Origin of the sequence: Microbacterium sp., from assembly GCF_047607225.1 — a bacterium.
In the GTDB taxonomy this organism is placed as follows: Bacteria; Actinomycetota; Actinomycetes; order Actinomycetales; family Microbacteriaceae; genus Microbacterium.
This window is the reverse complement of the sequence record NZ_JASGDO010000081.1, coordinates 1-53,821: the sequence shown is the minus strand read 5'-3', so window position 1 is coordinate 53,821 and position 53,821 is coordinate 1. Positions and strand designations below refer to the sequence as shown.

Here is a 53,821-nt window from a genome sequence, read left to right as displayed (position 1 = left end):
TCGAGAGTGCGAGCCGCGATATCGACCCGTATCAGATCACCATCGCGCACGAAGGCGATGGGACCAGCGTCCACCGCTTCGGGTGCTATGTGGCCGATGCACAGGCCGGTTGTGCCGCCTGAGAATCGTCCGTCCGTCAAGAGTAGTACATCTTTTCCGAGCCCCGCGCCCTTGATGGCAGCGGTGATGGCGAGCATCTCGCGCATCCCGGGGCCGCCCTTGGGTCCTTCGTAGCGGATGACGACGACGCTGCCCGCCTCGATCTCTCCCGCGGCCAGGGCATCGATGGCACCGCGCTCGCGCTCGAAGACGCGGGCCGGGCCCTCGAAGACGGCGGCGTCGAAGCCGGCGGTCTTCACGACGGCACCTTCCGGCGCCAGCGAACCGTGCAGGATCGTGAGGCCGCCGGTGGCGTGGATCGGATTGTCGAACGTGTGGATGACCGTGCCGTCGATGGGGTCGGGATCGAGCTCGGCCAGGTTCTCGGCGAGCGTCTTGCCGGTCACGGTGAGCGCGTCGCCGTGGAGGAGCCCCTCGTCGAGCATCGCCTTCATGATCACGGGGATGCCGCCGTGACGGTCGACGTCGTTCATGACGTACTTGCCGAACGGCTTCATGTCCGCGACGTGGGGCACCTTGTCGCCGATGCGGTTGAAGTCGTGGAGGCTGAGGTCGACGTCGGCTTCCCGAGCGATCGCGAGCAGGTGCAGCACGACGTTCGTCGATCCGCCCAGCGCCATCGCGAGGGCGATCGCGTTCTCGAAGGCCTCCTTGGTGAGGATGTCGCGGGTCGTGATGCCCTGACGGAGGAGATTCACGACGGCCTCGCCCGAGCGGTGGGCGAAGTAGTCGCGCCGGCGGTCGGCCGAGGGCGGCGCAGCCGACCCCGGAAGGCTCAGGCCGAGGGCCTCGGCGACGGACGCCATGGTGTTCGCGGTGTACATGCCGCCACAGGCGCCCTCACCCGGGGCGATCGCACATTCGATGCGCTTGAGGTCGGCCTCGCTCATCTTCCCGGCCAGGCATGCGCCGACCGCCTCGAAGGAGTCGATGATGGTGACGTCCTTCTCGGTTCCGTCGGAGAGCTTGACCCATCCGGGCGCGATCGACCCGGCGTAGAGGAAGACGCTCGACAGATCCAGGCGTGCAGAAGCCATGAGCATGCCCGGGATCGACTTGTCGCAGCCGGCGAGCAGCACGGTGCCGTCGAGACGCTCGGCCATGACCACCGTCTCGACCGAGTCGGCGATGACCTCGCGGCTAACGAGGGAGAAGTGCATCCCCTCGTGTCCCATCGAGATGCCGTCGGACACCGAGATCGTGCCGAACTGCAGCGGGTACCCGCCGCCGGCGTGGACACCCTCCTTGGCGCCCTGGGCCAGGCGGTCGAGGCTCAGGTTGCAGGGGGTGATCTCGTTCCAGCTCGAGGCGATGCCGATCTGGGGCTTTTCCCAGTCCTCGTCGCCCATGCCGACGGCCCGGAGCATGCCGCGGGAGGTCGTTGCCTCGATGCCGTCGGTGACGACGCGGCTGCGGGGCTTGATGTCGATGGAGTTCTCGGGTGATGATGCGGGCGAAGGCATTCTCGAAGTCTATTCCCGTGCGACGCTGCGCCGGTCCGCCAACTCACGCAGGAGCACGGCGAGTTCGTCGATCGAGGCGACGCGCAGTCGCGCGGCAGTCTCCCCCGGCCCGACCCGGATCCCGAGGTCGCCGGGGCCGAGCGAACGAATCGCGTCTTCATCGGTGACGTCGTCGCCGGCGAACAACACCGCGGTGGCCCCCGTCGCCTCTCGGAGGCGGGCGACCGCGTCGTCTTTCCCCTCGTCGCGGAAGGCGAACTCCGTGATCGAATGCCCCACCCGGCGGCGCCAGTGCGGCGCACGTTCCGCCATGAGCGCGTCGATGCGTTCGTGCACCTCAGCGGCCCGCTCGGGAGCGACCAGGCGGGAGTGGACACCGAACCCGACGGCCTTCGGCTCGATCCACGCCCCGTCCACATCGGCGGCGATCGCTTCCGCCGCGGCGCGCAGTTCGTCCCGGAGTTCCGACTCGTCGACACCCGCGCGGGGCGCGGCGGCCGGCGCGGCCCGCAGGTGCTCCGGCCACCAGAACTCGGCACCGTGCGAACCCGCGAGCACGATCGATGAGACGTCACCGTGCTCGGCGATCACCCGCAGGTCGGCGAGGCTCCGTCCCGACACGAACGCGACCGTCGTCCGCGGTGCCGCCGCGAGCGCGTCAATGGCGGCAGCGGTCGATGGCGCCATGCGCGCCTCGATCGGGACGTCGACGAGCGGGGCCAAGGTGCCGTCGAAGTCGAGGGCGACGAGGAGCTCGGGCGTCTGGACGAGTCCGTCGAGCATCATGAGCGCGCCTCGTGGACGCGCCGCAGGTCGTCGAGGAACCGACGCGACCACGCCGCCACGTCGTTGTCCCGCACGCGTCGGCGGAGCGCTCGCATCCGCCGACGCTGCTCGTCGACGGGCATCTCCACGGCGGCCATGATCGACTCTTTGAGCCCTTCGATGTCGTGCGGGTTCACTCGCACCGCCTGGGTCAGCTCGTCGGCGGCCCCGGCGAACTCACTGAGCACGAGGACGCCGCGACCGTCCACGCGACTGGCCACGTACTCCTTGGCGACGAGGTTCATGCCGTCGCGCAACGCCGTGACGAGCATCGCGTCGGCCGCGAGGTACAGCGCGACCATCTCCTCGCGCGGGTAGGAGTGATGGAGGTAGAGCACCGGGGTGAATCCGACGGTGCCGTAGTCCCCATTGATGCGCCCCACCGACAGCTCGATCTCGTCGCGCAGCTGCATATAGGCCGCCACTCGCTCCCGGCTGGGGCTGGCGACCTGTACGAGAGTCGCGTCGCCGACGGCGAACCGGCCGTCTTCGAACAGCTCCCCCACCGCCTTGAGCCGGTGCCGGATGCCCTTGGTGTAGTCGAGTCTGTCCACGCCGAGCAGGACATAGCGCGGGTCGCCGAGCTCCGCCCGGATCTCTGCGGCACGCGCCTGGATGTCGGGGCGGCGAGCGAGTTCCTCATACGTCTCGGTGTCGATCGAGATCGGATAGGCCCGCGCGACAGCCTGACGGGTGCCTCCGCCCTCGACGGGCACCTGGATGGAACCCGCCTTCGTGTCGTAACCGAACCGACGGCGCACGGCACGCGCGAAGTTGCCGGCGTCGGCCACACGCTGGAACCCCACGACATCGGCGCCGAGGAGTCCCTCGAGCACCTGGGCGCGCCAGGGAAGCTGCGAGAAGATGCCGTATGCCGGGAAGGGAATGTGGTGGAAGTAGCCGATCACCAAGTCGGGCCGTGCCTCCCGGAGCATTCTCGGCACGAGCTGGAGCTGGTAGTCGTGGACCCACACCGTTGCCCCGGGGGCGGCGACCGCTGCGGCGGCCTCGGCGAAGCGGCGGTTGACCCGCACATATGCGTCCCACCACGCCCGGTGATAGGTGGGCGCTGCGATCACGTCGTGGTAGAGCGGCCAGATCGTGTCGTTGGAGAAGCCCTCGTAGTACTGCGCGACCTCCGCCGAGGACAACGCCACCGGAACGAGGAGCACGCCGTCGAAGGTGAAGGGGTCGACCTCCAGGTCGGCCTGTCCGGGCCAACCGACCCACGCGCCGCCGCTGCGACGGACGACCGGTTCGAGCGCGGTGACGAGTCCTCCGGGTGACCGTCGCCACGGTTCATCGTCGTCACCCGACCTGTCCACGGGGAGTCGGTTGGCGACGACGACGAACTCGGCGGCGGTGGCGCTGGTCACGAAAAGCCTCTCTCCAGGTGTGTCTAGTCAGGCTAACAACGCGATGGCAACCCCCTGCCGCTCCTTGCCGCGGACGGTAGCGTGGTGGTATGCGCAAGTACGTGTTCGGCACCGGAATCATCTCTGCGATCACCAGCGGACTCACCCTGTTGCGCGCTGCCCGCGACGACACGCCCTTCAGCTGGCGTACCGCACTCGCCTGGCTGAACTGGGCGATCACGCTCGCATTGGCGATCGGCGCGATCGTCGACACCCGTCGTGCGTCACGGGGTGGGCTCGTTGCGCCCGACTCCCCCGTCGCGGGACGCGAGCAGAAGCTGCTCTCGCGACGACTCCGCGACTGATCCCGGCGTTCGGGCGATCCGCGTCACCGAAGGGACTCAGACGTCCCGGACGTCGTCACGATCTGGCGCACGTGCAGCGATCGGCGGTGGCGACGCCGGCCAGTGCCTGGTCGACGTGCTCGCCGCAGCCGGCCCAGGTCGTCTTGCCGCAGGTCTGGCAGCTCACGGGGTAACACACGGATGGCGCTCCTCTGTCTCGTCGGAGAAAGCCTAAGCCCGACCGAGGGCGCGCGGGTCACGCGCGGAGGATCAGCGCCTCTCCCTGTCCGCCGCCGCCACAGAGCCCCACGGCGGCGACACCTCCGCCCCGACGCTGCAGCGCGTGCACGGCGTGGACGACGAGCCGGCATCCCGACGCCCCGATCGGGTGACCGATCGCGATACCGCCCCCGTCGGGGTTTATGACGTCCTCCGAGACGCCGAGCACCTGACGCGATCGGGCGACGACCGATCCGAACGCCTCATTGATCTCCACGAGATGCAACTCCTCCGGGCGGATGCCCTCTTTCATGAGAGCGCGCTGTATCGCCCGCGCCGGCTGCTCGTGAAGCGAGTTGTCGGGCCCCGCGACCTGACCCGATGCGCCCACGGTGGCCAGAACCTGCCATCCGCGGTCGTCCGCATGGGCACGGGTGGTGAGGACGACCGCCGCCGCGCCGTCGGAGATCTGTGAGGCATTGCCCGCGGTGATCGAGCCGTCGGAGGCGAAGGCGGGCCGGAGGGCCGCGAGACTCTCGACCGTCGTCTCGGGGCGCACGCCCTCGTCGCGTTCGATCGTGACCGGTTCGCCACGTCGCCGCGGGACGGTCACCGGCACGAGCTCCGCGTCGAAGAGCCCACCTGCTTGGGCTGCGGCGGCGCGCTGGTGCGACAGCGCCGCGACCCGGTCCTGCTCCTCCCGAGTGACCCCGAAGCGGGCGTTGGCCCGCTCGGTGGACGCTCCCATGCTCTCGTGGTCGTACGCATCGGTCAGACCGTCGTAGGCGAGGTGGTCCAGCACCTCGACGGAGCCATAGGCCCACCCGTCGCGAGAGCCCATGAGGAGGTGGGGCGCTCGCGTCATCGACTCCATTCCTCCCGCCACGACGACCGTCGCGTCACCTACCGCGATCATCCGCGCCGCGTCGATCACCGCCGTCAAGCCCGACAGGCACACCTTGTTCACCGACGACGCCGGCACCTCCCAGCCGATCCCGGCGAGACGCGCCGCCTGCCGGGCGGCGTTCTGGCCCGTCCCTGCGGGAAGGACGTGGCCCATCACGACGGCCTCGACCGCGTCGGCGGGCACGCCGCCCCGCGCGAGCGCTCCGGCGATGGCGGCGGCGCCGAGCTCGGGGGCCGTCAACCCCGCGAGCTGCCCCCTCATCCTCCCCTGCGGAGTGCGGGCAGCTGCGACGATCACGATGTCGCTGGTCACAATGCGATTGGTCACGATGTCGCCGGTCATGAGGTGAGCTCCTCTCGAGCGTCGATCAGGGGTGGTTGAGTTGCGGCGCGCACGTCGTCGATCGTCACGCCGGGTGCCGTCTCGATCAGGGCGAGCCCGTCAGGGCGGACGTCGATGACCGCGAGATCGGTGATGATGCGATCCACCACGCGACGTCCCGTGAGCGGCAAAGTGCACGCGTCGACGATCTTCGCACTGCCGTCTCTCGCGACGTGCTCCATCACGACGATGACCCGCGCCGCGCCGTGGACGAGATCCATCGCACCGCCGGGGCCCTTCACCATCTTTCCGGGGATCATCCAGTTGGCCAGGTCTCCCGCCCGCGAGACCTGCATGGCACCGAGGATCGCCGCGTCGATCTTGCCGCCGCGGATCATCCCGAAGCTCATGGCCGAATCGAAGAAGGACGCGCCCGGCCGCACCGTGACGGTCTCCTTCCCGGCGTTGATGAGGTCGGGGTCGACCTCGGCGTCCACGGGATACGGACCCACGCCGAGGATGCCGTTCTCCGACTGGAGGACCACCGTCACGCCGGAGGGCACGTAGGCGGGGACGAGGGTCGGGAGTCCGATGCCGAGGTTCACGTACGACCCGTCGGCCAGCTCCCGCGCGGCGCGGGCAGCCATCTGCTCTCGCGAGAGCGCCACGTCAGTCCTCCCTCTCCTTGCGGACCGTGCGTCGTTCGATCCGCTTCTCGATGTCGGCACCGACCTCGACCACACGGTGGACGTAGACGCCGGGAAGATGCACGTCGTCCGGATCGATACCTCCGGCGGGACGCAGCTCCTCGACTTGTGCGATGCAGATCCGCCCGGCCATCGCTGCGAGGGGGGTGAAGTTGCGAGCCGCGCGATGGAACACCAGATTGCCGTGGACATCTCCCACGGCCGCGTGCACGAGGGCGAAGTCGGTGACGATCGCCTCCTCGAGCACGTACTCCGCGGGCTGCCCGCCGACGGTGAACCTCCGGACATCCTTCGGCGCCGAGGCCAGGGCGACGCCTCCCGCACCGTCATACCGTTGCGGGAGGCCACCCTCGGCGACTTGCGTGCCGATGCCCGTCTGCGTGTAGAACGCGGCGATCCCCGCACCTCCGGCGCGGAGCTTCTCGACCAGCGTCCCCTGAGGTGTCAGCTCGAGCTCGAGCTCGCCGGAGAGGAACTGCCGCTCGAACTCCCGGTTCTCCCCGACGTACGACGACGTCATCTTCCGGATCCGCCCCGCCGACAGGAGAATGCCGAGACCCCAGTCGTCCACACCACAGTTGTTGCTCACCACGTGGAGCGAGCGGGAGCCACGGGCATACACGGCACGGATCAGCTCCATCGGATTGCCCGAGAGGCCGAACCCCCCGACCGCGAGCGACGCACCGTCACCGATGTCGGCCACTGCGTCCGCAGCCGAGGCCACTGTCTTGTCCACCGTCCGCACACCCTCGTATCCGACGGCCGCGCCGACGCCGCTGCCGACGAGCCACCTCCACCTTCCCGCCGCCGATCGCTCGCGGCAAGAGGCTGCTTGCGATGTGGACGGAGCCCCTCTTAGGGTCCACATTGTGGAACGACGTGGCGACTCCTCCTCCGCGGTGTCGGGCGCACCGGTGCCGGGCGCCCAAGCGATCGCCCGCGCCGCGCGCCTCCTCCGGCTGGTCTCGGCCGCCGGTCGCGATGGCCGCGCCGTGAGCGACCTCGCGCGAGAAGCAGACCTCTCCCGCTCCACGGCTCACCGCCTCCTGACGGCACTGCGAGCGGAAGGTCTCGTCGACCAGGACGAGCGGACGGCGCACTGGCTGCCGGGGCCCGAGCTGTTCCTGATGGGGTCCGCCGCCGCGCCACGCTACGACATCTCCGGGTTCGCGAGCGACATCGTCCGCTCGTTGGCCGTGACGACCGAGGAGAGCGCGTTCCTGTCGGTGCGGCGCGGGGACGAGACGGTCTGCGTCCTCCGCGAAGAAGGCGCCTTCCCCATTCGCTCCTTTGTGCTCAGCGAAGGCGTGCGCTTCCCCCTCGGCGTCGCGTCGGCCGGGTTGGCGATCCTCTCCTTCTTCCCTCCCGACGAGGCGGAGGCCTACCTCGCACGGCATCCGGAGCTGGGCAAGACGTGGGGTGCGTCCCACGATGCGGAGCGCCTGCGCGCTCGATTGGCCGACACCCGCGATCGTGGTTACGCCGTGAACCCCGGCCTCGTCGTCGAGGGGTCGTGGGGACTCGGCGCCGCAGTGTTCGATCCCCTCGGCCGGCCCGAATGGGCTTTGAGCCTCACGGGCGTCGAGTTCCGCTTCGGGCCTGACCGCCTTCCCGCGCTGGGCCGCACGCTCCTCTCGCACGCCCACCAGCTCACGACGCGGCTGCAGTCGATGCGACGACCGTGAACCCGGAGGTCGTCCGGATTCGATCCTCGTTTCCATACCGTCGTTATATACTTACGCTATGGATACGGCCGACGACCTCCTGCGCATCGTGGTCGGGGCGAACGCTCTCACGCGGATCGCATCGATGGAGACCCGGAACGAGGCTCCTGCAGCTCAGTGGCGCACACTGTCGCTCTTGAGGACGCACGGACCCCAGCGCGTGGGTGACCTCGCATCCCTCAGCCGCGTCACCCAGCCGGGTATGACACGTCTGGTCGGGCAGCTCGCCGATGACGGTCTCGTCGCGCGCTCCAGCGATCCGGCGGACTCTCGCGCGATCGTGGTCTCGATCACCGACGCCGGCGCGCGGGCGCTGGAGGGCTGGCTCGGGGTGCTGCGTTCGTCCTGGGAGCCGCGCCTGGCAGACCTCGACGACGCGGACCGTGCGGCCCTCGCCCGGACGGCGGATCTCCTCGAACGCGTCGCCACCCTCCCCGGAGTCATTCGATGAGCAGGGGTCATTCGATGAGTCGGGCCGGCAACACGGTCTGGTCCCAGCCGCTCCCGGTGTGGGCGGTCGCGTTCGCCAGCGTCGTCGCGTTCATGGGGATCGGGCTCGTCGACCCGATCCTCCCCGCCATCGCGGAGTCGCTCGAGGCGACGCCCGTGGAGACCGAGCTGCTCTTCACGAGCTATCTCCTGGTCACCGGCCTCGCGATGCTCGTCACGAGCTGGATCTCCAGCCGCATCGGAGCAAAGGCGACGATGCTCGCGGGGCTCGCCCTGATCGGCGGTTTCGCGCTCCTGTGCGCGGTCGCGGGGTCCGTCGAGGCGGTCATCGGCTTCCGCGCCGGATGGGGTCTCGGCAACGCCCTGTTCATCTCCACCGCCCTCGCCACGATCGTGGGAGCCGCCGCCGGCGGCAGCGCAGCCGCCATCGTCCTCTACGAGGCCGCCCTCGGACTCGGTATCGCGATCGGCCCGCTTCTCGGCGGCCTCCTCGGTGAGCTCAGCTGGCGCGGTCCCTTCTTCGGCGTCGTCACTCTCATGGTCATTGCGCTGCTCGCCGTCTCGATCCTCCTCCGCTCGCCGTCCGAGAGGCCGCAGCCGCTCCCGCTCCTCGCGCCGCTACGGGCCCTGCGGGTTCCGGCGCTCGCGATCCTCTCCCTCGCGGCCCTGTTCTACAACATCGGGTTCTTCATCCTGCTCGCCTTCTCGCCGTTCCCGCTGGGATTCGGCGCCCTGGGCATCGGCTTCACGTTCTTCGGATGGGGCGTCGCCCTCGCGGTGACGAGCGTGTGGGGCGCGCCGCTCCTGCTCCGTCACGTCACGCGGACCACCGCGCTCCTCCTGTTGCTCCCACTCCTGGCAGTCGACCTCGGGGCAGCAGCGCTCTTCTCGGCGACCCCCGCCGGACTCGTCACGTGCATCGTCGTGGGCGGTCTGCTGCTCGGGTTCGTCAACACGATCCTCACGGAATCGGTCATGGAGGCGACCGACCTCCCGCGGTCAGTGGCGAGTTCCGCCTACTCGGCCGTGCGGTTCCTCGGAGGCGCGGCCGCCCCGCCGCTGGCCGCCGCCCTCTGGCACGCGTTCGGCGCCGCCGTGCCGTTCCTGGTCGGATCCCTGTCGGTACTTATCGCCGCGTCGGTGATCCTGGCCGGCCGGCGGCGACTCCGTCACATCGACCGGCGCGAGGCCGACGCCGTGGACGAGGCCGCCGCCATCGTCGCGGGCGACGCCGCCTGATCGCCGGTCACGAGGAGCGGGCGTCGAGCGAGCGGCGAAGCTCCGCGATCTCGTCACGGAGGGCGTCGACCTGCGCCGAGGTAGCCGCCGCGGAGGACCGGTTCTCCAGCGACACCTTCTCGACGATCCACGAGGCGAGCGTCGCCGTCACGACGCCGATGAGTGCGATCCCGCCCACCATCAGACCGACCGCGATCACTCGGCCCTGCACCGTGATCGGGGTGAAGTCGCCGTAGCCGACCGTCGTGATCGTGACGACCGCCCACCAGAGGGCATCCCCCAGGCTCGTGATGGTGCCGCCCGCGGACTGCTCCGCGTCGAGGACGGCGAGAGCGGAGACCACGACCGTCAGCACGGTCGCTCCCACCGTGTAGATGACGACCTTCCCGCGCAGCATCGCGCCGGTGTTTCGCTGGATCAGCGCGATCACCGTCAGGAATCGCATGAGTCGCAGCGGCCGAAACACCGGCAGCAGCACGATCGCGAGGTCGAGGAGGTGACGGACGAACCAGCGCCCTCGGGGAACGGCGAGGGTGAGCCGAACGAGGTAATCCACGACGAAGGCCGCCCACGTGACCCAGAGGACCACTTCGGCGATCCCCTGGATCGCGCCGTGCGATCGAGCCAGGATCTGCGCAGCGTACGCGCCGAGGAAGGCGACCGCCGCGATCGTGAGCGGCCATTCGACGGCGCGCTCCCAGCGCGCGAGGCGTTCCCCGTACATGACGGAGACGCTACCGCGCCGCGCCGGCACCGGTCGCGGAGAACGACGAAGCCCCGGCGGACTGATGTCGCGCCGGGGCTTCGTGCCTGGTGCACCCCCTGGGACTCGAACCCAGAACCCACTGATTAAGAGTCAGTTGCTCTGCCGATTGAGCTAGAGGTGCAGGCTGTTCGCACGAGGCGAACCGAGGGTCAACGTTACCATCCCGATGCCCGCTCACGCCAATCGGGCCGGGAGGCGCCGGTATCCTTGAGACGTGACCCCCGAACCCCTCGTGCGCTCCTGGAACGAACCGTTCACCGACGACCTCACGAGCGATCTCGAGCTGGCACTGCGCATCGCCGACGCCGCCGACGCGGCGACGATGTCCCGCTTCGACGCGGCAGACCTGTCCGTGGAGACCAAGGCCGACGCCTCGCCGGTCACCGAGGCCGATCTCGCCGCCGAACGGGCGATCCGCGAGCTGCTGGCCTCCGAGCGCCCCGCCGACGGCGTGTTCGGAGAAGAGTACGGCACGTCAGGCGACGCGAGTCGTCAGTGGATCATCGATCCCATCGACGGCACCGCCAACTACCTCAAGGGGATCCCGATGTGGACGACGCTGATCGCCCTCGCGATCGACGGCGTGCCACGCGTAGGAGTGGCCAGCCAGCCTGCCCTCGGTCGCCGATGGTGGGCCGCGACGGGCCTCGGCGCGTGGACGGACGGCGACTCCGCCGGCCCCCGGCGACTCCAGGTCTCGAACGTGTCGACCGTCGCCGAATCGAGCATCAGCTTCCAGAGCATCTCGCAGTGGGACGAGGTCGGTCGTGCCGACACGCTCGTGCGGATGAGCCGCGCCGTGTGGCGCGACCGGGGCTACGGCGACACCTGGCCCTACATGCTGCTCGCCGAGGGACGCTTGGAGTTCGTCGCGGAGTTCGGCGTGAAGGAGTACGACATCGCCGCTCTCGTCCCCATCATCACCGAAGCGGGCGGACGCTTCACCGACATCGACGGCAATGACTCCCTGTCCTCACGATCGTCATTGGCGACGAACGGCCTCCTCCACCACGCCTTCCTCGATCTGGTCCACGACCGCTGACCTCGGAGTCCCGCCCATGTCCGCTCGTCTCCCCCGTCTCCTCGCCGTCTTCGGCACCTCGGTGGCACTGGCCGCGGCGTTTGCCGCGTGCAGCCCGTCGTCTGCCGCGCCCGCGCCCGGCGCCTCCACACCCCTCGCTCCCAGCGCCCCAGCGCAGACCTCTCCCGCAGCCCCTGCCCCTTCGGAGACAGCGGGCGTGGTGGATCCGGCTGACGTGACGTGCGAGAACCTCCTCCCCGCCGACCAGGTGGCCGAGCTCACCGAGCAGGGGTGGACCTTCCGCGAAGATCCCTTCCTGATCGGCGACACCGAATTCCCCGACGGCATCTCCTGCACCTGGGGCGACTTCGAGCAAGAAGTGGAAGACGACCTCCTGCTGTTCGGCTGGTCTCCGATCACCGCGGAGGAAGCGACGACGGCGCAGACAGCGCTGGAGTCCGAAGGCTGGATCATCGAGCAGGGCGCCGACGGCACCTACGTCACGGAAGACCCCGAGGGGGCCATCAACCGCGACGAGGACGGCTACGGAATGACCTATCTCTTCGGAGACGGCTGGGTCACCGTGTCGGACACGAAACAGGGGCTTCTGCTCATCCAGCGGCCCACTAGCTGAGCGGGTCGTACGCGAACGCGCGCACCTCTTGCGCGCAGCGGCATGCGCGGGCCATGCGGGCCGCCCACGCGTGAGCCTCATCGACCGTCGGGAGCTCGAGAATCGTGTAGCCGCCGCGCAGATCGCCCGTCTTCGCGTACGGTCCCGCCGTCACCGTGCCGTCGCCCGAGACCCGCACCGGGTCGACGGTCTCATCGATCCCCCCGCCGAACACGTAGACACCGGCGTCTTTCGCCGCCTGGATCACGGCGTGGGACTCGGCCACCACGAGGTCGAAGTCCTCCGGCGGGAACTCCATGACCCCGGTCGGAAAGGAGATGAGGTACTTGGTCATGCGCCGATTATCGCGTCGCCTCGGCTCGACCGGTAGCGTCGAGGCCACGTCGACACGAGCCGAGGGGCGGCGAGAGGGCGTGAGGCACGGAGGATCGATGGACGAGTTCGACACAGTCGTCGTCGGCGCGGGAGTGGCTGGTCTCACGGCCGCCAGGCTCCTGCGGCGGGCGGGCCGCTCCGTCGTGGTCGTGGAGGCACGGAGCCGCGTGGGCGGCCGCGTCCACACCGATCGCACGGACGGGCGGATCACCGACCTCGGCGCATCATGGATCCACGGCATCACCGACAGCCCGGTGGCTGCCGCCGCGTCGGCGTTCGGTATGTCCACGATGGAGTTCACGGTCGGCGGCTATCAACCCGACAGCCGCCCCATCGCCCACTACGACCCGTCCGGGTGTCGACTGTCCTCGTCTGCGGCGGCGAGCTACGTCGCTGACATCCACACGGTCGACGCCGCACTCGTCGATGTCATCGCCGCCTCCGCGCCGAGGGCGTCGTACCTCGAGGTCACCGAGGAGGTGATCGCTCGCCAGCTGTGGACAACCGAGCGCGCCGACCGCGTGCGGGAGTACTTCTCGCATCGCGCTGAGGAGCAGTACGGAGCGGCCATCGATGATCTGGCGGCCCACGGTCTCGACGACGACGCGATCGACGGCGACGAAGTGGTCTTCCCAGACGGCTACGACCGGCTCCCCCACCACCTCGCCGAGGGACTGGACGTGCGCCTCGGTCATGTCGTGACAGGCGTGCAGTGGAGCGCGGAGGAGGTGCGTGTGACGACCCGCCAAGGGATCTTCGTGGCGCAGAGCGCCGTCGTCACCCTCCCCGTCGGAGTGCTGCAGTCCGGCGATGTCACCTTTGACCCCGACCTTCCCGACGAAATCTCCGCTCCGCTCTCACGGCTGCGCATGAACGCCTTCGAGAAGGTGTTCCTCCGATTCCCATCGGCCTTCTGGGACGACGACGTCTACGCCATCCGCCAGCAGGGTGCCGAGGGGGCGTGGTGGCACTCCTGGTACGACCTCACTCGCCTCCACGGTGAGCCCACGCTCCTGACGTTCGCCGCCGGCCCCGCCGCGATCGCCACGCGAGGTTGGACGGCCGACGAGGTCGCAGACTCCGTCATGGCACAGTTGCGCCGACTGTATGGCGACGATATCCCCGCGCCCACCCGCGTTGATGTGACGGCCTGGCAAGACGACCCCTTCGCGCGCGGGTCGTATGCGTACATGACGCTCGGCTCGTCCACCGACGACCATGACGCCCTCGCGGCCCCGATCGGCGGAGTTCTGCACCTCGCGGGAGAGGCGACGTGGACCGACGACCCCGCCACCGTGACGGCCGCGCTCCTCTCCGGGCACCGGGCGGCCGAACGCGTGCTCGGCCGCGCGGTCGACCTATCGGAGGCGTGGACCGACTGACGCACCTCGCCCGGCACGACGAAGCCCCTCGACGCGGGCGAACCGGCGGCGAGGGGCTTCCTCCATCGTGACAGTGGATTCGTGGAGCTGGGGGGAATCGAACCCCCGTCCAACGCTGTGATACTGCGTCTTCTCCGGGCGCAGTCTGTAGAGACGTTCTGCTCGGCCCCGACCTTTGTCACAGACACCTAAGTCGACAGGCCCAGTCTGGGAAGAGTCCCGCGTGACGTCCAGACGCCGTCACACAGCAAGATTCCTAGATGACGCCAGGATCCGTGTCGGAATCACACACGGTCTGACGGACTATCGGGCTCGCTTAGGCAGCGAGGGCGAAGTCAGTGCGCTTTGCATCGGCACTTATTGGTTCGCAGAGATCGTTAACGAGATAACCCTGCATCCTCGGCCCGCTTCCCGCAGCTTCGCAGGCGCTGTCGAAACCGATCAGCCCCGTGAGCCTTGCGGCAGAGAACCACTGTCACGCTGTGGAGTTGTCACGCTCCGGCACCTCGATGCCAGAGCATTACAGCCTACAACGCTTCGCCACCCCGCGCCATTCCGCGGCGTAGAGTCGAGGCATGAGCGAGGTCATCATCACCGTCCGGGGCGAGCATGAGACTCGGGTCGCGCCTGAACGCGCCGTCGCCCGGATCTCTGCCGTGGCTGATGGCCCCGTACGAGGCACGGTCGTTGACCGGGTGTCCGCGCTCTCCTCCCCCGTGCGCGAAGACCTCACCACCCGCGCGGAGGCCGGCGCGGTCGTGGAGTGGAACAGCGGCCGAGTCACCGTCTGGTCCGATCGCCCCTGGAATGCCGACGGTGTGCAGCTCGACCTCGTCCATCATGCGTCCGTGGAGCTGTCGGCCACGTTCGGCGACCCCGAAGCCCTTGCGGAGTGGCTCGACACCGTCGCCCAGCGAGACGGACTTCAGGTGGGCGGTGTGGAGTGGCAGCTCTCGCCGGAGACACGGGCACGTATCGAGCGCGAAGCCGCGACCCGTGCCGTCGCCACCGCCGTCGAGCGGGCCACCGCCTACGCGCGGGCGATCGGACGCAGCTCCGTCGTCCCGCTGGAGATCGCCGACCTCGGGCTCCTGCGCGGGGCTGAGGTCGACGCGACACCGCGCGTGTTCGCGAAGGCCGCGATGGAGATGGACGCCGCCGGATCGCCCGGCTTCGCCTTCCGCCCGGAAGAGATCGTCGTCCGCGCCGCGGTCGAGGCACGTTTTCGCGCCGAGTGACGGGACCTCGGGAGGCCGATCAGTCGCCGAGGCGGTTGCGGGTGCGCATCGCGCGCTCCGCCTCGCGCTTGTCCTCACGTTCGCGGATGGTCTGCCGCTTCTCGTACTCGCGCTTGCCCTTGGCCACCGCGATCTCGACCTTGGCTCGTCCATCCGAGAAGTAGAGCTTGAGGGGAACGAGGGTGTAGCCGCCGGCCGAGATCGCGTGAGAGAGCTTGATGATCTCGTCTTTGTGGAGGAGCAGCTTGCGGGTGCGCTTGGACGCGTGATTGGTCCAGTGCCCCTGCGAGTACTCGGGGATGTGCACGGCGTCGAGGTAGGCCTGCCCCCCGTCGATGTAGGCGTAGCCGTCGCTCAGGTTCGCGCGCCCCTGTCGCAGCGACTTCACTTCGGTCCCCGTGAGCACCAGCCCCGCCTCGTACGTCTTCTCGATGGCGTACTCGTGGCGCGCGCGACGGTTGGTCGCGACGACCTGCTCCCCGCGTTCCCTGGGCATGATGACTCCTCGTGTCCGATCGCCGTCGGTTCTCGAACGGGCTCGAGAGACGGCAGCCGACCAGCCTACCTCAGGCGCGGAGCCAGCGTCGGATCGCGAATCCGGCCGACAGCGCCGCGAGCACCAGTCCGATGAGGATGATCGCGGGAATGACGGCAGCCGCGTCGGACAGATCCACCCAGGTGGTGATGAAGTTCACGCGCTCGCGGAGGTACCCGCGCACGCCGAACTGGATCCCCGCCAGGATCGCGCCACCGGCCAACAAAGAACCGATGAAAGCCGCGAAGACGCCCTCCAGGATGAACGGGGTCTGGATGAAGCGGTTGGACGCGCCGACCAGCCGCATGATGCCGAGCTCCTTCCGCCGCGCATAGGCGGAGAGCCGGATCGTGGTCGCGATCAGCAACACGGCCGCGACCAGCATGAGGGCGGCGATGCCGACCGCGATGTAGGTGGCGACGGTGAGCGCCGTGAACAAGGGATCGAGGTACTGCATCTGGTTGATGACGGCGTCCACTCCGTCCATCGCGCCGAACGCCTCCGTGATGACGGCGGCCTGCCCCGGGTCGTTCAACGTGACGTAGTACGTCTCGTTCATCTGGTCTTCGGTGACGAACTCGCGGTAGTCGTCTCCGTACAGGTCGAGGACGGCTTGGTAGGCGTCGGCGCGCGACTCGAAGCGCACTCCCTTGACCACCGACTGCAGGGCTTCGCTGTCGAGCTTGTCTTTGACGGCGGCGACCTGGTCCTCTGTGGCCACTCCGTCGACGCAGGTCTTGGAGGTGGAGATCGAGCTGCACAGGGAGACCGCCACCTGCGCGCGATCCACCCAGTACGAGTACATCTTCGTGATCTGGAGCTGCATGAGCATCGCGGCGCCGACGAACGTCAGCGACACGAAGGTCACGAGGATCACCGAGATCACCATCGACGCGTTGCGACGGAGGCCCGACAGGGCCTCGCCGAGGATCAGTCCGACTCTCACGACGTGGGCCCCACTTCGTCTTCGTCGGTGGACAGGCCGAGGCGGTCGGCGGCGCCGAGCCCGTCCAGTCCCAGTTCCTCGAGGTCCACCGAGGGTGCCGCGATCGGAATGGGTCGTGTGCCCGGTGACGGCTCGGCGGCCGGCTGCGTGAGCGCGGGCTCGGGCGAGGCGGAGGCGGCGCCGTCCGCGGCGTCGGGAGCAGCGTTCGCGGTCGGGGTCGGCGCAGGCGGCACGGGCTCGGGAGGGCGGGAGGCGATCTCCCGCTGCAGTTCGAGGACGGCAGTCAGGGCGGCCGTCGCGGCGACGCCCTTCTCTTCCAGCGGGGCAAGACTCGGCAGCGCCGATGTGTCTCCGTATCCGCCGTGGCGGTCATCCCGCACCATCGTTCCCCCGCGCAACTCGATCACGCGGCGCTGCATCTCGTTGACGAAACCGGCCTCGTGCGTGGCCATGACGACCGTGGTGCCGCCTGCGTTGATGCGTGCGAGGAGCTGCATGATGTCGACCGAGGTCGCCGGGTCGAGGTTTCCCGTCGGCTCGTCGGCGAGCAGGATCTGGGGCCGGTTCACGAGCGCCCGCGCGATCGCGACGCGTTGCTGCTCACCGCCGGACAGCTCATGGGGAAGGCGCTTGTCCTTGCCCTGGAGCCCGACCAGCGCGAGCGCCTCGGGCACGGCCTGCTGGATGAACGCGCGCGAGGAGCCGATCACCTGCAACGTGAAGGCGACGTTCTGGAACACCGTCTTTCCCGGGAGCAGCCGGAAGTCCTGGAAGACCGATCCGATGTGACGCCGGAAGTAGGGGACTTTGCGGGTGGAGAGCGATCGGAGATCGCGGCCGAGCACCACGACTCGTCCCTCGCTCGGGGTGTCTTCCCGCAGGATCAGCCGAAGACAGGACGACTTCCCGGAGCCGGACGCCCCGACGAGGAAGACGAACTCACCACGTTGCACCTCGAAGTCGACATCGTGCAAGGCGGGTTTGCTGGTGCCGCGATATCGCTTGGTGACCTGCTCGAACCGGATCATGACCCGTCGAGCCTAAGCGCGGCGCGTGCGGTTGCCGGTCACGACACCCGCAGGAGCGTACGATCCCCGCCCCACGGACGCGCCCTCGCCGCGTCTGCGCCGCGCGCGCCCTCAGGCATCGCCCGGGCGGGGTCAGTCGTCGTCGTCCTTGCGCTTCCGCCACCGGATGCCCGCGGCGATCAGACCGTCGAGGTCGCCGTCGAACACGGCGGCGGGGTTTCCCACCTCGTAGCCGGTGCGGAGATCCTTCACGAGCTGCTGGCCGTAGAGGAAGTAGGAGCGCATCTGATCGCCCCAGCTGGCGGTGATGACCCCCGCGAGCTCCTTCTTCTTGGCGGCCTCTTCTTCCTTCTGCAGGAGCATGAGCCGCGTCTGGAGCACGCGCATGGCGGCGGCGCGGTTCTGGATCTGGCTCTTCTCGTTCTGCATCGAGACGACGATGCCGGTGGGGATGTGCGTGATGCGCACGGCGGAGTCGGTGGTGTTGACCGACTGGCCACCGGGGCCCGAGGAGCGGAAGACATCGACGCGGATGTCGCCCTCGGGGACCTCGACCTCTTGGGCCTCCTCCATGACGGGGATGACCTCGACGGCGGCGAAGCTCGTCTGGCGCTTGTCGGCGGAGCCGAACGGGCTGATGCGGGCGAGGCGGTGGGTTCCCGCCTCGACCGACAGGGTGCCGTAGGCGTAGGGGGCGTCGACCTCGAACGTCGCCGACTTGATCCCGGCGCCTTCGGCGTAGGAGGTGTCCATCACCTTGACGGGGTACTTGTGACGCTCGGCCCAGCGCAGATACATGCGCAGGAGCATGTCGGCGAAGTCGGTCGCGTCGTCACCGCCGGCCCCGGAGCGGATGGTGACGACGGCGGAGCGCGCGTCGTACTCGCCGTCGAGGAGCGTCTGCACCTCGAGCTGCCCGATCGCGTCGCGGAGATTGGCGAGCTCGGTGCGGGCCTCGGCGGCCGAGTCCTCGTCTTCCATCTCGTTGGCGAGCTCGACGAGCACCACGAGGTCGTCGAGGCGCTGGCCGATCTCGCTGACCCGCTTGAGCTCGGCTTGACGGTGACTCAGGGCGCTCGTGACCTTCTGCGCCTTCTCGGGGTCGTCCCAGAGGTCGGGGGCGCCGGCTTCTTCGGACAGGCGGTCGATCTCGGCGCGGAGCCCTTCGACGTCGACCACCGCCTGGATGTCGGCGAAGGTGGAGCGCAGGGCCTGGATGTCGGCGGAGAGATCGAGTTCGAGCATGACACTCCAGACTAACGTGGAAAGGGTGACCGCCGCCGACTCCCCCGACGCCATCGGGAGGATGCTCTGGCGACTCGCGCCGATGATCTACGGCCCGACGGTGCTGTTCGCGCTGGGCGAGGGCGCGCTCCTTCCGCTCCTTCCCGTCTTCGCGTCGCAATTGGGCGCCGACGTGCCGACCGCAGCCCTCGTCGCCTCGGCCCTCGTGGTGGGCCAGCTCTGCGGCAACCTGCCGGCGGGCTGGGCCGTCGCCCGCATCGGCGAGCGGGCGGCGATGGCGATCGGTGGCGCCGTGGCGATGGCGGCCGTCGTGGGCGTGGTCTTCGCGCCGAATCTGGCGGTGCTGGCACTCTCGGTGTTCGCGATCGGGCTGAGTGCGCGGCGTTCGGTCTCGCCCGGCACGCGTTCATGACCACACGGGTGCCGCTGTCGTTCCGGGCACGGGCGCTGTCGCTGCTGGGCGGTACGTTCCGGCTCGGCATGTTCGTCGGCCCGTTCCTCGCGGCGGCACTCCTCGCGGTCTTCGACGACCCGCGGGCGACGGCGTGGTTCTTCGGGATCTGCCTGGTCGCGGCCGTGTCGATGGTGCTGACCGGACAAGACCCCGAGCGGCTGGTGCCGGCACCCCGCCTGGCCGGTGCCGGTCCGTCAGAGGCCGCGGACCCCGATACCGGCGAACCGGTGACCGGACCGGTCCAGGTTCCGCGCCGCGAGCCCGGAACCGGAGTCTTCCGCACGATGTGGCGTCATCGGCAGGTGCTGTCGCGTCTGGGGGTGGCCGCGGCGTCGCTGTCGGCGGTGCGCTCGGCCCGGCAGGTCGTGCTGCCGCTGTGGGGCGTGTCGATCGGCCTGGATGCGCAGACGATCGCCCTCGTCGTGGGGGTCTCTGGAGCGATCGACTTCGCCCTCTTCTACGCCAGCGGCCAGGTGATGGACCGCTTCGGACGGCTGTGGGCCGCGCTTCCCGCGATGCTACTGATGGGCGTGGGCTTCCTCGCCCTATCGCTCACACATGACGGCGATCAGGCCGCGATGTGGTTCGGCGTGTTCGCGGCGGTGCTCGGGGTGGGAAATGGCCTGTCGAGCGGGATCCTCCTCACGCTGGGGGCAGACGCGGCCCCGCAGACCGACCCCGCGGCGTTCCTCGGCTCATGGCGGACCCTCACCGACGCCGGTGGCGCGGTGGCACCGCTCCTCGTCTCGGCCATCGCCGCCGTGTTCTCGTTTCCGGTGGCCACCGGAGTCATGGGAGTGATCGGCCTTCTCGGTGCCGCGGCCTTTGTCCGCTGGGTGCCACGCCCCTGAGCCGTCGAGGCCTACGCGTGTGAGTCGTCGCGGGCCGACCGCATGATGTCGCGTTCCAGCCAGCGAGAGCCCAGACACTGCAGGCCCGCGAGCAGCAGCAGGCCGACGGCGGCGACGATCCACCACGAGACGAAGGGCTCCATCCACAGCGCCGCGACGTAGTACGCCGCGAGCACGGCGGCCACGAGAAGGATGCGCGGCAGGCTGCCGAAGAGGGCACGCGTTGCGTGAAGGCTGAGGACTCTTCTCATGAGATCCATCCTTCCGGCTTCATCATCTGACATTTTCATCCCAGTGCCGTCCGGCTCGTCGCGGTCGAGGTGAGGACGACACCGTCGGGAACGAAGAGGCTGACCACCGGCGGCCGCCACACCGCCTCGACCGTCACCCGCGCGGACGAGCCGTCGGGGGTGACCGCGCGGACGATCCGCATGTCATCCGCCCCGCCGAGCAGCAGACGCGCCTGCTCAGCGACGCCCTCATCCGTCAGACGCGCGACGGGGACGCCGCCGTTCACGTCAATGACGAAGCCGTCCGCGCCCGCGAGAGCAGCAGCGTCCGCGACAGCGTCGACACGCTTCTGCATCAGATAGAGGCTCGTCGCGCTGACGCTCACAAATACCAGAGCGATCGCCAACAGCGCGTATCCGAGCGTCAAGAGCAGGATGCTCCCCTCCTCGTCACGTGCATCCCGCTCGGTAACCGACTCGCTCACGGCTGGCCGCTCCACGTGCGCGCCACCTTTTGAGAGGCCGCGGCATGGACCGTCACCCGTGCCGCGCGCTCCAGCCCGAGGACGGGCGGCACGAGCGGCAGCGCGACGTCGGCGCGCAGCGTCACCGTGATCACTGCTCCCGCGCGAGGACACTCGGCTCCCTGCGGACGGCAGCGCAGTTCGACCCGCACGGAGCCGGGCTCCATCGCATACTCACGTTCGATCGTCGCCAAAACACGCTGTGACCGCAGGTCGGCGTCGCCTCGGCTCTCCGACGTGGCGATCGCGCGCGCCAGGTAACGCGCGCCCGCCTCCACGGCGAAGGCGTGGCCCTGGATCTGGCCGAGTGCGAGGATCAGGTAGACGATCGGGACGAGGAGTACGACGCCGGCAACGATGAACTCCAGAGACGCCGAGCCGGCGTCGTCGCTTCGCGAGTGGTGACTCGTCGGCCGCGGCTCACGGGAGCGTCTCGGCAGGCGCACGGCCGACCACCTCCCAACCACCCGGGACGCCGAAGGGGCCGACCAGGGGAAGCGTCGCCGTCACTGTGACCTCGACCGACGGCTCGCCGAGGTAGGTGACCTCTCGCGCGGTGACCCGATCGACGAAGCCCTGTCCGACGGCACGCTCGACCACGCTCCGAGCGCGGATGGCACCGTCCGCAGTATCCACGTCGGCGAGCGCGCCGTAGTAGGCGCCTTCGACTGCTGCATCGTGCACGACGTTCCGGAGGTACACAGCCACCCCGACCTGGAGAACTCCGAGCGTGAGGAACGTCACGAGAACGCCGACCAGGAGGAACTCGACCGAACCTGAGCCGAGATCGTCGGTGACGTCCGTCAGAACCCTGAGACGCGACTGATCGCTTGCTCGAAGAGGTTGGCGAGTGCTGGTCCGGCCAGCGCCCAGATCGCCACCACGAGGCCTGCCGTCATCAACGTCACGAGCACCCAGCCGGGAACGTCCCCGCGGTCTTCCTCGTGGAGCCCAGAGGCCCCTCCACTCCACCTTTGCCACAGCCTGTTCCACATGTTCTCTCCCCTTTTCTGTGATCACGGCACCGCTCACCCCACACCCAGGCGCAACATGACGATGCCGGGAAAGACCGCGAACAGCACCGACAACGGGAGCAGCAGGAACACGAGCGGGAGGAGCATCGCGATCTCCTTGCGCCCGGCCAACTCCAGCAGGTCTCGCTTGGCTCCCTCTCGCGCATCGGCCGCTTGATCCTGCAGCACCTGCGCGAGGGGAGCGCCGCGGTCGATCGCCGCGACGATGTGATCGACGGCCCGGCCCAGGGCCGCGACATCCAGCCGTTGAGCGACGGCTCGCAACGAGTCGCTCAGGTTCGACCCCGTGCCGCTCTCCACCACCGCTCGACGGATCTCGCTCGTCAACTCGCCGGTGCCCACGTTCCCGACACGGTGCAGGGCGTCACGCAGCCCCTCGCCGGCCGCCAGACACAGGGAGAGGAACTCCAGAACCGTGGGGAGCTCATCCTCGATGCGGACCCGTCGCTGCTGGGCCCGCCGGGTGAGTCGCATCTCACATGCTGCCGCGGCCACCCCGCCACCCAGAGGTGCGATCAGCGTGGCGGCGGGGCCGCCCTCGCCCCACACGGCCGACGCCACAGCGATGAGCGCGCCGGTCAGCACTCCCCCGAGTGCCCAGCCCAGTTGCACCGAGCGAAAGGATGCCACCGACTGCAGCGATCCCGCTTGTTGGAGGCGTCGAGCGACCTGCGCGTGTCCGCCGATCTGTCCGAGGAACCGGTGGAGCCGCGGGATTGCCGTCGCCGACCCCGCGGGTCCCGCGACCGGTGTCAGCCCCAGCGGGTCGGCGATGTCGCGCAAGTACGGCGCAATCCGGCGAGTCAGAGTCGGCGCCGCCCACTGCGGAACACGCGTTCCGAGGAGGAGCAGACCCGTCGCGAGCGCACCGCCGAGGACGACGGCCAGGGCGACCTCGCTGAGCAGACTCACCCGAACCACCGCTGCGGCTCTGGCAGCCGGCCGAGCCGGACCATCAGTCGATACGCCACGACCGACACGCCAGCCCCAGCCAGGATCAGGATGAAGCCCTCGGGCGATGCGTACGCGCGGGACCCCTCGGGGCGGGCAGCGAGCAGTCCCAGCACGAGCCACGGCGCCACGACACCCAAGACGGCAGCGCCGCGTGTCCACGACTGACGCGCCTCGATCTCTCCCCGCAGCGCCGCGTCGGTGCGGACTGACGCCGACAGTGCGCGAAGAACCGCGGTCAGTTCGGTCCCTCCCACCTGGCGAGCCATCCGCAGTGTCTCCAGGATGCGATCGCTCACCGGATCCCCCAGGACGGCTTTGAGCCGGAGAAGCGCCGAGTCGAAGTGCCCAGACGCCGCCAGATCGGCAGAGAAGACTCGAAACGCCGGGCGCAGGGCCGGCGGCGCAGAGTCGGCGAGCGACGCCACGCCGTCCGGAAGCGACATCCCCGAGCGCACGGATGCCACGAGCAGATCGCAGACGTCCGGCCACAGCGTGCGCCGCGCGCGACGCAGGCGACGAGCCCTGGAACGCAGCCACACAGTCGGGGAATGGGCGCCGGCTGCAGCGGCGGTGAGAGCGACGGCGAGAAGCCCCGTGGCGAGCCACGCCGCCGAGGCGCTGCCTGCGGCCGCGGCGATCGAGAACATCGCTACACGTCCGGCGGGGATGTGCGCGTAGCCTGCCACGTCGAGCAGGCGGCGCGCACGCCCCGACTCCCGCGGCACCATCCGCCGATCGCCAGGCGGCCAGAGCCATGGCGACAGGGTGAGCAGGATCCCCGCCGCCAGCACCCCGCCGATAAGGACGATCACCGGAGCGTTCCTTCGTCGAGCGCGCGCGTCTCGACAGCCCCGCCGACGACGCGGCCAGTGACCTCGACGACCTCCGACACGATCCGTCTGCCGTCTCCACGGCGAGCGCAATGGAGCACGAAGTCGACCGCTGAGGCGACGGCGGGAACGACGAATGACGAGTCGATGTTGCCTCCGGCCAAGAGCGGAAGCGACGCGAGCCTGCGCAGAGCATCAACTGCGGAGTTCGCGTGAATGGTCGCTGCACCGGGAACACCCGTGTTGAGCGCGAGCAGCAGGTCGAGCGCCTCCGCCCCGCGCACCTCACCGATCACGAGCCGATCCGGCCGCATCCGAAGTGCCTCCTTCACGAGTCGGCGGAGGGTGACCTCGCCCGTTCCCTCCAAACCGGGCTGCCTCCCCTGCATCGCGACGACGTCGGGAGCAGTGATCGCCAACTCGAAGGTCTCCTCCACGGTGACGATCCGGTGGGACTCGTCGGCGGCAGCGATCAGCGCTCCCAAGAGCGTCGTCTTTCCGGCATGCGTCGCGCCGGACACGAGGAACGACTTCCCGGCGTCGATCGACGCGACGATCCAGTCGGCGGCCCGCTCACTGAGGGATCCACCGGCGACCAGCGCCGGAAGGCTCCGCACGTCGGGCAGGAACTTGCGGATATTCACCGCCCAGTGCCGATGCGTGACATCGGGGATGACGACGTGGAGCCGCGAGCCGTCAGGGAGGGATGCGTCCACGAATGGATGGCTGAGGTCCACCCGACAGCCCGTCGCGTGGAGCATACGCTCGACGAGGTCCCGGACATCCTCCTCCGTCAGCCGCAGGGGCAGTCGCTCGGCGCGTCCCCCACGGGCGCAGAAGACACGGTCAGGTGCATTGATCCAGACCTCCTCCACCGTCGGGTCGTCCATCAACGGCTGCACGGCGCCGTACCCGGAGACCCTCGCGAGAATCGCCCGGACGGCCGCCTCCTCATCGTCGACCGGGGCAACCCCGCGCGACGGGGCGAAATCGTTGTGACGCTGAATCTCGACGAGGGCCAGACGCCGTGCGCGTTCCGGCTCCCGCAGCGGATCCACCTGCTCCACGCGGAAGACATCGCGCACTCGCTCACTCAACGCGCGCGTCACGGAGAGGTCCTCGGCGGCATCGATCAGCGGAAACATCGCGATCATCCTGACGAACCCGCAGGCGACGCCTCCGAAGTTATCCACACCGCCGATCGGCGGCGCCGAGGATCAGAGGTCGCGGCGAGCGTAGAGGCGCGTGGCGACGATGCGAGAGGCCATTCCGAGGCCCAGCACGAGGACGAAGGCGCCCACGGTGAGCCACACCGGGGGGACCGAGACCAGCGCGGCCACGAACGCCTCGCCCGCCTCGGGCACGAGGCCTCCGACAAGGACGACGACCACGACGATCGCCGCGGGCACCGCGAAGCCCACCGTGCGCGCACGGGTGGCCCCCACCGCGAAGTACAGCGGCAACTCGATCGAGAGGACCACCCCGGCAACGGCCAGGCTCCCCGCGGCGATCCCGAGCGCGAGCGGCAGGTCGAAGCCTGTCGACAGCGCCCTCGCTGCCACCGGTGAGATCAGGAGCCCGACAGCGGCCATGACGACGAGGATCACGAGGGCTGTCGCGTAGCGGCCCGCCACGACCCTCTGCCGCTCGATGCCGAGGGCCCCGTAGAGAGTGTCGAGTCGGCCTCTCTCATCGTTGCCGAACAGGTACTGCGGAGCGATCATGACCGCGAACACGCCGGCGGCGGGGATGACGGCATAGGGGCTCTGTGACGGCAGGGCGGCAGCGACGAGAAGCACGAGCGCCGGGAGCATGAGCGACCGGGCGGATGGCCGCAACGAGCGCAGGTCGAGTCGGATGAACTGCACGACGGAGTTCATGGGTCACACCTCCTGGGGCTGTTGGCGCTGGTGGTGGACGACGACTTGCTCGATCGTCGGCGCCTCGATCTGGACCGACGGCCCGAACGCCGCGGTGTCTGTGGTGCGGATGATGCCGTCGAACGTGTCACGGCCCCGCCGCAGCCCCCTGACGAGGGCCGCATTCTCGGTGGTCACGTCCTCGAGCATTCCCCGGACGTAGGCGAACTCGGTCGTGAGCTCATCGGTGGGGCCCGCGTAGACGACCTTGCCCTCGTCGATGAACAAGAGGTGGTCGGCGAAGTTCTCCAGGTCGCTCGTGATGTGGGTGGAGAAGACGAGCGATGCTTCCGGCCCCGTCATGTAGTCGCGGAGGACGTCGATGAGGTCCGCGCGTGCCGACGGGTCCAGTCCGCTCGTGGGCTCATCGAGGATCAGCAGCTCCGGCCCCTCGGCAAGGGCCAGCGCGGTCATCATCACGCTCCCCTGGCCTCGCGAGAGGTCCTTCACCTTCGCGTCAGCGGACAGCCCGAACCTCCGGCAGAGCCGGTCGAACAGCGACGCGTCCCAGCCCTCGCGGAACTGCGCATAGGTTGCCGCAGCATCACGGACGCGCCAGTCGGGAAGGACGAAAGGCTGATCGAACGCGACACCCACGCGGTCCGGCGACGGAAGCTGGATGGTCCCCTGGTCGGCGTGGACGAGACCCACGAGTGTGCGCAGAAGGGTCGTTTTTCCTGCGCCGTTGGCCCCGACGACCCCCGTGACGAAACCGCGAGGTACAGCAAGGTCAAGCGGGCCGACGACGAAACTCCCCCGCCGCTTGACCAGCCCCGAGACCTCCACCACGTTGTCCATCGTCCTCACCGTTCCCACTCCTCCTCGATCATCGTCATCAGCTCCTCTCGCGACACCCGGCCCGTGGCGCGAGCGCGCGTCACCACCTGGCGGACCCCCGCCCGAGCGCGGTCGAGCGCGCCGGCGCGGGCGACGTCGGCGTCGATCTCGGCGACGAACGACCCCTTTCCCGGCACGTTCACGATCAGCCCTTCGGCGGCCAGCTCGTTGTACGCGCGGGTCGTGGTGATGAGCGACACGCGCAGCTCCTCGGCGAGAGCGCGCAGCGACGGCAGGGGTGATCCTGCGGAGAGCTCGCCGGACATCACCTGCGCGCGCAGCTGCTCCACGATCTGTTCGTAGAGCGGGACGCCGGAGGTCGTCGAGACGATCATGCGCATGTTCACTCCTCCCCGGCGTCCTACTGTATATACACACTATATACACTTCTCAGACGCGGCGCCACGCCTGCTTTTCTCCAGCCCGTCGCGGGTGCATATGGTCTGACCACAAGTAGACTCGCCGCAGGCGGTCATCGCCGCGAAAGGAGCGGATGCGATGCTCAGCATCCCGGACACCCTCGACGTCCAGGCGGACGCCGCCGTGCACAAGGCCGATGGGCTGCGCACTCCCCTGCGCTTCACGCTCTCGGGCATGCTGGCAGGCGCCTACATCGGGATCGGCGTGGTTCTGATGGTCGCCACCGCCGGGCCGCTTCTGGCGGGTGACACGGGTCTCGGCAAGCTCGTCGCCGGGCTCGTGTTCGGCGTCGCACTCACACTCGTGGTGTTCGCCGGCGGTGACCTCGCCACCTCGGCGATGATGGTCCTCCCCCAGGGAGCACTCATGCGAGCGATCAGTCCGTGGCGGGCGGTGGCGACTCTCCTCGCCACCCTCGCCACGAATCTCCTCGGGGCGCTCGTGTTCGCCGCGCTCATCGTCGTGTCGGGCGTCCTCCACTCCAACGCCGCCGCGGGCGACATGCTGCAGAGCATGCTCTCCGCCAAGGCGCACGAGTCTCCCGCTGAGCTCCTCGTCCGCGGGATCCTCTGCAACCTGCTCGTGTGTCTCGCGATCTGGATGTGCGCTCGCGTCCACTCCGAGGCGGCGAAGATCCTGCTCATCTTCGCCGCGATTCTGGCCTTCATCAGCTCGGGCTTCGAACACGTCGTGGCCAACATGACCACCTACGGCATCGGCCTGTTCGGCGGCTACGCCGACACCACCTGGCTCCTGTTCGCCTCGAACCTCTGGTGGGTGGGCCTCGGGAACCTCATCGGCGGCGGACTGTTCGTCGGCGTCGCCTACTGGGTCATCGGCGGCTCCCCGCGGCGGGTCGGCGCCGGATCGACGACGCTGGCGACCGCCGATTCCACGGCGGATTCGCAGACCCGCGCCGTCTCGGACGCGAAGGCCGCCTCGATAGACTGAATCCCCCGCGGGAGTGGTGGAATTGGCAGACACGCAGGATTTAGGTTCCTGTGCCGAAAGGCGTGTGGGTTCAAGTCCCACCTTCCGCACGGGACGAGGCAATCCGCGTCGTCCGTCATGACCGCCGACCGCATGTCCGACCGACGGGACCTCCGTGCATTCCATCGCCCTCATCCCCTGGCTCGACCCCACCACGATCATCGAGGCGGCCGGTCCCTGGGCTCTGCTCGTCGTCTGCTTCATCGTGTTCGCCGAGACCGGACTGCTCGTCGGCTTCCTCCTGCCGGGCGACACCCTCCTGATCATCTCGGGGCTGCTCACCCACACGAACGAGATCTTCGGCGTCAACATCTGGGTCGTGTCGCTCCTGATCGCCCTCGCGGCGTTCCTCGGCGGAGAGGTCGGCTACTACATCGGACACAAGGGCGGGCCCGCCGTGTTCGAACGCAAGGAGTCCGGACTGTTCAGCCGCAAGAACGTGGAGCGGACGAACGCCTTCTTCGAGCGGTACGGCGGTCTCACGGTGATCCTCGCCCGCTTCGTCCCTATCGTCCGGACCTTCGCGCCGGTGGCGGCGGGCGTCGGCCACATGCCCTGGAAGCGATACAGCCTCTACAACTTCATCGGAGCGATGATCTGGGGCTTCGGGCTCACGATGGTCGGCTTCCTCGTCGGCTACATCCCGTGGGTCGCGCACCTGGTCACGGAGTACATCGACCTCATCCTGCTGGTCGCCGTCGGCGGTACGGCGGTCTTCACCCTCTGGCACTACTTCTCGGAGCGCCGCAAGGTGCGCAAGGAAGCGGCGGCAGGCGTGGAGCCTCGCGTCGACGCCCGCGAGGCGGAAGAGCTCGCCCTCGAGCCGGAGGTCTTCGACGATCCGCTCACCCCCGACGCCGAGAGCAGCGCCGAGCACCGACAGCGCGACGAGCCCCGCACCGAGGCCTGAGCGAGCGCCCGTTCAGGACGCCTTCTTCGCCGCCTTCTTCGGCGCGGCCTTCTTCTTCGTGGACGCGCCATCGCCCGACGCCGTGCCGGTGGATCCCTTCTCGTTCGACACACCGCGTGCCGCGCGACTACGCTCCACGCTCGCGCGGAGCGCTTCCATCAGGTCGATGACCTCGCCACCGGAGTCGGCGTCGCCCGCTTCGCCGAAGGTCTCGCTCGTGTCGAGCGCGTCGCCCTTGTCGAGCTTGGCCTCGATCAGCGTCCGCAACTCGGCCTGGTAGGCGTCGGTGTACTCCGCCGGATCGAAGTCGCCGGAGAAGCTCTCCACGAGGGAGGCCGACAGGTCGAGCTCCTTGTCGGAGATCTTCACCTCGGTCTCCAGCGCCGGGAACGACGCCTCGCGCACTTCGTCGGCCCACAGGAGCGTCTGCAGCACAAGCACGTCTCCGCGCACGCGGAGCGCGGCCAGCCGCGTCTTCTGGCGGAGGGAGAATCGGACGATCGCCGTCCGGTCGGTCTGTTCCAGCGTCTTACGCAGGAGCACATAAGCCTTGGGTGAGGACGAGTCGGGTTCCAGATAGTAGGCACGGTCGAGAGTGAGCAGGTCGATCTGCTCGGACGGCACGAACTCGACGACCTCGATCTCGCGACTGCGCTCGGCCGGCAGCGACGCGAGGTCTTCCTTGGTCAGCACCACGGTGCGTTCCCCGTCGTCGTACGCCTTGTCGATATCGGCGTAGGGGACGACCTCGCCGTCGATCTCACAGATGCGCTGATAGCGGATCCTGCCGCCGTCGCCCGCGTGGACCTGATGCAACGGCACGTCGTGGTCTTCGGTCGCGGAGTAGACCTTGACCGGCACGTTGACGAGGCCGAACGTCAGGGCGCCCTTCCAGATGGATCTCATCGTCCCAGTAGACACCGAGGGCGCCGATGGTCGCCAGGGGTTGCCCGTTAGCCTTACGCCATGGCAGATGCTCCGCGCCGCGCTTCCCCGCAGACCGTCGAGGTCGCCGGGCGCCGGTTGCGCGTGAGCAACCTCGACAAGGTCCTCTACCCCGAGACCGGCACGACCAAGGGAGAGGTGGTCGACTACTACGCCCGGATCGCCCCGCTCCTCCTGCCGCACGTCGCCGGCCGCCCGGTCACCCGCAAGCGCTGGCCGGAGGGCGTGGAGTCGGCACCCTTCTTCGCCAAGGCCCTCGAGGCCGGTGCCCCGTCCTGGATCCCGAGGCGTCCGATCGCCCACAGCTCGGGATCGAAGGACTACCCACTCATCGAGGAGACGGCAGCCCTCGTCTACTTCGCGCAGACCGCGAGCCTGGAACTGCACGTGCCGCAGTGGCGGTTCACCCCCGAGGGCGACCGCGGCCGGCCCGACCGGCTCGTGCTCGACCTCGACCCCGGGCCGGGCGTCGGCCTCGTCGAATGCGCGCAGGTGGCCCGCTGGGCACGGGCGGTCCTGAGCGACCTCGGAATGGACGCAGTCCCGGTCACGAGCGGCAGCAAGGGCATCCACCTCTACACGCCCCTCGACGGCTCGCGCACGAGCGAGCAGATATCCGCGTTCGCGCACGAGCTCGCCCGCGCGCTGGAAGCAGACCACGGAGACCTCGTCGTGAGCCAGATGAGCAAGGCCGCTCGACCGGGGCGGGTGTTCCTCGACTGGAGCCAGAACAACGCAGCGAAGACGACGATCGCCCCCTACTCGCTCCGCGGTCGCGCCCAGCCGACCGTCGCAGCACCCCGCACGTGGGCCGAGCTCGACGACGTCGACCTGCGCCATCTCACCTTCGCCGAGGTCCTCCAGCGCGCCGACGACGCGAGCGACACTCCGCCGGCGCCGTCCCCGCGCGCTGCGAGAACATCCTCCGCCGACGCGCTCGCCCCTTACCTCGCCAAGCGCTCCGCCGACAAGACGCCGGAACCCATGCCCTCGCCCGGAGGACCCGCCGTCGCCGAGGCCGACGGCACGGCGGCGCGGTTCGTCATCCAGGAGCACCACGCCCGACGGCTCCACTACGACCTCCGCCTGGAACGCGACGGTGTGCTGATGAGCTGGGCCGTTCCTCGCGGCGTGCCGGAGACCGGCGCCCAGAACCACCTCGCGGTGATGACGGAGCCGCACCCGATGGAGTACCTCAACTTCCACGGCGAGATTCCCCAAGGGCAGTACGGCGCCGGGACGATGACCATCTGGGACGTCGGCACGTATGCGACCGAGAAGTGGCGCGACGACGAGGTGATCGTCACGCTGCGGGGCCGGGAGACGGGACCGCTCGGCGAGGCGCGGCTGGCCCTCATCCGCACCGGCGGAGAAGGGGAGAAATCGCAGTGGCTTCTGCATCGGATGACCCCGGAGCCCGCCACTCCGTCCGGCCGCGCGCACCACCGGCCGTCCGCGCCGGCTTCCCGTTCTCACCGGCGTCCTCCGGCAAACGGCGAGGACGGCCCCGCGATCGCTCCGATGCTCGCGACGCCGTCCACGCCGGAGTCGGCGCGACTCGCCCTGCGCCGGTGGTCGGCGCCGTGGGTGGAGTTCAAGTGGGATGGGGTTCGCGCGATCGGGACCTGGGACGGACAACGTCTGCGTCTGACCGCGCGCAGCGGCACCGACATCACGGACCGCTACCCGGAGCTCTCCGACGTGGATGCCGGGTTCGGCCCCATCCCGTGCGTCGTCGACGGAGAGATCGTCGCCCTCGACGCCTCCGGCCGTCCGAGCTTCACCCGACTGCAGAACCGCATGCACCTCGCCTCCCCCGGAGAGATCCGCCGCGAAATGACGCGCACCCCCGTCCAGTACTTCCTTTTCGATCTCCTCTCACACGGCGGCACCGATGCCAGCCCCCTGCCTCTCGCACAGCGACGTGAGCTCCTGGAGGCCGTGGCCTCCGACACGATCGAGGAGATCAGCGTTCCCCCGGTCGTCGACGACCTCGACGTGGCCCTCGCCACCGCAGAGGAACTGGATCTCGAAGGCGCCGTGGTGAAGGACCCCGAGTCGCCCTACCGCCCGGGCCGGCGCAGCGAGCAATGGCTGAAGGTCAAGCGCACGCACACCCTCGAGGTCGTGATCGGCGCGATCCGCCCCGGGAAGGGGGGTCGCGCCGGCCAGATCGGCTCTCTCCTGGTCGGGATCCCGGGACCGGACGGCCTCCGCTACGCCGGACGCGTGGGGTCGGGATTCAGCGACCGCACGCTGCGCATGCTCGACGGCGCACTCGCACCGCTGCGCTCGGCGACGGATCCGTTCGTCGGCACTCCGGCCGCCGATGCCGCCGATGCACTCTGGGTGCGCCCGCGCCTGGTCGCAGAAGTCGAGTTCGCCGAGCTCACCCCCGACGGCATCCTCCGGCACGCGCGCTGGCGCGGGCTCAGGTCGGACATCAGCGCCGACGACCTCTCCTGACGCCGTCAGTGCGCGTCGTGCTCCACGTGTCCGGCCGTCTCGAACTGGAAGGTGGAGTGCTCGACGTCGAAGTGCTCGGCCAGGCACGTCTGGAGCTCGGCGAGGAGCTGCGTCGTGCGCCCCTCGGACAGCACTTCCGCAGCCACGACGACGTGCGCCGTGAACACCGGCGCGCCACGCGTGAGCTGCCAGACATGCACGTCGTGGACCGCGGTGACGCCGGGCTTGCTGAGCAGGTGCTCGCGGATCTCGGCGACATCGGTGCCGCGCGGAGAGGACTCCCCCAGCACCGCGAAGACCTCCCGGAGCAGCGTCACGGCCCGCGGCACGATCATGACGGCGATCGTCAGCGACGCCAGAGCGTCGGCGGGCATCCAGCCGGTAAGCCAGATCACACCCGCCGCGACGATGACGACCACCGACCCGATCAGGTCGCCCATCACCTCCAGGTAGGCGCCACGGACGTTGAGGCTCGTCCGTTGTGCGGCACTCAGCAGCCACATCGAGATGGCATTGGCCACGAGGCCGGCCACAGCCACGATGAGCATCGCCCAGCCGGCCACCTCCACCTCGGACGGGTCGACAAGTCGCTGGATCGCTTCGACGACGATCCACGCGCAGAGCAGGATCAGGATCACGCCATTGATGAGGGCACCGAACACTTCGGCGCGCTGATATCCGTAGGTGTTGCGGTCATTCGCCGGTCGGGCGGCGATGATGCTCGCGACGAGCGCGACGACGAGCGCCGAGGAGTCGGCGAACATGTGCGCGGCATCGGCGAGCAACGCGAGCGATCCGCTCCACACCGCGCCGGCGATCTGGACGACCATGACCGTCGCGGTGAGAGTGAGCGAGATCATCAGCAGCCGGCGATTGCTGGCAGAACGAATCCCCGGCGTGGGTGCGTGGTCGTGCATGCCTTCGAGGCTATTGCCGAAAAAGCGTGATCACGGCCGATTCCCGCAGTCGGGAATGATCGTGATTTTCAGTCGCCCGAGCGCGGCACCCGAGCCAGCAGCGGACTGAGCTCACGGAAGGCGCGGCCGCGATGCGACGCCGCGTTCTTCTCCTCCGCCGACCACTCGGCCACCGTCCGTGCGGGCTCATCCTGACCGTCGGGAATGAAGATGGGGTCGTAGCCGAAGCCGCCCGCGCCCGCCGGGGCCGTGGCCAGCCGCCCCGGCCACACCCCCTCGACGACGTACTCTTCGCCGCCGGGAAGCACGAGCGCGATCACCGAGACGAACTGGGCGCTCCGGCGAGGGTCGGCGATGTCCGACAGCTGATCCAGCAGCAGCGTCACGTTCGCCACCGCGTCCTTCTGGTGGCCGGCCCAGTAGGCGGAGAATGCACCCGGAGCCCCGCCGAGCGCGTCGACGCAGATCCCGGAATCGTCCGCGAGGGCCGCGAGGCCCGTGTGCGCGCACGCCGCGCGGGCCTTGATCAGCGCGTTCTCGGTGAAGGTGACGCCATCCTCCACCGGCTCGGGGCCGTCGTAGCCGACCACCTCGATGTCCGGCCGCTCGTCGCGCACGATCTGGGCGAACTCCGCCACCTTGTGTGGATTGTGCGTGGCCAGCACGATGCGCGTGGCAGCGCTCATTCGGCTGCCCCGGCGGCGAGGGTCTCCTGCTGGATCTCCCGCAATTGCGCGCAGCCGTTGACACCGAGCTCCAGGAGGGCATCCAGCTCCCGCTTGTCGAAGGGAGCGCCCTCGGCCGTTCCCTGGACTTCGACGAAGAGGCCGCGACCGGTGACGACGACGTTCATGTCGGTCTCGGCACGCACGTCCTCCACGTAGGCCAGATCCAGCATCGGCGTTCCGTCGATGATGCCGACCGAGACCGCCGCCACCGAATCACGCAGCACGTCTGCCTTCTTGGCGACGAGTCCCTTGGCTCGGCCCCACTCGATGGCATCGGCGAGCGCCACGAACGCACCGGTGATCGCCGCGGTACGCGTGCCGCCGTCGGCCTGCAGGACGTCGCAGTCGATCACGATCGTGTTCTCGCCGAGTGCTTTCGTGTCCACGACCGCGCGGAGGGCTCGGCCGATGAGGCGGGAGATCTCGTGCGTGCGGCCCCCGACCTTGCCCTTCACCGCTTCGCGGTCGTTCCGGGAGTTGGTCGCGCGCGGCAGCATGGCGTACTCCGCGGTGACCCAGCCCTTGCCCTTGCCGGTCAACCACCGCGGCACGCCGCCGGTGAACGAGGCGGTGCAGAGCACTTTGGTGCCGCCGAAGGAGATGAGCGCCGATCCCTCGGCGTGAGCGCTCCATCCTCTTTCGATCGTGATGGGGCGCAGCTGGTCGGCGGTGCGGCCGTCGGCCCGGACGTCGGTGGTCATGCCTGCTCCTTCGGAAGGTCGATGGCTCCGGTCTGGACGAGACGGACGCGGGAGACGCCCTGCCCCATCAGTCGATGAGCGAGGCGGAGGAAGTCGTCGGCGGAGTCGCCTGTCGCCTCGTAGACGTGAGTGGGTGTCGCGTCAGGGCCGGCCAGCAGGTCACGGGAGACGAGCTGACGGTAGACATCCTTCGCCGTCTCGGTGTCGCTGGAGACGAGGGAGACGTCGGGACCCATCACATAGCTGATCGCGCCCTCGAGGAAGGGATAGTGGGTGCACCCGAGCACCAGCGTGTCGACACCGGCATGCCGAAGCGGCGCCAAGTAGTCCTCGCACGCCTCCAGCACAGCCGGCGAATCGGTGATCCCCGCCTCGACGAACTCGACGAAGCGCGGACACGCTTGCGCCACCACCGACAGCTGCGGATTGACGGCCAGCATGTCCTGGTACACACCGGACCCGATCGTGCCGGTCGTGCCGATGACCCCGATCCTCCCGCTGCGAGTGGTGGAGACCGCGGTGCGCACGGCGGGGCCGATCACCTCGACCACCGGCACGTCGTATCGTTCCCGTGCATCCCGCAGCATCGCCGCAGACGCGGTGTTACAGGCGATCACGAGCATCTTCACCCCCTGATCGACCAGGGTGTCGAGCACCTCGAGCGAGTAGCGGCGCACGTCGGCGATCGGTTGGGGTCCGTAGGGAGAGTGCGCCGTGTCACCGATGTAGAGCAGCGACTCTCTCGGCAGCAACTGCGAGATCGCGCGGGCCACCGTGAGCCCGCCGACGCCGGAGTCGAAGATCCCGATCGGCGCGTCATTCACGATCCCCCAGCCTACCGTCCGCGCTCGGCCGGCCGTCGCGCCACCCGATCGCCTCGTGCCCCGACGTCGATAGAGTGTCGCCATGAGCGCCGCGTCCCGCACCGCACTGCTGACCGACCGCTATGAACTGACGATGATCGATGCCGCGCTGCACGACGGCACGGCATCGCGCCGTTGCGTCTTCGAAGTCTTCGCACGCAGGCTCCCCGGCGCCCGCCGCTTCGGCGTCGTCGCCGGCACGGGACGACTCCTCGAAGCCCTCACCCGCTTCCGGTTCGAGGACGAAGAGCTGCGGTACCTCCGCGACGAGCGCGTGGTGAGTCCTGAGACGATCGCCTTCCTGGAGGGCTACCGTTTCCGCGGCTCGATCACCGGATACGCGGAGGGCGAGCTGTACTTCCCGGGCTCCCCGGTGCTCACCGTGGAGGGCACGTTCGCCGAGGCGGTGCTCCTGGAGACGCTGTGTCTGAGCATCCTCAATCACGACTCGGCCGTCGCGAACGCCGCGGCCCGGATGAGCGTCGCCGCCGGTGATCGTCCCCTCGCCGAGATGGGCTCGCGGCGCGCCGCCGAACATTCGGCCGTCGCTGCCGCCCGAGCCGCCTACATCGCCGGTTTCGACGCCACGAGCAACCTGGAGGCCGGTCGCCGCTGGGGCGTCCCGACGATGGGCACCGCTGCGCACGCGTGGACACTGCTCCACGACAGCGAGGAGGAGGCGTTTCGCAGCCAGGTGGCCACCCTCGGCACGGGCACCACGCTCCTCATCGACACGTACGACATCCGCGAAGGCGTCGCGACCGCCGTCCGCGTCGCGGGACCGGAGCTCGGCGGCGTGCGGATCGACTCCGGCGACCTTCCGACCGTCGCCTCGGAGGTGCGCGCGCAGCTCGACGCGCTCGGCGCCACGACGACGCGCATCACCGTCACCAGCGATCTCGACGAGTTCGCCATCGCCGCCTTGGCCGCCTCCCCCGTCGACGCGTACGGCGTCGGCACCTCGGTCGTCACCGGGTCAGGCTCACCGACCGCCGGCATGGTCTACAAGCTGGTGGCGCGGCAAGGCAGCGATGGCGGATGGGTGCCGCTGGCCAAATCCTCGGTCGACAAGGCCTCCCGCGGGGGCCGCAAGTCGGCGTTCCGAACGCTCGAGCGAGGTACCGCCACCTCGGAGCTCATCGCCATCGCCGACGGCTTCGACCGCGAGCCAGCGGCCTCCGACCACCCCGGGGCGCGCTCCTTGCAGGTGCCGCTCATGGCAGACGGTGATCCCGAGACCGCGGCGCTCGGCCCCCAGGGCGTGCAGCGCGCGCGGGCTCACCACGCCCTCGTACGCGAAGAGCTCCCGGTGCAGGCGCTGGCACTCAGCAGGTCGGACCCGGCGCTGCCGACCGTGTACGTCGACGTCGCCTGATCAGGAGATCAGCGACTCGTAGATCTCTTTGCACGTCGGGCAGACCGGGAACTTCTCCGGATCGCGTCCCGGAGTCCACTTCTTGCCGCAGAGGGCACGCACAGGCTTGCCCGTCAACGCCGATTCAAGGATCTTGTCCTTCTTCACGTAGTGCGAGAAGCGCTCGTGATCTCCGGGCTCGATGTTCTCCTCGCGAATGAGCTCCTCGAGTTCGCGGTCGAGGGTGGCAAGCCCGCCCTGATCGGGACTGTCGAGGGGCTGGTTGCTGGCCAGGGGCATGCTCATGGACACCGATTCTAGCCGCGTGCGCCGCCGCTGGATCGGGTCAGCTCGCCTCGGCGAACTCCATCACGCGACTGGAGCGCCGGACGAAGAGCCATCCGCCCGCGAGCACACCGGTCACCAGCGTGAACAGCCCCACGCCGATCCCGAGCCACATCGCGGTCCAGGTCAGCGAGGTCTCGCCCGACAGGGCGAGCCATGCCGCCCAGCAAGCCGGTGCCGTCAGAACGAGAGCCCCGGTCAGCACGATCCCTTGGCTCAGCGGCCCTCCCGTGCGCTGGGGCTGCTCGAAGGGGCTGTCCCCGGGGCCCGACACGGGGTAGGGGGCGGCGACCGAGGAGATGGACGACAGCCCGAAGCCCGAGAGCAAGAGGCCGGCACACACGCCGATCATCGCGGGAAGGAGGCTCCAGTCCCCATGGACGCCGACGGCGACCGAGACCGAGACCGCGAGAGTGGGGATCGCGAGGAGCGTCACCGGCACGAGCCGTCCGATCCGGTCGGCGACACCGCTCACGCCGCTGGCCACGTGCATCCAGATGGCGGTGGAGTCATACGCGAGGTCGTTGTGCGCGAGCCAGCCGAAGAAGAGCGCCATGAGAGGCGCCGGTACGAGGATGGCTGTCTGGAGCGGAACACCGACGACGATGAGCGGGACCATCACGACCACCGCCGCGATCGGGATGACCACGACGTTGACGATGTACCGCGGATCGCGCAGCCAGTAGATCAGGCTGCGCGCCGCGATCGCCCCCGTGGGGGTCCCGGGGGTGACCGTGAACCAGCCGAGCCCTCGCGCAGACCTCACCGAGAGGGGGCGCTCGGTCGTTCCCAGGATCCAGCGCACGACGGCCCACCAGCCGAGCGCGAGCGCGACGAGCGTGAGGAGCGCGACCGTGAGCGGCCCCGCGGGATCACCCTCCTGCCACCGCCACGGGACCGCCCACGCTGCGCCGAACGGTGTGAGGGCGAGGACGTCGACCGCTCCGGCGAGGTCGCGCGGCACGTTTACGTCCCATTCCAGTGATGCGGCGAACACGCCCACGGGGACGGCCACCACGAGGAGGGCCAACAGGAGCACTCCGGTCAGTTCACGTGAGCGCCGCTCGCGGAGGACACGACTGCTCACGGCGAAAGCGATGCGAGCGAGGAGCACGGCGGTCATGACCCCGGTTACCGCGGCCAAAACCGAGACGGGAAGCGGCACACCATGCGCGTCCCAGACGAAGACGAGCGCCACCGACGCGGTGACCAGGGCGAGTGCGGGCAGACTCAGGACGCTCGCCAGAGCGGTCGTCGGAGCCAACGATCCTGGCGTCGCTCCGACCACGGCGAACCGGCGGGGATCGAGCGGGTCGTCCGGGCCGCCCAGGAGCGGGGCGACGAAGAAGCCCGCCACGACGGTCGCTCCCGCGATGACGGTGACCGCTGCCGCCGCGTCGTCGCCGAGGCGGTCGATCCGCAGCAGCGCCCACACCGCGGCGCCGGCGGCCACGACGGCGAACAGACCGGAGAGCACCGCCGAGGTCACCTGGCGGCGATCCCCGCGCACCGCTCCGAACAGGAGGGCGAGCCTCAGTCGGAGAACGTGTGCAACCACTCGAGTCCCTCCACGTCGCTGAGTCCCCCGGCGAGCTCGACGAAGCGCTGTTCGAGGGTGAGCTCTCCGCGGACGTCGCTGACGCTCCCCTCCGCCAGCACACGGCCCGCGACGATGACCGCGACGCTCGTGCAGACCCGTTCCACGAGATCCATCCCGTGGCTGGAGAGCACGACGGTGCCGCCATGCGAGACATAGGCGGACAGGATGTCGAGGATGACGGCGCTGGAGACCGGATCGACGGCTTCGAAGGGCTCGTCGAGCACGAGCACTCTCGGCGAGTGGATCATCGCGCCGGCGAGCATGATCTTCTTCGTCATGCCGGCGGAGTAGTCGGCCACGCTCCGCCCGAGCGCATCGGTGAGGTCGAAGGCACGAGCGAGATCAGAGGCTCGGCTGTCGGCGACCGCCGGCTTCAGGCCGCGCAGTACTCCGTAGTAGTGAAGGAGTTGCCGGCCGGTGAGTCGATCGAACGTGCGCAGGCGGTCGGGAAGAACTCCCATCGCGCGTTTCGCGCCGCGGGGATCGACACGCGCATCGATGCCTGCCACCTCGATCGTTCCGGCATCGGGCGCAAGCAGCCCAGCGATCATCGAGAGCGTCGTGGTCTTGCCGGCCCCGTTGGGCCCGACGATGCCATAGAACGTGCCCGCAGGGATCGTGAGGTCGATCGCGTCGACGGCGCGCGTCGCGCCGAACGACTTCGACACCCCGCGGACGCGTACCGCGTCGGAGGTTCCCGCGTCGACCATCGCCTCGCCGTCGATGTCGGCCGACGGGGCCTCGTCGTCGGTCCGGACCACGTCGAGACCTTCCCCGTCCGCACGCGACGAGAGAGGCTCCGTGGCGATGCTCTCCTCGAGGAAGTCCGCATCCGCGACGGCCTCGGCAGCGGCCGACTCCTCCGGTGGCGCCACCGACTCCGCGGGTTCGGCGTCCGGTGGCGCGGTGCGCTCCTCGACGGAGACGGGATCACCCGCCACCCCCCGGCGCTCTCCGCTTCGCGCGTCGATGGGGTCTGCGGTCGGCACGGGCTCCGCCGTCGGGCTCGGCTCTGCGGTCGGCGCCGACTCGGCAGGGGCATCCGCGGCGCGCGCGAGTGCTGCGTCGTCCGCGACGGCGTCGCCCATCCCGACCTCCGCAGAAATCGGCGGCACGTCCGTGGAGGCCGCGCTCGCATCGAGCGTCGCTGCGGCCCCCTCCTGCCTGCTCTCCACGGCATCGGACTCCGACGCGAGTGCCTCCGGGCGGCCCTCCTCGGCAACGGCCGAGTCCGGAAGGCCCTCGATCAGTGGCGCACCGCCCTCGCCCGGCTCCGTGACGGCGCTCGGCAGCGGCGGCACAGGAGGCACCGACGGCGCGGAGGCAGCCGGCCCTGCGGGGGGAACCGGCGGCACAGGAGGAACCGGCGGTACCGCACGCCCCTGCTTCTTGGCCGCGCCCGACTTCTTCGCGGCCCCGGGCCTCTTCCCGGCCGCAGGCTTCGCGCTCGCCGGCTTCTTGGCGGCGCCTGGTCTCTTCGCAGCACCGGGCACTGCCTTTGCCTGCGATCCCGTGGTTGTGGGAGCGTCGCCCTCTCTCCCGGAGGTGGACGCGCTCCCGGAGGTGGACGCGGCCCCCTCGTTCGCAACGGGCACAGGAGGAGCGGCAGGCGCCTCGGGCGCCGTTGCAGCCGGCACTCGCGAAGCGTCCGGGGAAAGGCTCTTCGATGCAGCGCTCGCGGGGCGCTTCTTCACCGGCGTTCGGGGCGTCCGGGGTGAGGCCGAGCCCGGCTTGCGAGGAGTCTTCGGGACCGACGACGCGGCCTCTCCCGCCTCGGCAACGCGTCGGGCCGCCTCCGCCGCAGACACCGACGGAAGTGGCGGTGGAGTCGCGGGCACGCCGATCTCGTCGATCGACTCGTCGCGCGACGGCGAGGAGGAGGCTGTCACCCATCCAACCTAGCAACTAGCCCCGAGGCTTCCTCCGAGGATGCCGCACGCCGACACGAACCTCGGCGGAGATCACGAATGGGCAACGGCCGCGCGACATCCTGCGCCTTCCCAGGGGCCTCCGATACCATGACAGACGGCACGAAGGCGTGTCTCTCCGTCTACATGACAGTGAACACCTTCAGGAGCACAGCTTGACTCTTCAGATCGTCATCCTCGCGGCCGGCATGGGCTCGCGGCTCGGACGCAGTCTGCCCAAGCCGCTCACCGAGCTCGCCGACGGCCGCACCATCATGCAGCAGCAGCATGACAACATCCGTGCCGCTTTCGGCACGTCGGCGCGCATCACCGCCGTCGTGGGGTATCGAGCAGAGACGATCGTCGAGGCGTTCCCCGAGGCCGACTACGTCTACAACGACCGCTACGACCAGACCAACACGTCCAAGAGCCTCCTGCGTGCCCTCAAGGCGACGGGTCGCAGTGGTGTGTTGTGGATGAACGGCGACGTCGTGTTCGATCCGCGCGTCCTGGGACGGGCCATTGAACTCGTCGAACGCGAGCAGTCGTTCGTCACCGTCAACACGGCCAAGGTCAGCGACGAAGAGGTCAAGTACACGATCGATGCCTCCGGGAACATCCAGGAGCTGTCCAAGACCGTCGTGGGTGGCATCGGAGAGGCCGTCGGGATCAATTACGTCTCCGCCGCCGACAAGCGTGCGCTGATTGCGCAGCTGAGCCGCGTCGACGATCAGGACTACTTCGAACGCGGGCTCGAGCGCGCGATCGCCGAGAACGGCATGGTGGTCCGCCCCCTCGACATCTCCGACCTCTACGCGGTGGAAGTCGACTTCGCCGAAGACCTCGAGCGCGCGAACCTCTTCGTCTGACCGCCCCACAGCCGCCCTTCAGGCCGCGACCATAGGATCGGGCGATCATGGCCAAGGTCCACCGCATCCACTCGCTGCCCGATGACGCGCCGTGGGCGGGTGGCCTCCCTCCCGAAGGGTCGCCGGAGCACCCCGTGATCGTGAGGGCACTCGATCGGGTTCTGAGTGTGCAGCGCCCCGTCGTCGTCGCGCACCTGCGAAGCATCCGTCTGCGCCATCCCGATGCCTCGCCCGCGACGATCGTCCGGATGCTCGAGCGGCGGTATCTCGCCGCGGTGACCACCGGCGGCGCCGCGGTGGGAGCGACCGCCGTCGTACCGGGCATCGGGACCGGCATCACCCTCGCCCTGAGCGGAGCGGAGACCGTGGGCTTCTTGGACGCGACCGCGTTGTTCGCGCAATCGCTCGCCGAACTGCACGGCATCCGGGTGGAGGACCCCGACCGCGCACGCGCCCTCGTGCTCACGATCATGCTCGGCACGGAGGGGGTCGCGCTGGTGTCGCAATGGGCCCGACAGGCATCGGGCTCGGGCGTGCCTCGAGACAAGTATTGGGGCGAGCTCATCACCAAGTCGCTCCCTCGCGCCGCAGTCGGCCCCCTCGTCGACCGGCTCAAGTCGACCTTCGTGCGGCACTTCGCATCCCGCGGCGGTGCGTCGGTGCTCGGCAAGGCGCTTCCCTTCGGGATCGGCGCCGCCATCGGCGGCGGCGGGAACCACCTTTTGGGTCGCCGCGTCGTGGTCACCTCTCGTCGCGCCTTCGGCATCGCTCCGGCCGCGTATCCGCCCGAGTTGGAGCCGAAGCCCGGCGCCCGCCCCGTCGAGAACGCACTGGCGGGACGCATCCGCCAGGTCGGTGGGGCGGTCGCGGGGCTCGGTGACGTCGCCGCCGGGACGGTGGCAAGACTCACGCGGGGACGGCGGCGGTCGTCCGATACCGCGGGCATCGCCCCGGCGGAGCGCGACCCCGACGAACACTGACGCCTCCCCGGGCGGCTTGGTTCATCCGCTCTCCACAGCACGACGGTGTTGCGCCCGACGCGGAGCCTCGGACGTCGGACAGTGCCCATAGCGTTCCGGCATGCTGCAGTTCTTGGAGGATGAGTCACCCCACCCGTACCGCGTTCCCTGGCGCGTCGACCGCGTCCACGACTCTCATCCGCTGATCACCCATCGCGGTACCGAGCCCGCCGATTTCGTCCGGGTGTTCCGCAGCGACGGCCCCGACGAGTACTGGGGACGCGTCGTTCCCGGCGACACCGCCGAGCTCTGCCTCTGCGATGGCGACCTCGACTCGTTGACGATCACTCTGTCCTGGTTCCGTGCCGGCACCGACCTGGAATACGTATGGCGCTTCGTCGTCTGAGGCCAGGTGCTGGCCTCGATCCACCCTCGACGCGCAGAATGGGGTCATGGGATTGTTCCAGAGCCGCCCCGAGGAACCCACGGAGTGGGCAGGCCTGCCTGCCGAGCCGTGGGATGAGCCGAGCCCCTCCGAACGACTGACGGATCCGACGGAGGCCTCCCCCACCGCGGTCGATCTCGACGCCCTCCGCGCCCCCGAAGGGCATGCGTACCTCGCGGTACCGATCGAGACCGTGCAGTTCGCCGCCGGAACCGAGGCTCCCGAGGCCGACGGCGACGGCGACTGAGCTGTCGACGTCGACGGCTGGTCTCGGCCGACTCAGGCGGACGCGGCTCGCCGGCGCAGCTCTCGACGGAAGTCGGCTTCCGAGTAGGGAGCGATGTTCGCCGGCAGGTCTTCGGCGGTGAGCCCTCGGACGAAGACCTCGGGAGCGACGTCGAGAGCCGTGGCCAGCTGGATGAGCACGTAGAGGGTCGGGTTTCCTTGCCCGTTCTCGATACGCGCGAGATGCGACACGTCGAGGTCCGCGCGTTCGGCCAGTGCTTTCCGACTCACTGTGTGCTTGTCGCGAAGAGAGCGCACGAGCATACCCACATGGGCAGAGGCTCGAGATCGCGGTTCGGACATGCACCCAGCATCGACGCGATCGACGCACAGGCAGGAGGCTTTCATGAGTGGGCCTTTACGCCTACACTGTCCCGGGGTCTAGGCTCGCGGCGTGGGTGACCTGCGACGACGACTGCTCTCCTTCTCCGAGATCACTTCCGTCGACGCCGACACACGGGAGCTGGTCGCCCTGGTCCAGGAGTGGATTCCCGCGCAACGCTGGTTCGCCTCGAAGGGCACCGCGCCTCGACTGCGCCTCCTCGCAGCGGCGACCCTCCCCCCGGAGGTCCCCGAGACCCGCGTGCACGTGCTGATCATCCGCGATGAGGCGACAGCGACGGGGGTGACCTACCACGTGCCCGTCGTCGATGCGGAGAGGAGCACCCCGGCGACGTATGCCGGCATCATCGGTCACCGGGGCAACGGCAACATCCTCGTCGATGGTCCCCGCCACCCCGCCTACACGGCGGCCCTGGCCCACGCGGTGGCGCCCCAGGTCGAGGCGGCGGACGGACGCGTGCTCGACGGCGAGCAATCCAATACGTCGATCATCTACCGCGGCGAGGGTCAGCCTGTCATCTGCAAGATCTACCGTCAGCTCCATGTCGGCTCCCACCCGGACATCGATCTGCAGAGCGCGCTCGCGCGGTCGGGATGCCGAAGGGTCCCCGCCGCGGTCGGCGTCTGGGAAGGCGCGTGGTCGCCCACGGCCTCGGGGGCCCTCGCGTTCGCGCAGGAGTACTTTCCCGACGTCCAAGACGCGTGGCGGGTCGCCCGATCGGCTGCCCTCGCCGGCCGGAGCTTCCTCGACGATGCCCGGACGCTGGGCGAAGCGACCGCCGACGTCCACCTCCGCCTTGCCGAGCTCTTCCCCACGCCCCCCTCCGATGCCATTGCTCGTCGCGCGATCGCCACCGCGTGGGACCGGCGGCTCCGCCTCGCCGTCAGCGAGGTTCCCGCGATCCAGAGGCACCGCGCAGCGATCGCGGAGGTGTACGCGGCCGCTCTCGAGACCACGTGGCCGCCGCTGCAGCGCATCCACGGCGATTATCACCTCGGGCAGGTCCTCCAGGTTCCCGGACGGGGATGGGTGCTGCTGGACTTCGAAGGCGAGCCGCTCCGGCCGATGACCGAGCGCCTGCGGCCGGACGCCGCCCTGCGAGACATCGCAGGAATGCTGCGGTCCTTCGACTACGTCGCGGGCTCGCTGCAGAACGAGGGCGACCCGGAGCGTCTCCGCGAATGGGCCGCGGCCGCACGCAGCGGGTTCGTACGCGGATACGAGCGCCGCACGCAGCATCCGTCCACGGGAGCGCTCTTGGACGCGTTCGAACTCGACAAAGCGGTCTACGAAGCCATCTACGAGGCCCGCAACCGCCCGTCGTGGCTCGAGATCCCCCTGACGGCGATCGACCGGCTCGTCGACACGGATTGAGCGCGTTCGGCGTCCACTCAGGGCAGTTGTGGATACCGTTGACGCGATGGTCTCCACTCCTCCCCCGCGCGCGAGCGGCCGCATCAACAGCCTCGACGGATTGCGCGGGGTTGCGGCGATAGTGGTGCTGCTGCACCACTGGCTCCTCATCGCGCAGCCATGGCTGCAGGGCACCGTGGTCTGGGCGTGGATCTCGCAATCACCCGCCAAACTCATCACGGCCGGCAACGAGGCCGTACTCGTCTTCTTCGTCCTGTCGGGGCTGGTCGTGGTCCTTCCCGTGTTCCGTCCCGGCTTCTCCTGGATGGGATTCCTGTCCGCGCGGGTCGTGCGCCTCTACGGCCCCGTCATCGCGGCGCTGCTGTTCGCCGCCCTGCTGATCCTCCTGGTGCCCCGCGATCCCTCGCGGATGCCTGCGGGCTCGTGGATGACCGACACACACGCGACGCAGGTCTATCCGCCCAGTCTGCTCGCGCAGATGACACTGATACCGCGGTCCTACCCTCTGAACAACCCGCTCTGGTCACTGCACTGGGAGCTCGTGTACTCGATCCTCCTCCCGTTCGCCACGGCACTCGCACTTCTCGTGCGCCGGTGGGCGCTCACGGCGGTCCTCGCCTGCGCCGCTCTGAGTCTGATCGGTCGGATGCTGGAGCAACCGGAGCTTCTCTACTTCCCGATCTTCCTCATGGGAACGATCATGGCTACACGCCTTCCCGACATGCTCGCGTGGGTCGAGCGGCCACGACCTCGCTGGTTCATGCCGTTGTTCGCCGCGGGAAGCGTCTTGCTCCTCATCGCGAGCTGGCTCGCTCGCCCGATTGCGCCCAGCGGAGGGATCCTCAACACCGTCCTGTGGTCGTTGGCCGCGCCGGGAGCGGCGGGACTGGTCGTGGTGAGCCTTGCGTGGGCGCCGATCATGCGCTTCTTCGAGACCCCTGTGATGCAGTGGCTCGGGAAGATCTCCTTCAGCCTCTACCTCGTGCACGTGCCGATCCTCGCCACGCTCGCCTACGCGGTCGGCTCACAGAACTGGCAGCTCGTGGGCCTCCTCGGCATCCCTCTCAGTCTCCTGGTCGCGTGGGGGTTCTATCAGCTTGTCGAAGCTAAAATGCATCAGGCGGCGCGTCGTGTTCACCGCGCCGTCGCCGCACGAGCGCGGCGTCGGGCGAACGAGATCGCGCCCTGACGTCGGCCGATGATCGAGAGCACCGCCCACCCATGCGCCTGAGACTGCCCGCTGTCGTGACCAAGACCCTTCGTCGGGCTCGGCGGATGGTCGCCGCCGAACAGATCGCCCTGGCCCGGCTCCTTCCGATTCGACCGCGGACCGTCCTGTACGAGTCGTTCGCCGGCAACGGCGCACTGTGCAATCCGGAAGCGATCTTCCGGCGGCTCCTCGCCGACCCAGAGTTCGCTGATCTGGAGCACGTCTGGGCGCTCAGCGATTCTGACGCCGCCGACGCGCTCCGCCGCGAGTTCGCCGGCCGCCGAGATGTCCGGATCGTCGCTCGAGGAAGCGCCGCCTACTGGAAGGCCGTGTCGACCGCGGGGTACCTGATCAACAACGCGACCTTCCCGCCGTCGTTCGGGAAGCGTCCCGGACAGGTCTACCTCAACACGTGGCATGGCACCCCGCTGAAGCTCATGGGTTTCGACATGCCCGGCGGCGCGCGCGAATCGGCGAACACGCTGCGAAATCTGCTGAGCGCCGACTATCTCCTGGCCGCCAACCCCTTCATGACCGAGGTCATGTACGAGGACGCGTATCAGCTGCGCAACATCTACCCCGGCTCGATCATCGAGGAGGGATACCCGCGCATCGATCGCCAGCGCCTCAGCGACGCCGATCGGAACTCGGTCCGCAGGACGCTCACCGACCAGCTCGGCGTGGAACTCGGCGACCGCCGTATCGTACTGTTCGCACCCACGTGGCGCGGCGCCTCGTTCCAGTCGCCCGATGCCGACCTGGCCCATCTGGCCGATCAGGCGGCGGAGCTCCAGCATGGTCTCGGCGACGACGTCGTCGTGCTCGTCAAGACACACCAGGTCGTGCATTCGCTCGCACAGGGTGTCCCGTCGCTGCGTCGCCTCCTCGTGCCCAACACCATCCCCGCGAATGTGCTCCTCGGAGTGGCGGACGCCTTGGTCACCGACTACTCGTCGATCTTCTTCGACTACCTCGCGACAGGACGACCGGTCGGCTTCTTGGTCTCGGACGCGTCGAGCTATGCCTTGGAGAGAGGGACCTATCTCCCTCTCGACGAGCTTCCGGGCCCCGTGGCGACCGACGCGGCCGCCTTGGCCGCGGCGCTCCGCGACCTCATGGCACCCGACGCACCGCGCCACGCCCGTTACGACGACTGGGCCGACCGATTCGTCCCCTACGAGGACGGTGAGGCCGGCGCCCGCGTCATCGACGTCGTCTTCCGCGGGCGGGTCCGCGACCGCCGCATTCGCACCGCACGACGGGAGGGGAAGCCGCGATTGCTCTTCTACATCGGCGGCATTCGGATGAACGGCATCACGACCTCCGCCGTGAACCTCCTCAACTCCCTGGACCGGGAGAAGTACGACGTCACCGCATTGATGGCGTTCCCCAAGGGCGAGACGACCCGCCGCAACCAGGCCCGGCTCGACCCCGGCATTCGACAGATCTTCCGTATCGGGGGAATGAACGGTCTCAAGGGCCGCCAGCTCTTGCGCCGGCTCGCCGACGTGAGCACCGACCCGCTCCGCGCCCATCGACGATTCGGTCACCGCACGCTCTGGCGTGACGAATGGACGCGGGTCTTCGGTACCGCCCGCTTCGACTGGGTCGCCGACTTCAGTGGCTACAGCCCCTTCTGGGCGCACCTGATGCTGCATTCTCCCCGCGCCGTACGCGCGATCTGGCTGCACAACGAGATGGCGGCCGACCGGGAACGCACCGTCGCCGGGAAGCAGCCCTTCCGCCGCTCCCTCGGACGGGTCTTCGCGATGTACCGGGCCTACGACCAGTTGGTCTCGGTGTCCCCGTCGCTCACGGAGCTCAATCGCACCGAGCTTGCCGGCTACGCGCCCGCCGAGCGGTTCCGGACGCTGCGGAACCTTCCGGACCGCGTCGAGGCGACCGTGGATGCCGAGCCGGAGGTGCCCCGCACCGAGGCGGACGACGCATGGCGGCAGGCCTTGGAGATCGACGGCGTACAGCGCTTCATCACCGTCGGGCGCCTTTCGACCGAGAAGAACCACGCTCGGCTGATCCGCGCGTTCTCGCGCGTCCACGCCGAGCGGTCGGCGACGCAGTTGTTCATCGTCGGCGGCGGTCCCCTCGCTGCCGACCTGGAGCGCCAGGTGCGTGCGGCCGGGCTGACCGGAGCGGTCTTCCTCACCGGTCCACAACCCCAGCCGGGACGGATCATGGACCGCACCGACTGCTTCGTCCTCTCCAGCGATTACGAGGGTCAGCCGATGGTGCTGATCGAAGCCGCTCAGCGGGGGATGCCGATCGTCTCGACGGCGTTCGGATCTGCGCGCGGCGCCTTGCCGGGCGACGATATGCACGTGGTCGACCGCGACGACGATGCGCTGGCCGAGGGGATGCTCGCCTTCCTGGAGGGCCGAGTGGCGCCGGCGGCGCTGGACGTCGAGCGATACACGGCGGAGGTTCTTGCCCAGTTCGACGAACTCGTGCCGCGTCCGGAATGATCGACCATATGACCCGTGACGCCGACGTCCCCCCCGAGGGGTCGGGTGTCACCTTCGTGATGCCGGTGCTCAACGAACGGGACTATCTCGAACGGGCGGTGCGCACCGTGCTCGCACAGGACGTCGACGGCCCCTCGGAGATCATCCTCGCCCTCGGCCCCTCACACGACGGCACGACCGAGCTGGCGCACGAGCTCGCCAAGAGCGACGAACGTATCCGTCTGGTCGACAACGCGGCCGCCGACATCCCCGTCGGCCTCAATCTGGCCATCCGTGCAGGCTCCTTCCCGACGGTGGTGCGCGTCGACGCGCACTCGGAGCTCGCACCCGGCTACACCGCGAGGGCGTTGCAGACCCTCGCCCGGGAGCGTGCGGCCAACGTCGGCGGCATCATGCGTGCCGAGGGGCGCACCCCTTTCCAGCGCGCCGTCGCCCACGCTTACAACTCCCCCGTCGGCCTCGGCGGGGGGGCATATCACGGCTCCGGCGAGGCGGGCCCCGCGGAATCGGCCTACCTCGGGGTCATGCGACGCTCCGTCTTGGAGGACGTCGGCCTGTTCGACGAGTCCATCCGTCGCGGCGAGGACTGGGAGCTCAACCTCCGGATCCGTCGCGCCGGCTACCGCGTGTGGTTCGATCCAGCGCTCTCGGTCACCTACTGGCCCCGCGAGAGGTGGACCCGACTCGTCCGCCAGTTCCGCGCAACCGGCACGTGGCGAGGGGAGCTGGTGCGACGCTATGGATCCGGCAACTCCCTGCGCTACTTCGCCCCTCCGCTGCTCGTGCTGCTGGTCGCGATCGCGGCCGTCGTCGGCGTCCTTCAAACCTCCCGCGTCCTCACAGGCCCCGCGGCGCTCGTCGCCAGCGTCGTCTACGCGCCGCTGGCGGTCTACGTCCTCCTCGTCCTCGCCTTCGCCGTCGCTCCCGGAAGGGCGCGTGGCGGACGGGAACGGCTGTGGAGCCTCGCCGTCCTTCCCTCGATGCACCTTGCGTGGGGGGCCGGGTTCGTGTGGGGACTGATGCGTGGCGCCCGGGAGACCGTCGACACCTCGCGGCTGGAGCGCAACACACCGTTGCCGTGACCATCGCGACGGCACGACCGCCCACACACAGGGAAGCGCCGCCGGTCAGCGGTCGACGAACCCCTGATCCAGAATCCGGGCCACGACGCGCTGGGCCGCCGCGCCGTCGTCGCGCGCATTGAACCGCCGTCGCCACGCGCGATAACGCTCCGCGAAACCGTCGACGAGGTCGTCGTCGGCGAGATGAGCCTCCAGCTCGTCCTGAGTGACACTGATCGGTCCGGGCGCCTCGGCGAGGAGGTCGAAAGAGAACCCCCGCAGCTCGCCGCGGTAGTGATCGATGTCCGGGGCGAAGAAGAAGACGGGCTTCCCGGTCACCGTGAAATCGAACATGACCGAGGAGTAGTCCGTGATCAGGACGTCTGCGGCCAGCAGCAGATCGGACACGTCGGGGTACGACGTGACGTCGACGACGCGGGGGCCCTCCGCGTCGTCGCCCGCCGCGAGAGTTCGCGAGTGACCACGCACGAGCACGATCGCGCCGGTGACCGACGCCAACCGTTCGAGATCGAGGAAGTCGACGATGTCCGCGCGATCGTCTCGCCAGGTCGGCGCGTAGAGGATCACGCGCTCGTCGTCGGCGATCCCGAGGCGACGCCGCACCGGACCGGCCTCGCCCGTCACGAGGACGTCGTTGCGGGGGTATCCCTCGATCCAGATCGGACGACGACGGAACGCGTATGCACTCCGCAAGACCCGCGCCGCATAGGGGTTCTGCGCCAGCAACACGTTCCACCGCCGCGACTCCTTCAGCACCGCGAGCGCTCGTCGCGGATCGAAGCCGGGGCGATGCAGCGCGAGGCGTTTGAGGGGCGTGCCGTGCCAGGTCTGCAGCACGATCTGCCCGGGGCGTCGCGAGAATCGGCGGCGCAACCAGTCGTTGACCACAAGCAGCCGCGCCGCACCGCGCGCCCGCCACCATTCCGGACTTCCCTCCACGACCGCGACCGCCCCGTCGGGCACCTGCACCGACAGATCGACCACGCTCCAGTAGCGGAGGACGTTCGGAGCCCGCTGCGCGAGCTCGCGATCGATCGCCCTCGGGTTGCAGCTGGCACTTCGCCCGTAGAAGCTCTCGAAGAACACGGCGTTCTCGAGCCCCTGGGGCCGCGTCGCGTACCGGCGTTCCAGAGCGTCCTGGCCCTCGCCCGAGTCGTACGCGGGATCGATGGGCGGTCCGACCCGGAGCACCCCATCGCGCAGCTCAGCCCGCAGCGAGGGCCACTGCGTCAGGGCGAGCGCAGGTAGTTCCTCCGCCGCCGCGTCGCCGTCGAACGCCGTCTCCACGAGATAGTCGCCGGAGGGGAGCGGAAGAGTCGGCCCCTCCCACCGCGCCGCCTCCAGCGGGATCACCGCCCGCCACGTCTTTCCTCGGCCGGTGATCCGGCCCTGGACGCGCGCGCGAGGGCCGCGCAGCTCGACGCGGCGGGGTCGCTCGCCGCGCCCGGTGAGTTCGAGAGCGGGGTGGGGTGTGAAGCGTGCCTCGATCATCGCCGCTGCCCTTCCAGGATCTCGCAGATACGCGCGTACACGCGTTCGGTGTTCCGCCCGTCTCTGAAGGCGTGAACAGTCGCATCGAGTGCTCGCGCGCGTCCCAACCGCCGGTCCCGCTCCGCTCCGTCGACGAGGACGGCGGCCAGCTGGTCCGCCGCCTGACTCCAGCTGCGGGCGTGCTCTCCCCCGGACACGTCCTCGTAGCGCCCGTAGAATCCGCGTTCGGATCGGTAGGACTCGAGGTCGGGAGCAAGGAAAACCACGGGGACAGGCACGAGCGACGCGTCGAAGATCAGGGAGGAGTAGTCCGTCACGAGCGCCCGCAGTGCCGGGAGCAGTGGCGTGACGTCGGGGACGAGATCGCTGCCGAGCAGACGCACCCGATCACCGACACCGGCGGCGTAGTCGCCCGCCCCGAGCGGATGAGAGCGGACCAACAGGACCGCGTCCTGCTCCTCCAGGACCTCGAGGATGCGTTGCCACTGTGCCGCGTCGGGTACGGCGGGGTCGGGAGCGCCGTCGCGCCAGGTCGGCGCGTACAGCACGAGCGCGCGATCACCGATCGGACCGACGACGCGCGCGATTTCGGCACGCGCCGTGTCGTACCGTTCCTCCGCCCGCCCCGCCGACAGCACATCGACGCGCGGCTCGCCCGTCACCGGAACACTCGGGTCAGGGAGCGCGAAAGCAGACTCGAGGCGCCCCCGCACGACATGCGATGCCGCCGGGATCAATCGGATCCGTCGTTGCGTGCGCCGATAGAGCGCGGCGATCAGCGGCCGGAGGATCGCAAGAGGGGCGCGCACCGTGGCCGGCGAGTCGAGTCCGATGCGCTTGAGGGGAATGCCGTGCCACAGCTGGACCACGACCGCGCCGGTCGTCGCGTAGCGATCGACGTCGCCGAAGCCGTGCGTCACGACGACGACCCGCGCCCGCGCGGTCCGCCAGAAGGCACGGGCGCTGCCTTTCCGCAGGGTCTGGATGCCCTCCGCGGCGGCCGCTCGTTCCTGTTCGACATTGGCGACGAGCCACACCGTCTGCTCCCCCGCAGCCGACGCGGCACGCCAGAGGGCGAGGGCACCGTCGGCGATGCCGACCGCGGAACCGAAGACCCACTCGCGTGAGGAGCGCGGGACGACCAACGTGGCCACCCGTCCGACGACGTACAGCGGGATCCGCACCAGCTTGGCGACGTTTCCCGCACCGAAAGAGAAGGACGCCACCTCGCGAGCCTATCGCGGGGTGGCGTCCTTCTGAGCCGTCAGTCGGAGAGCGTCCCGAGGGTTACCTCGACCGAGGCGGTGGCGCCGTCACGCACGTAGACGACGGTCGCCGTGCTTCCCGCCGCAAGCGCACGCACCTGCGCGGTGAGGTCCGTCGCGTCGGTGATCGGCACCCCGTTGAACGAGGTGACCACGTCACCGGCCTTGAGCCCCGCCTTGGCTGCCGCGCCGCCGGAGGACACCTCGCTGATGTAGGCACCCGCCGTCGTCGCGCCCTTCTGTGAGGCGGCGTCGCCGACCATCGCGCCGAGGAGTCCGTGGGTGGCCGCCCCGTTGTCGATGAGCTCGTCGGTGATGCGCTTGACGACGTTGGACGGGATCGAGAAGCCAACGCCGATAGAGCCGGCCTGGCTCGAGCTGGATCCCCCGGTGGAGGCGATCGCGACGTTGATGCCGATGAGCTTCCCCGCCTCGTCCACCAGAGCGCCGCCGGAGTTTCCGGGGTTGATGGCGGCATCGGTCTGGATCACGGCGATGGAGATCGAGCTCTTCGGCGACTGCTGCTGCTGACCCTGCCCGAAGTCGAACTGGAACGGCGACTCGTTCTGCCCCTGCGGGGAGTCGTCGTCCGCGCCGCCGTCGGGAGCGGCGGACGAGGCGATCTGGATCGAGCGGTTGAGCGCACTCACGATGCCCGTGGTGACGGTGTTCGAGAGCCCGAGCGGTGCGCCGATCGCGACGGTCTGGTCTCCCACGTTCAGCGACGACGAGTCGGCGAACTCGATGGGCGTCAGACCACTCGCGTCCTTGAGCTTGATCACGGCGAGATCGTAGGTCGGGTCGGTGCCCACGACAGTGGCCTGGTAGACCTTGCCGTCAGAGGTCGTGACCGTGATCGCCGCGTCCCCGGTGGCACCGTCGAGGGTGACCACGTGGGTGTTCGTCACGACGTAGCCGTCGCTGCTGAGAACGACCCCGGAACCCGTGCCGCCGCCGGAGCCGGACGTCGCGGCGATCGTGACGACGCTCGGAAGGACCTTCGCAGCGATCGCCGTGGTCTGGTTGACCGACTCACGGTTGTTGACGGTGACAGTGGACGGTCCGGAGGTCACGACGGTGGAGCCGTTCGCCGCGAAGAACGATCCGCCAGCGGCCGAAGCGCCGAGACCGGCTGCACCACCGACGAGGGCGGCGGCGACCATGATGGCGACGATCTTGCCCGCTCCCACGCGCCCGGACGATTCGGCTCCTGCCTGCTCGGCCGCGTGCGGCGCCGGCCCGGGCTGCCCCGGCGCCGAGGCGTAGGGGCCCGGGGCATACGGCTGCGTGGGCTGAGTGTGGAACGCACCACCGTACGGCAGCGGCGGACGTGGGGGAACGGCCTCACCGGCGGCGGTGTCGGGCGCCGCGGCGGCGGCTCCGGGCGCCGCCGCG

At 69.4% G+C, this 53,821-nt stretch carries 55 protein-coding genes, 2 tRNA genes, 1 other RNA gene and 1 pseudogene; 22 read left to right on the top strand and 37 right to left on the bottom strand.

What is annotated here, in order from left to right; all coding sequences use genetic code 11:
• From ilvD to QM591_RS16170, 3 genes are all read right to left on the bottom strand, one after another.
• Window positions 1-1,583: dihydroxy-acid dehydratase (gene ilvD / locus QM591_RS16180; protein ID WP_415133931.1), on the bottom strand; the 1,583-nt coding region annotated here is incomplete at its 3' end.
• Window positions 1,584-1,592: 9 nt separating this feature from the next.
• On the bottom strand, window positions 1,593-2,369 hold the full coding sequence (otsB, locus tag QM591_RS16175) for a trehalose-phosphatase (protein ID WP_415133929.1): 777 nt from the start codon (window positions 2,367-2,369) through the stop codon (window positions 1,593-1,595).
• The gene (locus tag QM591_RS16170; protein ID WP_415133927.1) at window positions 2,366-3,784 is read right to left on the bottom strand and encodes an alpha,alpha-trehalose-phosphate synthase (UDP-forming); all 1,419 of its coding nucleotides are present in this window, start codon (window positions 3,782-3,784) and stop codon (window positions 2,366-2,368) included. The genes otsB and QM591_RS16170 overlap by 4 nt, the downstream gene beginning before the upstream one ends.
• An 89-nt stretch (window positions 3,785-3,873) precedes the next feature.
• On the opposite strand from QM591_RS16170, the gene QM591_RS16165 reads away from it, so the two are divergent.
• Window positions 3,874-4,128, top strand: coding sequence for a hypothetical protein (locus QM591_RS16165; RefSeq protein WP_067160786.1), 255 nt, complete (start codon window positions 3,874-3,876; stop codon window positions 4,126-4,128).
• 235 nt (window positions 4,129-4,363) lie between these two features.
• On the opposite strand, the gene QM591_RS16160 is transcribed toward QM591_RS16165, so the two are convergent.
• The 3 genes from QM591_RS16160 to QM591_RS16150 are packed head-to-tail and all read right to left on the bottom strand — an operon-like array spanning window position 4,364 to window position 6,997.
• Window positions 4,364-5,575 carry an acetyl-CoA C-acyltransferase gene (locus QM591_RS16160; protein WP_415133924.1) on the bottom strand — a complete coding sequence of 404 codons (1,212 nt, stop codon included), beginning with the start codon at window positions 5,573-5,575 and terminating at the stop codon, window positions 4,364-4,366.
• Complete coding sequence (locus QM591_RS16155) at window positions 5,572-6,222, bottom strand: 3-oxoacid CoA-transferase subunit B (RefSeq protein ID WP_415133922.1); 651 nt, start codon at window positions 6,220-6,222, stop codon at window positions 5,572-5,574. Before QM591_RS16155 ends, QM591_RS16160 begins: the two co-directional genes overlap by 4 nt.
• Window position 6,223: 1 nt before the next feature.
• Window positions 6,224-6,997: a CoA transferase subunit A gene (locus tag QM591_RS16150; RefSeq protein ID WP_415133920.1), complete on the bottom strand. Its 774-nt coding sequence runs from the start codon at window positions 6,995-6,997 to the stop codon at window positions 6,224-6,226.
• Window positions 6,998-7,130: 133 nt separating this feature from the next.
• Between QM591_RS16150 and QM591_RS16145 the strand changes: the two genes are divergently transcribed.
• Genes QM591_RS16145 through QM591_RS16135 form a run of 3 tightly spaced genes read left to right on the top strand, consistent with a single transcriptional unit; the run spans window position 7,131 to window position 9,674 of the window.
• On the top strand, window positions 7,131-7,946 hold the full coding sequence (locus QM591_RS16145; protein ID WP_415133918.1) for an IclR family transcriptional regulator: 816 nt from the start codon (window positions 7,131-7,133) through the stop codon (window positions 7,944-7,946).
• Between the two features lie 58 nt (window positions 7,947-8,004).
• Window positions 8,005-8,436, top strand: coding sequence for a MarR family transcriptional regulator (locus tag QM591_RS16140; protein ID WP_415133916.1), 432 nt, complete (start codon window positions 8,005-8,007; stop codon window positions 8,434-8,436).
• Between the two features lie 14 nt (window positions 8,437-8,450).
• Complete coding sequence (locus QM591_RS16135) at window positions 8,451-9,674, top strand: MFS transporter (protein WP_415133914.1); 1,224 nt, start codon at window positions 8,451-8,453, stop codon at window positions 9,672-9,674.
• Window positions 9,675-9,681: 7 nt separating this feature from the next.
• On the opposite strand, the gene QM591_RS16130 is transcribed toward QM591_RS16135, so the two are convergent.
• Window positions 9,682-10,398, bottom strand: coding sequence for a potassium channel family protein (locus QM591_RS16130; protein ID WP_415133912.1), 717 nt, complete (start codon window positions 10,396-10,398; stop codon window positions 9,682-9,684).
• An 87-nt stretch (window positions 10,399-10,485) separates the two neighbouring features.
• Window positions 10,486-10,561 (bottom strand) — tRNA-Lys (locus tag QM591_RS16125).
• Window positions 10,562-10,654: 93 nt separating this feature from the next.
• Between QM591_RS16125 and QM591_RS16120 the strand changes: the two genes are divergently transcribed.
• Both QM591_RS16120 and QM591_RS16115 read left to right on the top strand, forming a co-directional pair.
• Window positions 10,655-11,482, top strand: coding sequence for an inositol monophosphatase family protein (locus tag QM591_RS16120; RefSeq protein WP_415133910.1), 828 nt, complete (start codon window positions 10,655-10,657; stop codon window positions 11,480-11,482).
• Window positions 11,483-11,498: 16 nt separating this feature from the next.
• Window positions 11,499-12,095 carry a hypothetical protein gene (locus QM591_RS16115; protein ID WP_415133908.1) on the top strand — a complete coding sequence of 199 codons (597 nt, stop codon included), beginning with the start codon at window positions 11,499-11,501 and terminating at the stop codon, window positions 12,093-12,095.
• Here QM591_RS16115 and QM591_RS16110 read toward each other — a convergent pair.
• Window positions 12,088-12,429 (bottom strand): YciI family protein, encoded by a 342-nt coding sequence (locus tag QM591_RS16110; protein WP_415133906.1) that lies wholly within the window; start codon window positions 12,427-12,429, stop codon window positions 12,088-12,090. The genes QM591_RS16115 and QM591_RS16110 overlap by 8 nt on opposite strands.
• A 97-nt stretch (window positions 12,430-12,526) precedes the next feature.
• On the opposite strand from QM591_RS16110, the gene QM591_RS16105 reads away from it, so the two are divergent.
• Window positions 12,527-13,852 carry a flavin monoamine oxidase family protein gene (locus QM591_RS16105; protein WP_415133904.1) on the top strand — a complete coding sequence of 442 codons (1,326 nt, stop codon included), beginning with the start codon at window positions 12,527-12,529 and terminating at the stop codon, window positions 13,850-13,852.
• Window positions 13,853-13,931: 79 nt separating this feature from the next.
• Here QM591_RS16105 and ssrA read toward each other — a convergent pair.
• Window positions 13,932-14,301: a transfer-messenger RNA gene (gene ssrA, locus QM591_RS16100) on the bottom strand.
• Window positions 14,302-14,427: 126 nt separating this feature from the next.
• Here ssrA and QM591_RS16095 point away from each other — a divergent pair.
• On the top strand, window positions 14,428-15,090 hold the full coding sequence (locus QM591_RS16095) for an SIMPL domain-containing protein (protein WP_415133902.1): 663 nt from the start codon (window positions 14,428-14,430) through the stop codon (window positions 15,088-15,090).
• Between the two features lie 19 nt (window positions 15,091-15,109).
• On the opposite strand, the gene smpB is transcribed toward QM591_RS16095, so the two are convergent.
• The 4 genes from smpB to prfB all read right to left on the bottom strand — a co-directional run bounded on the left by smpB (window position 15,110) and on the right by prfB (window position 18,844).
• Window positions 15,110-15,586, bottom strand: coding sequence for an SsrA-binding protein SmpB (gene smpB, locus QM591_RS16090; protein ID WP_067160889.1), 477 nt, complete (start codon window positions 15,584-15,586; stop codon window positions 15,110-15,112).
• 70 nt (window positions 15,587-15,656) lie between these two features.
• Complete coding sequence (gene ftsX, locus QM591_RS16085) at window positions 15,657-16,571, bottom strand: permease-like cell division protein FtsX (RefSeq protein WP_415133900.1); 915 nt, start codon at window positions 16,569-16,571, stop codon at window positions 15,657-15,659.
• Window positions 16,568-17,599: a cell division ATP-binding protein FtsE gene (ftsE, locus tag QM591_RS16080; protein WP_415133898.1), complete on the bottom strand. Its 1,032-nt coding sequence runs from the start codon at window positions 17,597-17,599 to the stop codon at window positions 16,568-16,570. Before ftsE ends, ftsX begins: the two co-directional genes overlap by 4 nt.
• Before the next feature lie 132 nt (window positions 17,600-17,731).
• Window positions 17,732-18,844, bottom strand: coding sequence for a peptide chain release factor 2 (gene prfB / locus QM591_RS16075; protein WP_415133896.1), 1,113 nt, complete (start codon window positions 18,842-18,844; stop codon window positions 17,732-17,734).
• 61 nt (window positions 18,845-18,905) lie between these two features.
• On the opposite strand from prfB, the pseudogene QM591_RS16070 reads away from it, so the two are divergent.
• Window positions 18,906-20,149: pseudogene (locus tag QM591_RS16070) on the top strand (MFS transporter).
• 11 nt (window positions 20,150-20,160) lie between these two features.
• On the opposite strand, the gene QM591_RS16065 reads toward QM591_RS16070, so the two are convergent.
• The 11 genes from QM591_RS16065 to QM591_RS16015 all read right to left on the bottom strand — a co-directional run bounded on the left by QM591_RS16065 (window position 20,161) and on the right by QM591_RS16015 (window position 26,818).
• On the bottom strand, window positions 20,161-20,400 hold the full coding sequence (locus QM591_RS16065) for a hypothetical protein (protein ID WP_415133894.1): 240 nt from the start codon (window positions 20,398-20,400) through the stop codon (window positions 20,161-20,163).
• Between the two features lie 35 nt (window positions 20,401-20,435).
• The gene (locus tag QM591_RS16060) at window positions 20,436-20,864 is read right to left on the bottom strand and encodes a pilus assembly protein TadG-related protein (RefSeq protein ID WP_415133892.1); all 429 of its coding nucleotides are present in this window, start codon (window positions 20,862-20,864) and stop codon (window positions 20,436-20,438) included.
• Window positions 20,861-21,349, bottom strand: coding sequence for a TadE family protein (locus tag QM591_RS16055; protein ID WP_415133890.1), 489 nt, complete (start codon window positions 21,347-21,349; stop codon window positions 20,861-20,863). Before QM591_RS16055 ends, QM591_RS16060 begins: the two co-directional genes overlap by 4 nt.
• A complete protein-coding gene (locus tag QM591_RS16050) occupies window positions 21,324-21,647 on the bottom strand; it encodes a TadE family protein (RefSeq protein WP_415133888.1) in 324 nt (107 codons plus the stop codon). The genes QM591_RS16055 and QM591_RS16050 overlap by 26 nt, the downstream gene beginning before the upstream one ends.
• Before the next feature lie 59 nt (window positions 21,648-21,706).
• Window positions 21,707-21,898 carry a hypothetical protein gene (locus tag QM591_RS16045; RefSeq protein ID WP_415133886.1) on the bottom strand — a complete coding sequence of 64 codons (192 nt, stop codon included), beginning with the start codon at window positions 21,896-21,898 and terminating at the stop codon, window positions 21,707-21,709.
• A gap of 33 nt (window positions 21,899-21,931) precedes the next feature.
• Window positions 21,932-22,849, bottom strand: coding sequence for a type II secretion system F family protein (locus tag QM591_RS16040; RefSeq protein ID WP_415133884.1), 918 nt, complete (start codon window positions 22,847-22,849; stop codon window positions 21,932-21,934).
• Entirely contained in the window at window positions 22,846-23,703 is an 858-nt protein-coding gene (locus QM591_RS16035; protein ID WP_415133882.1) for a type II secretion system F family protein, read from the bottom strand. The genes QM591_RS16040 and QM591_RS16035 overlap by 4 nt, the downstream gene beginning before the upstream one ends.
• Window positions 23,700-24,866 (bottom strand): CpaF family protein, encoded by a 1,167-nt coding sequence (locus QM591_RS16030; protein WP_415133880.1) that lies wholly within the window; start codon window positions 24,864-24,866, stop codon window positions 23,700-23,702. The genes QM591_RS16035 and QM591_RS16030 overlap by 4 nt, the downstream gene beginning before the upstream one ends.
• Before the next feature lie 72 nt (window positions 24,867-24,938).
• Complete coding sequence (locus QM591_RS16025) at window positions 24,939-25,601, bottom strand: ABC-2 transporter permease (protein WP_415133878.1); 663 nt, start codon at window positions 25,599-25,601, stop codon at window positions 24,939-24,941.
• A 3-nt stretch (window positions 25,602-25,604) separates the two neighbouring features.
• Complete coding sequence (locus QM591_RS16020) at window positions 25,605-26,438, bottom strand: ABC transporter ATP-binding protein (protein WP_415133936.1); 834 nt, start codon at window positions 26,436-26,438, stop codon at window positions 25,605-25,607.
• A gap of 5 nt (window positions 26,439-26,443) precedes the next feature.
• The gene (locus tag QM591_RS16015; protein ID WP_415133875.1) at window positions 26,444-26,818 is read right to left on the bottom strand and encodes a GntR family transcriptional regulator; all 375 of its coding nucleotides are present in this window, start codon (window positions 26,816-26,818) and stop codon (window positions 26,444-26,446) included.
• 157 nt (window positions 26,819-26,975) lie between these two features.
• Between QM591_RS16015 and QM591_RS16010 the strand changes: the two genes are divergently transcribed.
• The 3 genes from QM591_RS16010 (at window position 26,976) to QM591_RS16000 (ending at window position 28,797) form a co-directional block, all read left to right on the top strand.
• Window positions 26,976-27,848: a formate/nitrite transporter family protein gene (locus tag QM591_RS16010; RefSeq protein WP_415133873.1), complete on the top strand. Its 873-nt coding sequence runs from the start codon at window positions 26,976-26,978 to the stop codon at window positions 27,846-27,848.
• A gap of 7 nt (window positions 27,849-27,855) precedes the next feature.
• Window positions 27,856-27,937, top strand: a tRNA-Leu gene (locus QM591_RS16005).
• A 65-nt stretch (window positions 27,938-28,002) separates the two neighbouring features.
• Window positions 28,003-28,797 carry a DedA family protein gene (locus QM591_RS16000; RefSeq protein ID WP_415133871.1) on the top strand — a complete coding sequence of 265 codons (795 nt, stop codon included), beginning with the start codon at window positions 28,003-28,005 and terminating at the stop codon, window positions 28,795-28,797.
• Between the two features lie 12 nt (window positions 28,798-28,809).
• Here QM591_RS16000 and QM591_RS15995 read toward each other — a convergent pair whose 3' ends face one another.
• Window positions 28,810-29,703: a Ku protein gene (locus QM591_RS15995; protein ID WP_415133869.1), complete on the bottom strand. Its 894-nt coding sequence runs from the start codon at window positions 29,701-29,703 to the stop codon at window positions 28,810-28,812.
• Between the two features lie 60 nt (window positions 29,704-29,763).
• Between QM591_RS15995 and QM591_RS15990 the strand changes: the two genes are divergently transcribed.
• Window positions 29,764-32,208 carry an ATP-dependent DNA ligase gene (locus QM591_RS15990; protein WP_415133867.1) on the top strand — a complete coding sequence of 815 codons (2,445 nt, stop codon included), beginning with the start codon at window positions 29,764-29,766 and terminating at the stop codon, window positions 32,206-32,208.
• Window positions 32,209-32,213: 5 nt separating this feature from the next.
• On the opposite strand, the gene QM591_RS15985 is transcribed toward QM591_RS15990, so the two are convergent.
• From QM591_RS15985 to murI, 4 genes are all read right to left on the bottom strand, one after another.
• Entirely contained in the window at window positions 32,214-33,125 is a 912-nt protein-coding gene (locus tag QM591_RS15985) for a cation diffusion facilitator family transporter (RefSeq protein ID WP_415133865.1), read from the bottom strand.
• Between the two features lie 68 nt (window positions 33,126-33,193).
• Window positions 33,194-33,811, bottom strand: a complete 618-nt coding sequence (gene rdgB, locus QM591_RS15980) for an RdgB/HAM1 family non-canonical purine NTP pyrophosphatase (RefSeq protein ID WP_415133863.1) — start codon at window positions 33,809-33,811, stop codon at window positions 33,194-33,196.
• Complete coding sequence (gene rph / locus QM591_RS15975) at window positions 33,808-34,554, bottom strand: ribonuclease PH (protein WP_415133861.1); 747 nt, start codon at window positions 34,552-34,554, stop codon at window positions 33,808-33,810. Before rph ends, rdgB begins: the two co-directional genes overlap by 4 nt.
• Window positions 34,551-35,378 (bottom strand): glutamate racemase, encoded by an 828-nt coding sequence (gene murI, locus QM591_RS15970; RefSeq protein ID WP_415133859.1) that lies wholly within the window; start codon window positions 35,376-35,378, stop codon window positions 34,551-34,553. Before murI ends, rph begins: the two co-directional genes overlap by 4 nt.
• A gap of 82 nt (window positions 35,379-35,460) precedes the next feature.
• Between murI and QM591_RS15965 the strand changes: the two genes are divergently transcribed.
• Window positions 35,461-36,792, top strand: coding sequence for a nicotinate phosphoribosyltransferase (locus tag QM591_RS15965; protein ID WP_415133857.1), 1,332 nt, complete (start codon window positions 35,461-35,463; stop codon window positions 36,790-36,792).
• Here the strand turns inward: QM591_RS15965 and QM591_RS15960 are convergent, their stop codons facing one another.
• The 3 genes from QM591_RS15960 to QM591_RS15950 are packed head-to-tail and all read right to left on the bottom strand — an operon-like array spanning window position 36,793 to window position 40,209.
• The gene (locus tag QM591_RS15960; RefSeq protein WP_067160947.1) at window positions 36,793-37,071 is read right to left on the bottom strand and encodes a DUF3039 domain-containing protein; all 279 of its coding nucleotides are present in this window, start codon (window positions 37,069-37,071) and stop codon (window positions 36,793-36,795) included.
• Between the two features lie 46 nt (window positions 37,072-37,117).
• Window positions 37,118-38,674 (bottom strand): hypothetical protein, encoded by a 1,557-nt coding sequence (locus tag QM591_RS15955; RefSeq protein WP_415133855.1) that lies wholly within the window; start codon window positions 38,672-38,674, stop codon window positions 37,118-37,120.
• Window positions 38,650-40,209, bottom strand: a complete 1,560-nt coding sequence (locus tag QM591_RS15950) for an ABC transporter ATP-binding protein (RefSeq protein WP_415133853.1) — start codon at window positions 40,207-40,209, stop codon at window positions 38,650-38,652. The genes QM591_RS15955 and QM591_RS15950 overlap by 25 nt, the downstream gene beginning before the upstream one ends.
• 590 nt (window positions 40,210-40,799) lie before the next feature.
• On the opposite strand from QM591_RS15950, the gene QM591_RS15945 reads away from it, so the two are divergent.
• The 4 genes from QM591_RS15945 (at window position 40,800) to QM591_RS15930 (ending at window position 43,143) form a co-directional block, all read left to right on the top strand.
• A complete protein-coding gene (locus QM591_RS15945; RefSeq protein ID WP_415133851.1) occupies window positions 40,800-41,492 on the top strand; it encodes an NTP transferase domain-containing protein in 693 nt (230 codons plus the stop codon).
• Between the two features lie 47 nt (window positions 41,493-41,539).
• Window positions 41,540-42,472: a hypothetical protein gene (locus QM591_RS15940; protein WP_415133849.1), complete on the top strand. Its 933-nt coding sequence runs from the start codon at window positions 41,540-41,542 to the stop codon at window positions 42,470-42,472.
• Window positions 42,473-42,572: 100 nt separating this feature from the next.
• The gene (locus QM591_RS15935) at window positions 42,573-42,857 is read left to right on the top strand and encodes a hypothetical protein (RefSeq protein ID WP_415133847.1); all 285 of its coding nucleotides are present in this window, start codon (window positions 42,573-42,575) and stop codon (window positions 42,855-42,857) included.
• A 46-nt stretch (window positions 42,858-42,903) separates the two neighbouring features.
• The gene (locus tag QM591_RS15930) at window positions 42,904-43,143 is read left to right on the top strand and encodes a hypothetical protein (RefSeq protein WP_415133845.1); all 240 of its coding nucleotides are present in this window, start codon (window positions 42,904-42,906) and stop codon (window positions 43,141-43,143) included.
• Window positions 43,144-43,175: 32 nt separating this feature from the next.
• Here QM591_RS15930 and QM591_RS15925 read toward each other — a convergent pair whose 3' ends face one another.
• Window positions 43,176-43,445: a helix-turn-helix domain-containing protein gene (locus QM591_RS15925; protein ID WP_415133933.1), complete on the bottom strand. Its 270-nt coding sequence runs from the start codon at window positions 43,443-43,445 to the stop codon at window positions 43,176-43,178.
• Between the two features lie 130 nt (window positions 43,446-43,575).
• Here QM591_RS15925 and QM591_RS15920 point away from each other — a divergent pair, with 130 nt between their 5' ends.
• Genes QM591_RS15920 through QM591_RS15905 form a run of 4 tightly spaced genes read left to right on the top strand, consistent with a single transcriptional unit; the run spans window position 43,576 to window position 49,670 of the window.
• Window positions 43,576-44,898, top strand: coding sequence for a maltokinase N-terminal cap-like domain-containing protein (locus tag QM591_RS15920; protein WP_415133843.1), 1,323 nt, complete (start codon window positions 43,576-43,578; stop codon window positions 44,896-44,898).
• A gap of 46 nt (window positions 44,899-44,944) precedes the next feature.
• A complete protein-coding gene (locus QM591_RS15915; protein ID WP_415133841.1) occupies window positions 44,945-46,087 on the top strand; it encodes an acyltransferase family protein in 1,143 nt (380 codons plus the stop codon).
• Window positions 46,088-46,143: 56 nt separating this feature from the next.
• Entirely contained in the window at window positions 46,144-48,588 is a 2,445-nt protein-coding gene (locus QM591_RS15910) for a CDP-glycerol glycerophosphotransferase family protein (RefSeq protein ID WP_415133839.1), read from the top strand.
• 8 nt (window positions 48,589-48,596) lie between these two features.
• On the top strand, window positions 48,597-49,670 hold the full coding sequence (locus QM591_RS15905; protein ID WP_415133837.1) for a glycosyltransferase family 2 protein: 1,074 nt from the start codon (window positions 48,597-48,599) through the stop codon (window positions 49,668-49,670).
• 45 nt (window positions 49,671-49,715) lie between these two features.
• Here QM591_RS15905 and QM591_RS15900 read toward each other — a convergent pair whose 3' ends face one another.
• The 3 genes from QM591_RS15900 to QM591_RS15890 form a co-directional block, all read right to left on the bottom strand.
• Window positions 49,716-51,161 (bottom strand): CDP-glycerol glycerophosphotransferase family protein, encoded by a 1,446-nt coding sequence (locus QM591_RS15900; RefSeq protein WP_415133835.1) that lies wholly within the window; start codon window positions 51,159-51,161, stop codon window positions 49,716-49,718.
• Window positions 51,158-52,387 carry a CDP-glycerol glycerophosphotransferase family protein gene (locus tag QM591_RS15895; protein WP_415133833.1) on the bottom strand — a complete coding sequence of 410 codons (1,230 nt, stop codon included), beginning with the start codon at window positions 52,385-52,387 and terminating at the stop codon, window positions 51,158-51,160. Before QM591_RS15895 ends, QM591_RS15900 begins: the two co-directional genes overlap by 4 nt.
• A gap of 38 nt (window positions 52,388-52,425) precedes the next feature.
• On the bottom strand, window positions 52,426-53,821 hold a 1,396-nt coding region (locus tag QM591_RS15890), incomplete at its 5' end, for a S1C family serine protease (protein WP_415133831.1).

Bases quoted from the DNA above. Each gene is read 5' to 3' on its own strand.
- otsB (WP_415133929.1), bottom strand. From the start codon at position 2,369: ATGATGCTCGACGGACTCGTCCAGACGCCCGAGCTCCTCGTCGCCCTC.
- QM591_RS16165 (WP_067160786.1), top strand. From the start codon at position 3,874: ATGCGCAAGTACGTGTTCGGCACCGGAATCATCTCTGCGATCACCAGC.
- QM591_RS16160 (WP_415133924.1), bottom strand. From the start codon at position 5,575: ATGACCGGCGACATCGTGACCAATCGCATTGTGACCAGCGACATCGTG.
- QM591_RS16140 (WP_415133916.1), top strand. From the start codon at position 8,005: ATGGATACGGCCGACGACCTCCTGCGCATCGTGGTCGGGGCGAACGCT.
- QM591_RS16135 (WP_415133914.1), top strand. From the start codon at position 8,451: ATGAGTCGGGCCGGCAACACGGTCTGGTCCCAGCCGCTCCCGGTGTGG.
- QM591_RS16130 (WP_415133912.1), bottom strand. From the start codon at position 10,398: ATGTACGGGGAACGCCTCGCGCGCTGGGAGCGCGCCGTCGAATGGCCG.
- QM591_RS16115 (WP_415133908.1), top strand. From the start codon at position 11,499: ATGTCCGCTCGTCTCCCCCGTCTCCTCGCCGTCTTCGGCACCTCGGTG.
- QM591_RS16110 (WP_415133906.1), bottom strand. From the start codon at position 12,429: ATGACCAAGTACCTCATCTCCTTTCCGACCGGGGTCATGGAGTTCCCG.
- QM591_RS16105 (WP_415133904.1), top strand. From the start codon at position 12,527: ATGGACGAGTTCGACACAGTCGTCGTCGGCGCGGGAGTGGCTGGTCTC.
- QM591_RS16095 (WP_415133902.1), top strand. From the start codon at position 14,428: ATGAGCGAGGTCATCATCACCGTCCGGGGCGAGCATGAGACTCGGGTC.
- smpB (WP_067160889.1), bottom strand. From the start codon at position 15,586: ATGCCCAGGGAACGCGGGGAGCAGGTCGTCGCGACCAACCGTCGCGCG.
- ftsE (WP_415133898.1), bottom strand. From the start codon at position 17,599: ATGATCCGGTTCGAGCAGGTCACCAAGCGATATCGCGGCACCAGCAAA.
- prfB (WP_415133896.1), bottom strand. From the start codon at position 18,844: ATGCTCGAACTCGATCTCTCCGCCGACATCCAGGCCCTGCGCTCCACC.
- QM591_RS16065 (WP_415133894.1), bottom strand. From the start codon at position 20,400: ATGAGAAGAGTCCTCAGCCTTCACGCAACGCGTGCCCTCTTCGGCAGC.
- QM591_RS16045 (WP_415133886.1), bottom strand. From the start codon at position 21,898: ATGTGGAACAGGCTGTGGCAAAGGTGGAGTGGAGGGGCCTCTGGGCTC.
- QM591_RS16030 (WP_415133880.1), bottom strand. From the start codon at position 24,866: ATGTTTCCGCTGATCGATGCCGCCGAGGACCTCTCCGTGACGCGCGCG.
- QM591_RS16025 (WP_415133878.1), bottom strand. From the start codon at position 25,601: ATGAACTCCGTCGTGCAGTTCATCCGACTCGACCTGCGCTCGTTGCGG.
- QM591_RS16020 (WP_415133936.1), bottom strand. From the start codon at position 26,438: ATGGACAACGTGGTGGAGGTCTCGGGGCTGGTCAAGCGGCGGGGGAGT.
- QM591_RS16015 (WP_415133875.1), bottom strand. From the start codon at position 26,818: ATGCGCATGATCGTCTCGACGACCTCCGGCGTCCCGCTCTACGAACAG.
- QM591_RS16010 (WP_415133873.1), top strand. From the start codon at position 26,976: ATGCTCAGCATCCCGGACACCCTCGACGTCCAGGCGGACGCCGCCGTG.
- QM591_RS15995 (WP_415133869.1), bottom strand. From the start codon at position 29,703: ATGAGATCCATCTGGAAGGGCGCCCTGACGTTCGGCCTCGTCAACGTG.
- QM591_RS15990 (WP_415133867.1), top strand. From the start codon at position 29,764: ATGGCAGATGCTCCGCGCCGCGCTTCCCCGCAGACCGTCGAGGTCGCC.
- QM591_RS15985 (WP_415133865.1), bottom strand. From the start codon at position 33,125: ATGCACGACCACGCACCCACGCCGGGGATTCGTTCTGCCAGCAATCGC.
- rdgB (WP_415133863.1), bottom strand. From the start codon at position 33,811: ATGAGCGCTGCCACGCGCATCGTGCTGGCCACGCACAATCCACACAAG.
- rph (WP_415133861.1), bottom strand. From the start codon at position 34,554: ATGACCACCGACGTCCGGGCCGACGGCCGCACCGCCGACCAGCTGCGC.
- QM591_RS15965 (WP_415133857.1), top strand. From the start codon at position 35,461: ATGAGCGCCGCGTCCCGCACCGCACTGCTGACCGACCGCTATGAACTG.
- QM591_RS15960 (WP_067160947.1), bottom strand. From the start codon at position 37,071: ATGCCCCTGGCCAGCAACCAGCCCCTCGACAGTCCCGATCAGGGCGGG.
- QM591_RS15940 (WP_415133849.1), top strand. From the start codon at position 41,540: ATGGCCAAGGTCCACCGCATCCACTCGCTGCCCGATGACGCGCCGTGG.
- QM591_RS15935 (WP_415133847.1), top strand. From the start codon at position 42,573: ATGCTGCAGTTCTTGGAGGATGAGTCACCCCACCCGTACCGCGTTCCC.
- QM591_RS15930 (WP_415133845.1), top strand. From the start codon at position 42,904: ATGGGATTGTTCCAGAGCCGCCCCGAGGAACCCACGGAGTGGGCAGGC.
- QM591_RS15925 (WP_415133933.1), bottom strand. From the start codon at position 43,445: ATGCTCGTGCGCTCTCTTCGCGACAAGCACACAGTGAGTCGGAAAGCA.
- QM591_RS15915 (WP_415133841.1), top strand. From the start codon at position 44,945: ATGGTCTCCACTCCTCCCCCGCGCGCGAGCGGCCGCATCAACAGCCTC.
- QM591_RS15905 (WP_415133837.1), top strand. From the start codon at position 48,597: ATGACCCGTGACGCCGACGTCCCCCCCGAGGGGTCGGGTGTCACCTTC.
- QM591_RS15900 (WP_415133835.1), bottom strand. From the start codon at position 51,161: ATGATCGAGGCACGCTTCACACCCCACCCCGCTCTCGAACTCACCGGG.